We start from the raw sequence: 57,129 nt of genomic DNA on the forward strand, positions 1-57,129 counted from the left end.
GGGCGTGATCCCCGCGGAGCTGATGGGCGGGTCCCCGGGCGCCCTGCTCACCCCGCTCACCGCTCTGTTCGTGCACGGCAGTTGGCTGCACCTGCTGGGGAACATGCTCTTCCTCTTCGTCTTCGGCGCGATGGCCGAAGAGCGGATGGGGCAGGTCCACTTCGCGCTGTTCTACACCGGCGCCGGCTATCTCGCGCTGCTCGTCTACGCGGCGGTCAACGCCGACTCCGAGCAGACGCTGGTGGGGGCGTCCGGGGCGATCTCCGCCGTACTCGGAGCGTTCCTCTTCCTCTTGCCGAAGGCCCGGGTCACGAGTCTGTTCCCCTTCCTCTTCTTCCTGCCGCTGCGCTTCCCCGCCTGGGCGGTGCTGATCTTCTGGTTCGTGCTGCAGTGGCTGGCGGCCAGGGGCGCGGGCAGCGGGCCGGGCGTCGCCTACCTGGCGCACCTGGTGGGGTTCGGAGTGGGCTTCGTCTACGCGTGGGGCCGCTACGGGCGTGGGACTAGAGTGAACGCATCTTCAGCGACCGAGGGAGAAAGCCAGCCATGATCACCGCGATCGTGCTCATCAAGACCAGCGTGGACCGCATCCCCGAGATCGCCGAGTCGATCGCGGCGCTGGACAGCGTCAGCGAGGTCTTCTCCGTCACCGGCACCTACGATCTGATCGCCATGGTGCGCGTGGCCAGGCACGACGACCTGGCGGACGTGATCCCGGGCCGGATCAGCAAGATCCCCGGCGTCGAGGGCACCGACACGCATGTCGCCTTCCGCACGTACTCCCAGCACGACCTCGAGGCCGCCTTCGCCATCGGGCTGGACGCGTAGCCTCCCCGAAGGCGGCGGACCGGCGCGCGTAGGGCCGGGCGGGGAGCGGCCGGACCGGTCGCCGGCTCGCGGCGCGCACCGCGCCGTCCCCGCTCGCCGGAGAACACGCCCCGCAGGGAGCGCCAAGATGAAGGAATCCTCATCAGGGCTTCATCAGGGTCTCCTGTCCCGTCGCGAGGATGAGACGCATGGCTTTCACCCATCGCATGGTGACGCTCGCCGCCGTCGTCGCCATCCCGCTCGGCATCGCCGCGACCAGCTACGCCCTGACCGACGCCCCCGAGACGCCCCAGGTGCCGCCCGCCGTCGAGCTGGACGCCACCCCGCGGCCGGCCTCACCGCCGGCCGGCAGCCCGCCGGCCACTGTGACCGGCACCCCGACGGCCCCCGCCCCGGCCACGGACGCGGTGGTGCCCGGCCCCGCGGCCACCGACGACGATGACGACGACGACATCGGTGAAGAGAACTGACCGCCGGATCTCCGCGCGGGTCCGCATCCTGCTCTGGCTGCTGCTGATGATGACGGTGGCCCTCGCCGCCGTCGCGACGACCACCCGCTCGCTCCTGCTGCGCGACATCGATCACCGGATCAACCAGCTGCTCACCCAGGAGACCCAGGAGTTCGGGAACTTCGTGCCCCAGGGCGTCGATCCGGACACCGGCCGCACCTTCACCGACCCGGACAAACTGCTGCGCGTCTTCCTGCAGCGGCAGTACTCCGATCCCGACGAGGAGTTGCTCGGACTGACCCGCCCTGCCGGGCGGGACCTCCACGTCATACGGCAGTCGCGCGAGATCCGGGCCTCCGTCGCCCTCCACCCGGACCGGGCCTCCCTGTCCGCGATCCTCGACTCGAAGGACGCCTCCGGTGTGCTGCGGCGGCCGGCGGGCGAGGTGCGCTGGGCGAAGGTGCCGATCGACGCCGCCGGAAAGGGATACCCGGCGGCCTTCGTCGTCGCGTTCCACGCCGACCGCGAGCGGTCCATCGCCGACGACGCCTTCCGCACGCTGCTCGTCATCTCCGGGGTGGCTCTGCTGCTGACGACCGGGATCGGCTGGGCGGTCGCCGGCCGCATCCTGGCCCCCGTACGAGTGGTCCGGGCGACCGCCGAGCAGTTGACCGAGCAGGATCTGACCCAGCGGATCCCGGTCCAGGGCCGTGACGACATCGCGGCGCTCGCCGAGACCTTCAACGCCATGCTGGACCGGCTGGAGCGGGCCTTCGCCGGCCAGCGCCAGTTCGTCGACGACGCCGGGCACGAGCTGCGCACGCCCATCACCATCGTCCGCGGCCATCTGGAGGTCATGGGCGACGACCCGGCCGAGCAGCGCGAGACGATCCGCCTGGTCACCGACGAACTCGACCGGATGAGCCGGATCGTCGAGGACCTGCTGCTGCTCGCCAAGGCGGAGCGGCCCGACTTCATCCGGCCGGAGCCGGTGCAGCTGGGCGAACTGACCGCCGACGTGTTCGTGAAGGCCCGGGCGCTGGGCGAACGGGACTGGTCCCTGGACCGGGTCGCCGACCGCGAGGCCGTGCTCGATCCGCAGCGCATCACCCAGGCGATGGTGCAGCTGGCACAGAACGCGGTCCAGCACACCGTCCCCGGTGCCCGGATACGGATCGGCTCACGCGACCTCGACGGCCGCGTCGAGCTGTACGTCGCCGACAGCGGGCCGGGCGTCCAGGACCAGGACACCGAGGTGATCTTCGAACGTTTCCGGCGCGGCACCGCCCGCCGCGGGGCCCGCACCAGCGGCGCGGGGCTCGGTCTGTCCATCGTCCGGGCCATCGCGGAGGGGCACCGCGGCGGCCGCGTCGAACTGCGCCGCACCGAAGGCGGCGGAGCGACATTCGTACTCGTCATGGAGGAAGCGCCGTGAACCGCATTCTGATCGCCGAGGACGAGGAGCGGATCGCATCCTTCGTCGAGAAGGGCCTGCGCTCGAACGGCTTCACCACCACGGTCGCCGCCGACGGCGACACGGCCCTGAACTACGCCGTCACCGGCGGCTTCGACCTGATGCTGCTGGACATCGGCCTGCCCGGACGCGACGGCTTCACCGTGCTGCGGGAGCTGCGCGAGGCGAGGGTGACGCTGCCCGTCGTCGTGCTGACGGCCCGCGACTCGGTACGGGACACGGTGGCCGGCCTGGAAGGCGGTGCCGACGACTGGATGACCAAGCCGTTCCGTTTCGAGGAGCTGCTGGCCCGGGTACGGCTGCGGCTGCGCACCGCGGCCCGGGCCCCGGAGGTCACCGTGCTGCGCAGCGGCGACCTCAGCCTGGATCTGCGGACCCGCCGGGCGCGGGCGTCGGAGCGGACCGTGGACCTGACGGCCCGTGAGTTCGTGCTGCTGGAGCTGTTCCTGCGCCACCCCGGCCAGGTCCTGTCCCGGGAGCAGATCCTCTCCCACGTCTGGGGCTACGACTTCGATCCCGGCTCCAACATCGTGGATGTCTATGTGCGGGCCCTGCGCAAGAAGCTGGGCGCCGAACGGCTGGAGACCGTACGGGGCATGGGCTACCGAATGCCGTAAAGAGCAGCGAAGGTCGCGAAGACGGATGAACTTTCCTTCATCCGGGGCTCATCGGCGGCTCACGGCCCGCTCACAGACTGATCGTCGTGACCCTCTCCCTCCGCCAGGCGGCGTGGCTGTGCGCGGCGCTCAGCGTCTGCGCGCTGCTCGCCGTCCCCACCGTCCTCCCGTCCATGAACGGTGAAGCCCGGCTCACGCTCGCCGTGTTCGCCCTCGCCACCTGCGCCTGGATCGCCGCTCCCGTCGACGACACCTACACGGCGCTCGGGGCGGGGCTCGCACTCACCGCGACGGGGGTGATCAGTGCCGACACCCTCTTCGCCACCCTGGGCGACGCAACGATCTGGCTGCTGATCTGCGCGTTCGTCCTCGCCGCCGCGGTGGCGAGGACCGGACTCGCCGGCCGTGCGGCGGCCTTCCTGGTCAGCGGGGCGCGCACGGTGCGGCAGCTGGTGCATCTGACGACCGCCGCGCTGGTGGTCACCGCGTTCGCCGTGCCGGCCACCTCGGGGCGTGCGGCGCTGGCCATGCCGGTGTTCCTGGCGCTCGCCAAGGTGCTCGCCGACCGACGGCGCCTGGTGGTGATGCTGGCGCTGCTCTTCCCGACGGTCGTCCTGCTCTCCGCCGTCGCGACCCTCATCGGCGCGGGTGCGCATCTGATCACCGTCAGCGTGCTGTGGGAGCAGACCGGGGAGCGGCTCGGATTCGTCGAGTGGCTGCTGCTGGGGCTGCCGTTGGCGGTCGTCTCGTCCCATCTGGCCGCGGAGACGGTCCTGTTGACGACGACCTCGCGGGCGGAGCGGCGCGGGCCGGTGAAGATCACACCCGAGCTGCTCCAGGAGCACTCCCCCACTCCGGTGACCGGTCCGCTGACCACCGCGGAGAGCCGGTGCGTGATGCTGCTGGGCACGGTGGTGACCCTGTGGTGCAGCGAACCGCTGCACGGCGTGCCGCCGGCCGTGGTCGCGCTGATCGGCGCGGTCGTGACGTCGTCGCCGGCCCTGGGGACCGTACGGCTGAAGGACGGACTGCGGACCGTGCCGTGGCCCCTGCTGCTCTTCATGGCCGCGACGACCGCGATGGGGGTGGCGCTGGCCGACTCGGGTGCCGCCGGGTGGCTGGTGGGCCGGCTGCCGGACGGCCTGCCGGCGTGGTTGTTCCTCGCCGTGATCGTGCTCGTCAGCACGGCCGCGCATCTGGTCCTGCAGTCGCGTTCAGCCCGCTCCTCCGTACTCGTCCCGCTGGTGGTGGCCGCCGCCGTCGGCGCCGGCGTCAATCCGGTCGCGGCGGCGCTCGCGTCCACCGCCGCGGCCGGTTTCTGCCACACGCTGCCCGCCTCCGCCAAGCCGGTCACGCTCTTCTTCGACCCGCCCGACGATGTGCCCACGTTCACCTCGCGCGATCTGCTGCGGCTGTCCGCCCTGCTCGCGCCGCTCAGCGCCGCCGTGGTGCTGCTGTTCGCCCTCGCCGTCTGGCCGCTGCTCGGCGTGCCCGTCCTTATGGAGACCCAGCCATGACCCGTGCCCCCTACCGCATCGCCGTCGCGCCCAGCGGTTTCAAGGAGTCGCTGACCGCCCGCGAGGCCGCCGAGTCCATCGCGGAGGGCCTGCGCAGGGTCGCGCCCGACGCCGACATCGACCTCATCCCCCTGGTGGACGGCGGTGAGGGCACGGCGGAGGCGCTGGCGGCCGCGACCGGCGGCCGTCTCGTGCCGCGCGTCGCCACCGGGCCGCTCGGCAGCCCGGTGCGCACCCACTTCGCGCTGCTGGGCGACGGCACCGCGGTCGTCGAGATGGCCGCCGTCGCCGGGCTCGCCCTGGTGCCGCCGGACCGCCGCGACCCGGGCGCCACCACGACGTACGGCGTGGGCGAGCTGATCCGGGGCGCGCTGGACGCCGGTGCGCGCAGGATCCTCGTCGGCTGCGGCGACTCCGGCACCTGTGACGGCGGGGCGGGCGCGCTGCAGGCCCTCGGCGTCCGGCTGCTGGACGCCGAGGGGGCCGAGTTGCCGCCCGGGGGACGTGAGTTGCTGCGCCTGGCGCTGACGGACACCGCCGGTCTCGAGCCGCGGGTAGCCGCCGCCGAGATCCTCGTGGCCTGCAACCCGTACAACGTGCTGTGCGGCGAGCACGGCGTCGCCCGGGTCTTCGGCCCGCAGAAGGGGGCGAGCCCGGACCAGGTCGAGGAGTTGTCGGCGGGCCTCGAGCACTGGGCGGCCCACCTCGCCGCCGCCCTGCCGGTCCCGGTGGATCTGCGCCGCGCCCCGGGCACCGGCGCCTCGGGCGGTCTCGGCGCCGGGCTCGCCGCGCTCGGCGCCCGGCTGCGGCCCCGTTTCGACGTGCTGCTGGACCACGTCGACCTGGACGCCCGGCTCGCCCGCGCCGACCTGGTGATCACCGCGGAGGGCGCGCTGGACCAGCAGACCGTGCGCGGGAAGATCCCGGCCGAGGTGGCGCACCGGGCGCGCGCCGCCGGGAGGCCGGTGCTGGCGCTCGCCGGCACGCTCGGCCAGGGCGTCCACGAGATCACCGCCGCGGGCGTGGACGCCTACGGCTCGATCGTGCCGGCGCCCGTGCCGCTGCCCGAAGCGCTGGACCGGGCCGGCGAGTTCCTCGCGGACGCCGCCGAGCGGGCGCTGCGGATGGTGCTGGTGGGCACCCGTCTCGCCGCCTGACTCAGCCCCGGTCGGGTACGCAACGGCCGTCCTCGGTGCGGTACTTCCACTGCGCGCCGTCGCGGACCAGTTCCTTCACGGCGCGTACGAACCGTTCCACGTGCTCGTCCGGCGTACCCGCGCCGAAGCTGACGCGGATGGCGTTGAGGGACCTCTCGCCCAGGCCGGCCTCGGGCGCGCCGCACTCGCCGACGTCCTGCGGGTCGCTGCCCAGCAGGGTCCGCACCAGCGGGTGGGCGCAGAACAGTCCGTCCCGTACACCGATGCCGTACTCGGCGGACAGCGCGGCGGCGAAGTGCGAGCTGTTCCAGCCGTCCACGACGAAGGAGAGCACGCCGACCCTCGGCGAGTCGTCGCCGAACAGCGACAGCACCCTGACCTCGGGCACCTCGGCGAGCCCTTCCCGGACCTTTGTGATCAGGTGCTGCTCCCGGGCGACCAGGGCGTCGAAACCGGCCTCGGTGAGTGCCTTGCAGGCGGAGGCGATCGAGTAGACGCCGATCACGTTCGGGGAGCCGGCCTCGTGCCGTGCGGCGCTGGTGTGCCACTCGACGTCCACACCGCCGTCGGCGCGCCGCGCCACCGTCCGCGAGGCCCCGCCGCCCGCGAGATACGGCTCCGCCTCCCGCAGCCAGTCCGACCGGCCCGCGAGCACGCCGGAACCGAACGGCGCGTACAGCTTGTGCCCGGAGAAGGCGACCCAGTCGACGTCGAGCTCCTCGACGGACACCGGGTGGTGCGGCGCCAGCTGGGCGGCGTCGAGCACGATGCGGGCCCCGTGGGCGTGGGCCGCGGCCGCGAGTTCCTTCACCGGCCACAGTTCGCCGGTGACGTTCGAGGCGCCGGTGACGCAGACCAGGGCGGGCCCGTAGGGGTCGCGGTCGGCCAGCGCCCGCTCCAGGGTGCGGACGGCGTCGCCGTGCGTGCGCGGCGCGTTCAGGTACGTCACCCTCGCGTCCCTCCACGGCAGCAGGGAGGCGTGGTGCTCGGTCTCGAAGACGAACACCTCGCACCCGGCCGGAAGCGCGGCGGCGAGCAGGTTGAGCGAGTCGGTCGTGGAGCGGGTGAAGACGACCTGGTCGTCCTCCCGGCAGTGCAGGAACTCGTGCACCACGGTCCGGCTGGTCTCGAACAGGTCCGTGGAGAGTTGCGAGAGGTACCCGGCGCCGCGGTGGACGCTGCCGTAGTACGGGGCGTACGCGGCCACGTCGTCCCAGACCCGCTGGAGCGCCGGGGCGCTGGCCGCGTAGTCGAGGGCCGCGTAGGTGACTTCGCCGCCGGTGACGAGGGGGACGGTGACGTCCCGGCCGAGGACCGGCAGCGGGGAACAGAGCGAGGGGTCGGCGGAAACGGTGGTGACAGACATGGCGAACTCCCGTACAGGGCAGGCGAAACGGCGCGTCGGCGCAGCACAGTGCGGAGCACCGGAAAGAAAAAGGTGACCGGAGAAGGGGCGCAGACGCCCTATCGCATTCGCTTGCTCACGAGACTGCTCCCTTGAGGACCAGGACCCCAGGGACGCGGCATTCGACGATGCCGCGGGGGTCCGCGCTTGCCACAGACCTCGCTGCCTGCGGCCTGGTCTTCACCCGGGGCACCCCGCCACGGACGGAGGGTTGCCGGACAGCGGGCCGGGGCCGTAATCGCTGTCACTCATGACCTTGGGAAGCATCCTGCCATACGTCGCGCACGGCGCAAGGGAGCGGTCCGCCATGCGGACCGCTCCCTTCGTCACGGCTATGCGTTGCTGGCCGCCACCCAGCGCTCCAGGGCCGCCCTGGCCGCGCCGGAGTCGATCGACCGGGCCGCCCGGGCCATGCCGGCCGCCAGCTGCTCGTTCAGCGTGCCGTCCGTCGGCTCCAGCGCGACCAGCGCCGCCGCCGAGTTCAGCAGCACCGCGTCCCGTACGGGCCCGGTCTCGCCGGCCAGCAGCCGGCGCGCCACATCCGCGTTGTACGAGGCGTCGGCGCCGCGCAGCGCCTCCACGGGTACGAGGTCGATGCCGATGTCCCGCGGGTCGAAGGCCTCCTCGCGCACGGCACCGTCGCGGACCACCCACACCCGGGACGTGGCCGTCGTGGTGAGTTCGTCCAGGCCGTCGTCGCCGCGGAAGACCAGGGCGGAGGAGCCGCGCTCCGCGAGCACTCCGGCCACGATCGGCGCCATCCGGGCGTCGGCCACACCGGTCGCCTGCGCCCTGACCTTCGCCGGGTTGGTGAGCGGTCCCAGGAAGTTGAAGACCGTCCGGATGCCCAGTTCCTTGCGGGCCACGGCGACGTGCCGCAGCGCGGGGTGGAACTTGACCGCGAAGCAGAAGGTGATCCCCGCCTCGGCGGCGACCTCGACCACCCGCTGCGGGGTCAGCTCCAGATTGACGCCCAGCTTCTCCAGGACGTCGGACGCGCCGCTCGCCGAGGAGGCGGCGCGGTTGCCGTGCTTGACGACCTTGGCTCCGGTGCCCGCGACGACGATCGAGGACATGGTGGAGATGTTGACGGTCTTCGCCCCGTCGCCGCCGGTGCCGACGATGTCGACGCTCGGTCCCGGCACCTCGATCAGGTTGGCGTGCTCGTACATCGTCCGCACCAGGCCGGCGATCTCCTCGACCGTCTCGCCCTTGGCGCGCAGCGCGGTCACGAAGCCGGCGATCTGGGCGTTGGTCGCCTCGCCGCTGAGGATGCGGTCCATGGCCCACGCGGTGGCGTCGGCGCTCTGGTCGCGGTTGTCGAGGAGGGCGTTCAGCACGCCGGGCCAGGAGTAGGCCGCCACGCTGTCGCCGCCGACCGGGGTCACAACGTTCATGGTCCGCTCCTGGGGTCCACTGCTGGGGGTCCCCCGCGGCCGCCGGGCCGCAGGGGGCGGGATGGGTCCACCCTATCCAGCCTCCGGCACGGCGAAGGGCCCCGTCCATCGAGTGGACGGGGCCCTTCGCTGTGGCGACGTGTCGGTCAGGGATCAGTGGTGGCCGTGGCCGCTGGTGATCTCCTTGTACTCCTCGGTCGTCGGCTTGGGAATCTGGTTCTCCTCGCCGTAGTAACCCTTGCTGAGCTTGGCACGCAGCTTCTCGGTGCGCTTGACCTTGCGGCGCACGCCGTTCTCGTCGACCTCCGGGCCGATCTCGGCGGGCTTGTACTGCTCGTGCGCGGTCAGCTTGTGCAGGTCGCCCTGCGCCAGCGGCTCGTGCACCTCGACGAACTCACCGTGCGGCAGACGCTTGATGATGCCGGACTCGCGTCCGTGCAGCACCTTGTCCTTGTCGCGCCGCTGCAGACCCAGGCAGATCCGCTTGGTGATGATGAACGCGAGGACCGGTCCGACGAAGTACGTGATGCGGACGAACCAGGTGATCGCATTGATCGACAGGTGGAAGTGCGTGGCGAAGATGTCGTTTCCGCCACCGAGCAGCATGATCACGTAGCCGGTGACCCAGGCGACACCCAGCGCGGTACGCGTCGGAGCGTTGCGCGGGCGGTCCAGGATGTGGTGCTCGCGCTTGTCGCCGGTGATCCACGACTCGATGAACGGGTACACCGCGAGCGCCGCGAGGACGACACCGAAGAGGACCAGCGGGATGAACACACCCAGGACCAGGGTGTGGCCCCAGAGGTTGATCTCCCAGCCGGGCATCACTCGGACGAGACCCTCGGCGAACCCCATGTACCAGTCGGGCTGGGCACCGGTGGAGACCATGTCCGGCCGGTACGGGCCGAGCGCCCAGACCGGGTTGATCGTGAACATGCCGGCGATCAGCGCGATGACACCGAAGACCAGGAAGAAGAAGCCTCCGGCCTTGGCCATGTAGACCGGCAGCAGCGGCATGCCGACGACGTTCTTGTTCGTACGGCCGGGGCCCGCGAACTGCGTGTGCTTGTGGTAGAAGACCAGGATCAGGTGGGCCACCACGAGGCCGAGCATGATGCCCGGCAGCAGCAGGATGTGGATCGAGTAGAACCGCGCCACCATGTCGTGGCCGGGGAACTCGCCGCCGAACAGGAACATCGAGATGTAGGTGCCGACGATCGGCATCGACAGGATCGCGCCCTGCGTGAAGCGGACACCGGTGCCGGAGAGCAGGTCGTCCGGGAGCGAGTAACCGGTGAAGCCGGTGAACATGCCCAGGACGAACAGCAGGAAGCCGAACAGCCAGTTGATCTCACGCGGCTTGCGGAACGCGCCGGTGAAGAACACGCGCATCATGTGCACGAACATCGCGGCGAGGAAGATCAGCGCGGCCCAGTGGTGGATCTGCCGGATGAGCAGACCACCGCGGACGTCGAAGCTGATGTCCAGCGTCGAGGCGTACGCCTCGGTCATGCGGATGCCCTGCATCGGCACGTACGAGCCGTGGTACTCGATCTCGTTCATGCTCGGGTGGAAGAACAGCGTCAGATACACACCCGTGAGGATGATGATGATGAAGCTGTAGAGCGCGATCTCACCCAGCATGAAGGACCAGTGGTCCGGGAAGATCTTCCGCATGTTGGCCTTGGCCAGGGAGTAGATCCCGAGCCGGCCGTCCGCCCAGTCGGCCACCCGCTCGCCGGCGGGCGCCTTCTTCCGTGTATCCGTCTGTGTACTCATCCGCGCTCCCAGAAAGCAGGACCGACGGGCTCTTCGAAGTCGCCGAGCGCCTCGAGGTTGCCCTCGGCGTTCACACCGATCCGCAGCTGCGGAAGCGGGTGACCGGCCGGACCGAAGATGACGCGGGCGCCGTCGGAGAGGTCGAAGGTGGACTGGTGGCACGGGCAGAGGACGTGGTGCGTCTGCTGCTCGTACAGGCTGATCGGGCAGCCGACGTGGGTGCAGATCTTGGAGTAGGCCACGATGCCCTCGTGGGACCACTCGAGCTCGCGCTGGTCCTTGATGTCCTCCGGCTGGAGCCGGACGATCATCACGGCTGCCTTGGCGATCTCGGTGTTGAAGTTGTGGTCGTCCTCCCTCAGGCCCTCGGGCATGACGAAGGTCAGCGAACCCACAGCGACGTCCTCGGGACGCAGCGGCTCATTGGTGTTCATGTTGATGAGCTGCTTGCCCTTGGCCCACAGGGTCTCGCGGAGCTTGTTCTCGGGCAGTGGCCCGAGCTCGCGCAGCAGCACCACACCGGAGAGCGGCACCATGGCCAGCGCGCCGAACATGGTGTTGCGGATCAGCTTGCGCCGTCCGATCGCGGACTCCCGGGCACCGTCCGCGAAGTCGGCCATGACCTTGGCCTTGACCTCGGGCGCGGCCTCGATCGCGTGCCGGTCGTCGGCGACCTCCACGTCGGACATCAGGGTGCGCGCCCAGTGGACGGCACCCGCGCCGATGCAGAAGAGCGCGAGGCCCAGTGTCACGCCCAGCGAGAAGTTGAGCGCACTGATGTGGCCGAACGGCCAGATGTACACGATCTTGTCGACAGGGAAGATCACGAACGCGGCGATGAAGCCGATCGTCGCGAGCATCGACAGCGTGAACAGGAAGGCGACGGCACGCTCGGAGCGCTTGGCGGCACGCTCGTCGATGTCCTGGATGCGCGGCTTGTGGGCCGGCAGTCCCGGGTCGGCGAACGGGTCGTCGCCGCGCTCCGCGACGGCGGTGGTGCCACCGTGGGCCGCGTCGTGCGCGGCTCCCTGCTCTGCGGGCAGGTTCTCTTCTGGAATGTCTTGGCTACTCATGACTTCTTGGCCTTAGCGGTGTGGGCCGCGACCCAGATGGCAACAGCGATCAGCGAACCGAGACCGAAGATCCAGCCGAACAGACCCTCACTGACGGGGCCCAGGCCGCCCAGCGCGAAGCCGCCGGGGGTCGGCGTCTCCTCGCCGTTCACGGTCTTGACGTACGCGATGATGTCCCGCTTCTGCTGCTCGGGCATCGTGGTGTCGGGGAAGGAGGGCATGTTCTGCGGGCCGGTCTGCATGGCCTCGTAGAGGTGCTTCGGGCTGACGCCCTCCAGGCTCGGGGCGTACTTGCCCTCGGTCAGCGCGCCGCCCTCGCCGGTGAAGTTGTGGCACTGGGCGCAGTTGTTGCGGAACAGCTCGCCACCCTTGGCGATGTCCGCGCCCTCGGGGCTGTACTGCTTCTCGGTCGGCGTGATCGGGCCGGCGCCGAGGGAGGCGACGTACGCCGCGAGCTGGTCGATCTCGGCCTGCGAGTACACGACCGGCTTTTCGGGCACCTGCGCGCCGGGCTGCTGGGCGGGCATGCGCCCCGTGCCGACCTGGAAGTCGACGGCGGCGGAGCCGACACCGACCAGGGACGGGCCGTCTGAGGTGCCCTGACCGCCGGTTCCGTGGCAGCTTGCGCAGCCGACGGTGTAGAGCTTCTGCCCCTCCTTGATGGCAAGGGACTGGGCGGTCGTGTCGGCCTGCGCCTTGTCCGCGGGTGCGAACGCGGCGTACAGCCCCCCAGTGGCCGCCAGCGCGAGGAGTAGGACGACGACCGCCGCCAGCGGATGGCGTCGTCGTGCGGAGAGCTTTTTCACGGATTACCCCGGTGTCAGGATCTTCTGCGTCGGTGCTTCTGGACTATGTCTGCTTCAGGCGGCGCCCGCTCGGGGCGAGCCGCCCGCGCCGATTACTTGATCATGTAGATCGTGGCGAAGAGGCCGATCCAGACGACATCGACGAAGTGCCAGTAGTAGGACACGACGATGGCGGCGGTTGCCTGCTCGTGGGTGAATCTCCGGGCCGCGTAGGTCCTTGCCAGGACCAGCAGGAAGGCGATGAGTCCGCCCGTCACGTGCAGGCCGTGGAAACCGGTGGTCAGGTAGAACACCGAGCCGTACGGGTCGGACGAGAGGGACAGCCCCTCGTGCTTGACCAGCTCGGTGTACTCGAAGACCTGACCGCCGATGAAGATGGCACCCATCACGAACGTGATGATGAACCAGGTGCGCAGCTTCTTCACATCGCCCCGCTCGGCGGCGAAGACGCCGAGCTGGCATGTGAGGGAGGAGAGCACCAGGATCGTGGTGTTCGTCGCCGAGAACGGGAAGTTCAGCGCATCGGCTTTCTCTGCCCAGAACTCGGCACCCGTCACCGATCGCAGGGTGAAGTACATCGCGAAGAGGGCCGCGAAGAACATCAGCTCGGAACTCAGCCAGATGATGGTTCCGACGCTGGTGAGGTTCGGCCGACTGACCGACGGGTGCGCGTGCCCGGTTTCTACTGTCGTTGCTGTCGCCACGACCGACATTATGTCGGTCGCTTATCCCGCCCTCACTCCCGGGGGTGCCGTTCGGAGTGTTCCCACCCTCAACGGGACCCTGCGGCGGGGCCGGACGGCCCATCGAAGCCGTGTCCGAACCAGTGTTGACAGGCGGTGGGACGGAGTAGCATCCGGCGCAAGAGCCTGATGACACGAGTGCGGAGGAACCATGCAGTCGAGCGCCACGGTCCTGGTCTACAGCGACGACGCGAACACCCGCGAGCAGGTCAGGCTGGCGACCGGTCGCAGGCCCGCGGCCGACGTTCCGCCGGTGCGGTTCGTGGAGTGCGCGACCCTGCCCGCGGTCCTGAAGGCCCTCGACGAGGGCGGCATCGACGTCTGCGTACTGGACGGCGAGACGGTTCCCGCGGGCGGGATGGGCGTGTGCCGGCAGATCAAGGACGAGATCTTCGACTGCCCGCCGGTGCTGCTGCTGATCGGCCGCCCGCAGGACGCCTGGCTGGCCACCTGGAGCCGCGCGGAGGCGGCGGTGACGCTGCCGGTGGACCCGGTGGATTTCGCGGCGTCCCTGGCGGCGCTGCTGCGCGACAGGCTCTCCATCGACGCGTGACCGCGCTGCCTCTTCCTGGGGGCCGAGCCCGTGGCGCGTGAGCCGAAGGGGCGCGGCGGTGTCGAAAGGGAGAACGCGCGGAGATCGCGAGGAACGTGGGGGTACCCCCGGACGGAGTCTGGGGGAGATCGAGCACGATCGACCGTCGATACCGTCTTAGGCGCCCCGGAGGAGAACCGAGCCCTCAAAATACGGGCCGCAGCCGGGCGGACACGGCGGTGACGTTGCCGTTCGACGCCTCCGAGCCGGGGACCAGGGCGCTGCCCTCGCGCCACTTGTCCCAGCTCAGGTTCCAGTCGCCGAAGCCGTTGCCGAACGTGTCCATCATGTTGCCGTAGCTGTTGACGACCTCGACGATGTCACCCTCACGGACGGTTTCGAAGAACCACTTGGCGTTGGACGTGGACAGCCCTATGCACCCGTGGCTGACGTTGGCCGCGCCCTGCGAGCCGACGGACCAGGGCGCGGCGTGGACGTACTCACCGCTCCAGGTGACCCGGGTCGCGTAGTAGACCGGCAGGTCGTACGACTCGGAGCTGCCCGCGGCGATGCCGATGCTGGTGCTGCGCATCCGTACGAAGTACTCCTTGGCCAGCACCACCTTGATGCCGTTGCGCGTCTCGAAGCCGGGCTTGCCGGTGGTCACCGGCAGGGTCTTGATCACCTCGCCGTTGCGCTTGACCGTCATGGTGTGCGACGCGGCGTCGGCGACGGCCTCCAGACGGTCGCCGATGGTGATCTTCAGCGGCTTGGAGCGGCCTCCGTAGAGCTTGCCCGCGACCTTGACGCCCTGGAGGTTGCTGGTGACGTTCACCGTGGCCCCGACGGGCCAGTACTCCTCGGGCCGGTAGTGCAGGGTCTTGTCGTCGACCCAGTGCCAGGAGCCCTTCACCGCGGGCTTCGAGCTGACCTTCAGGGCGCGTTCGACCACCTGCCTGCCCCTGCCCTCGGCCACCGCGAGGCTGAGCTCGGCCGTGATGGGCTGCCCGACGCCGTAGGTGCCCGCCTTCGGGCCGAACTCCGCGGTCAGGAACCTCTTGGCGGGTGCCGTCTCGAAGAAGAGCGTACGCACCCCCGGAGCGCCGTCGTCGTCCTCCGTGGAGACCCTGACGGTGTACTTGACGCCGGCCGCCAGCGGCGCCGTGGAGCGCCAGCGGACGCCGTCGGCGGCCAGTTCGCCCGCGAGGTAGTGGCCGGCGCCGTCCGTGACGGTGACGTCGGTGATCCGGCCCCCGTCGCCCTTGGAGGTGACCTCCAGGGGCTTGTCGGGGTCCACCTTCGTGGCTCCGGACTCGGCGTTGAGGCTGACCTGCCGCGCCGCGTCGTACGGCGCGGCCGACAGGGGGTGCCGGTCCGGTTCGCCGCACGCGGTCGCGACCACACTGAGGGAGACGAACAGCGCGATGCAGCTGACGGCACGGATACGAGGCGTGTGGTTCATGAGCACACGGTATGAAGATTCGTCAGCCGCGGCGCGCGGGATGACTCCGAACGAGTGGGCCCGGATCACCTCACTGGAGTGAGGCGATCCGGGCCCGTCGTTCTGTTCTGCTGTTCCGCTCAGGCGGTACCGGTACTGCTACTGGTTCTGGTTCTCACCGCGGTAGTACTCGAACACCCAGCCGAAGAGGCCGACCAGGATCAGCGGCAGCGAGAAGTACAGCAGCCACCAGCCGATCGCCACGCCGAGGAAGGCGAGCGCACCGCCGATGCCCAGCGAGAGCGGCTGCCAGCTGTGCGGGGAGAAGAACCCCACCTCGCCGGCCTCGTCGGCCACGTCGGCTTCCTTGTTGTCCTGGGCCATGGCGTCCACTCGCCGGGCCGTGAAGGCCAGGTAGTAGCCGATCATGACGCTCAGACCGAAGGCCAGGAAGAGCGCGGTGGTACCGGCCGGCTCCTTCGACCAGACGCCGTACAGGATGGCGACGGCCAGGATGAAGACGCTCAGCCAGAGGAACATCTTGCCCTGGATCTTCACTTGCTCTCCTCCTTGCCACCGGCCAGCACACTGGCGCCGTGGCCGCCGTGGCCGCCGTGCTCGAGCTGGTCGAGAGCCGCGATCTCCGGGTGGTGCAGGTCGAACGCCGGCGATTCACTGCGGATGCGCGGCAGGGTGAGGAAGTTGTGCCGCGGCGGCGGGCAGGACGTGGCCCACTCGAGCGAACGGCCGTAACCCCACGGGTCGTCGACCTCGATCTTCTTGCCGTACTTCGCCGTCTTCCAGACGTTGTACATGAAGGGGAGGATCGACATGCCGAGCAGGAACGAGGCGATCGTGGAGATCGTGTTCAGCGCGGTGAAGCCGTCGGCGTGGAGGTAGTCCGCGTAACGCCGCGGCATGCCCTCGGCGCCCAGCCAGTGCTGCACCAGGAAGGTGCCGTGGAAGCCGATGAACAGCGTCCAGAAGGTGATCTTGCCGAGCCGCTCGTCCAGCATCTTGCCGGTGAACTTCGGCCACCAGTAGTGGAACCCGGCGAACATCGCGAAGACCACGGTGCCGAAGACGACGTAGTGGAAGTGCGCGACGACGAAGTACGAGTCGGAGACGTGGAAGTCCAGCGGCGGCGAGGCCAGGATGACGCCGGTCAGACCACCGAAGGTGAAGGTGACCAGGAAGCCGATCGTCCAGAGCATCGGTGTCTCGAAGGACAAGGAGCCCTTCCACATCGTGCCGATCCAGTTGAAGAACTTCACACCGGTCGGTACGGCGATGAGGAACGTCATGAAGGAGAAGAACGGCAGCAGCACTCCGCCGGTGACGTACATGTGGTGCGCCCACACGGTCACGGACAGACCGGCGATCGCGATCGTCGCGCCGATCAGGCCGATGTAACCGAACATCGGCTTGCGGGAGAAGACCGGGATGATCTCCGAGACGATGCCGAAGAACGGCAGGGCGATGATGTACACCTCTGGATGGCCGAAGAACCAGAAGAGGTGCTGCCACAGCAGCGCGCCGCCATTGGACGCGTCGAAGATGTGCGACCCGAACTTGCGGTCCGCCTCCAGGGCGAACAGCGCCGCCGCGAGCACCGGGAAGGCCAGCAGGACCAGCACACCGGTCAGCAGGACGTTCCAGGTGAAGATCGGCATCCGGAACATCGTCATGCCGGGGGCGCGCATGCAGATGATCGTGGTGATGAAGTTGACCGAACCGAGGATCGTGCCGAAGCCGGAAAAGGCCAGACCCATGATCCACATGTCGGCGCCGACACCCGGCGAGCGGACCGCGTCCGACAGCGGGGAGTAGGCGAACCAGCCGAAGTCGGCCGCACCCTGCGGGGTGAGGAAGCCGGCCACCGCGATCAGCGAGCCGAAGAGGTACAGCCAGTACGCGAACATGTTCAGCCGCGGGAACGCCACGTCCGGCGCGCCGATCTGCAGCGGCATGATCCAGTTCGCGAACCCGGCGAACAGCGGCGTCGCGAACATCAGCAGCATGATCGTGCCGTGCATCGTGAACGCCTGGTTGAACTGCTCGTTCGACATGATCTGCGTACCCGGCCGGGCCAGTTCGGCGCGCATGAAGAGCGCCATCAGGCCACCGATGCAGAAGAAGACGAACGAGGTGACGAGGTAGAGCGTGCCGATCGTCTTGTGGTCGGTGGTCGTCAGCCACTTCACCACGACGCTGCCGGGCTGCTTGCGCCGCAGGGGCAGCTCGTTCTCGTACGAGTCTTCATCTGCCGCGGCGGCACCCTGGGGTTCGTTGAGGATGCTCACAGTTGGTTCTTCTCCGCATTCCTGGCCGGGTCCGTCTGCTCAATGCCCGACGGGATGAAGCCGGTCTGCCCCTTCTCGGCAAGCTCCTTCAGGTGCTGCTGGTAGCGCTCCGGGGAGACGACCTTGACATTGAAGAGCATCCGGGAGTGGTCGACGCCGCAGAGCTCGGCGCACTTGCCCATGAAGGTGCCCTCCCGCGTGGGGGTCACCTCGAAGACGTTGGTGTGGCCGGGGATGACGTCCTGCTTGAACAGGAAGGGGACCACCCAGAAGGAGTGGATGACGTCACGCGAGGTCAGGATGAACCGGACCTTCTCCCCCTTGGGCAGCCAGAGCGTGGGGCCCGGGTTGCCGTTCTGCGGGTTCCGGGTGCCGGGGATACCTGCGTCGTAGACGCCCTCCGCACCCTCCGGGAAGTCGTTGCCGTACTTGTCCGGGATCGCGTTCAGTTCCTTGTTCGCGGCCGCGTCCCCGGTGGCCGGGTTCCCGTCCACGTCCTCGAGGTAGTTGAAGCCCCAGCTCCACTGGTAGCCGACCACGTTGATGGTGTGGGTGGGCTTGTCGGAGAGCTCGAGGAGCTTCGACTCATCGCGCGCGGTGAAGTAGAAGAACACCGAGACGATGATGATCGGGACCACGGTGTACAGCGCCTCGATGGGCATGTTGTACCGGGTCTGCGGAGGAATCTCGACCTTGGTGCGGGTGCGCCGGTGGAAGAAAACGCTCCACAGGATCAGGCCCCACACCAGGACGCCCGTGGCGAGCGCGGCCGCCCACGAGCCCTGCCAGAGGGAGAGGATCCGCGGTGCCTCCTCCGTGACAGGGGTGGGCATTCCGAGGCGGGGGAAATCCTCCCAGTTGTACGAACAACCGGAGGCGGTAGCCAGGATCAGGCCCGCAGTCAGCACCTGCGGCAGCTTCCGCCGCATCGGGCGCCGAGACATGGGGGTACCGCCCCCGCCCTTCAGGCGGTGGGGGAGGTCGGAGCCGTTGGGACTCACGTAGCGCCTTCCCGAGAGTCTCGGCCCGCGCGGCCGGCCGCGGCCGTCACGCTGGTCGGTCGCCGGCCCTGACGCGGGCAGGGGTTTGGATGTTTATGCGGACCAAACCCTACTGGACGCTATTTGGGGTCGCGCGGGGAGGGTGCCCAACGCGCCGTCCGACACTCCGAAGGGGTGGCCGACCCCCTCCGACGAGGTACGGAGCGCCCCGGAATGCCCGCTTCCGGATAACAACTGACGCCCTCTCTCCTGGCGGGGGTTAGCGTGACGACGTGCCCTACTTCGACGCCGCCTCGGCAGCTCCCCTGCACCCCGTCGCCCGCCAGGCCCTGCAGGCCTCCCTCGACGAGGGCTGGGCCGACCCCGCCAGGCTCTACCGCGAGGGCCGCCGCGCCCGGCTGCTGCTCGACGCGGCCAGGGAGGCCGCGGCGGAGGCCGTGGGGTGCCGCCCGGACGAGCTGGTCTTCACTCCTTCGGGGACCCAGGCCGTCCACACGGGAATCTCCGGAGCGCTGGCCGGGCGCCGGCGTGTCGGCCGCCGTCTCGTCGTCTCCTCCGTCGAACACTCCGCGGTTCTCCACGCGGCGGCCGCGTGGGAGGCGGCCGGCGGCTCGGTGACCGAGGTCGGCGTGGACCGGCACGGGGCGGTGTCCCCCGACATGTACGCCGCGGAACTCGACGACACCACCGCACTGGCCTGCCTGCAGTCGGCCAACCACGAGGTCGGCACCGAACAGCCGGTGCGGGAGGTGGCCGAGGCGTGCGGCGCGGTGGGCGTGCCGCTGCTGGTGGACGCCGCCCAGTCCCTGGCCTGGGGGCCGGTCGACGGGGACTGGTCGCTGCTCACCGCGAGCGCGCACAAGTGGGGCGGTCCCGCGGGCGTCGGGCTCCTCGCCGTACGCAAGGGTGTCCGGTTCGCCCCGCAAGGCCCGGCCGGTGAGCGGGAGTCGGGCCTGTCCGCCGGCTTCGAGAACATCCCGGCGATCGTGGCGGCGGCGGCCTCCCTGCGCGCCGTACGCGCGCAGGCGGCGGACGAGGCGGTGCGGCTGCGGGCCCTGGTGGAGCGGATCCGGGCGCGGGTGCCGGAACTGGTTCCCGACGTGGAGGTGGTGGGCGACCCGGTGCGACGGCTGCCGCACGTGGTGACGTTCTCGTGTCTCTATGTCGACGGGGAGACACTGCTGCACGAGCTGGACCGGGCCGGCTTCTCCGTCTCCTCCGGCTCGTCGTGCACGAGCAGCACGCTGATCCCGAGCCATGTGCTGCGGGCGATGGGCGTGCTGTCGGAGGGCAACGTACGGGTGTCGCTGCCGCCGTCCGGCACGACGGAAGAGGACGTGGACCGGTTCCTGGAGGTGCTGCCGGGGCTGGTGGCGGGGGTACGGGAACGGTTCGGGGCGCCGGCGTCCCCGGCCGCGTCCCCGTCGGCGGCGGCGTCGGCCTCTTCGCCGTCGGCGTCGGAGCCCCTGGTGGTGGACGCGCTCGGCCGGCGCTGCCCGATCCCGGTGATCGAACTGGCGAAGGTCATCGACGACGTACCGGTCGGCGGCACGGTGAGGGTCCTGTCCGACGACGAGGCGGCGCGGCTGGACATCCCGGCGTGGTGCGCGATGCGGGGGCAGGAGTACGTGGGGGAAGAGGAGGCGGAGCGGGGCGCGGCGTACGTGGTGCGGCGGGTGGGGTAGCGCCTGCCACGGGCTTGTCCCCCACCTCCCGCCCGCCGATGTGCGGCTCCGCCGCGCGGCGGGGCAGGCCCCGGACCCCGCTTCGCGCGGTGGCCTCGAGCGCCGGCCGGGCTGGACATGCCGCCGCGCGGCAACCGGCCCGGCCGGGCAAACCTCAGCCCCGCGTCACGGCAGGTGCTTGTGCACCTCTGTCGCCGCGTCGTCGCCGTACGCCTTCGTGAAGCGCTCCATGAAGTGCGCGCGCCGCAGCGTGTACTCCTGCGTGCCCAGCGTCTCGATCACGAGCGTGGCCAGCATGCAGCCCACCTGGGCCGCCCGCTCCAGACCGACACCCCACGACAGGCCGGAGAGGAAGCCCGCGCGGAACGCGTCGCCGACGCCGGTCGGGTCGACCTTGGCCTCCTCGTCGGGGCAGCCGACCTCGATCGGGTCCGCACCGGCGGACTCGATCCGCACGCCGCGCGCGCCGAGGGTGGTGACGCGGTGGCCGACCCTGCCGAGGATCTCCTCGTCGCTCCAGCCGGTCTTGGACTCGATGAGCCCCTTCTCGTACTCGTTGGAGAACAGGTACGCCGCGTTGTCAAGCAGTATCCGGATCTCGTCGCCGCTCATACGGGCGATCTGCTGCGAGAAGTCCGCGGCGAACGGGATGCCCCGCGAGCGGCACTCCTCGGTGTGGCGCAGCATCGCCTCCGGGTCGTCGGCCCCGATCAGGACGAGGTCGAGGCCGCCGACACGGTCCGCCACCGCCTTGAGCTCGATCTGGCGGGCCTCGCTCATGGCGCCCGTGTAGAAGGAGCCGATCTGGTTGTGGTCGGAGTCCGTGGTGCACACGAAGCGGGCGGTGTGCAGGACCTCCGAGATGCGGACGGACGCCGTGTCCACGCCGTGGCGGTCGAGCCATGCGCGGTACTCGTCGAAGTCGGCGCCCGCCGCGCCGACCAGGATCGGGCCGGTGCCCAGCTGGCCCATGCCGAAGCAGATGTTCGCCCCGACCCCGCCGCGACGCACATCGAGCGTGTCGACGAGGAAGGAGAGGGAGACCGTGTGCAGCTGGTCCGCGACCAACTGGTCGGCGAAGCGGCCTGGGAAGGTCATGAGATGGTCGGTGGCGATGGAGCCGGTGACTGCGATACGCACGGTGAGGCGCTCCTGAGGCGGTTTGGCAGTGACAGTTCACGCTACCGGGTCCAAGCGCCTCCGCCATGTACGGAAACTACCCGATAGTAGGGCTTTTTTCGTGGACTCCCCGGTGCATACGGTGCGGCTATGACCGAGTACAGCGCCGCGCTCGAGCCGCGTCTGCGGCCCGACCCCCGGGAGTCCGAGATCAGTCTGGCCCAGCTTCGCGGCGACTGCGCCCGAATGGCTCCACACTGGGTGGTACCGGCGGTCGCGGCGGCCGTGCCCGTGCCCCCGTCCCTCATCCACGGTGTCGTGGTGCCGCCCGCCTCCGCGCGGCTGGTGGACGCGATGTCCGACTACGGCTACTGACGCCGGATACCGCCGCTCGGGGAGAGACGAAGGGAACCAGGCACTCCCCCGCTCCGTCCCACCCGTGTCCTCCGCAGCAGGAGGCAGGAGACAAGGAGCGATGCGGTGAGCAGCACGGAGAACACGCAGGAGACTCCCCGCCGTCGGCGTTCCCCGCTGGTCGTCGCCTCTGTGGCGGCCGCGGTGCTGGTGGCCGGAGGGGGCGGCGCGTACTTCGCGACCTCCGGCTTCGACGGCGGTGACAGCGGTGAGGGTGTCGGGGCCGCGGACGCCAAGGGCGGTCCGGGCGAGGGGAAGAACCCGCCGCTGCTCGCGCTGGACACCGGCGGGCCGGGGACGGACGGCGGCATCGCCCCGGGTGAGCCCGACCCGAACGGCGGCGTCGTGTACGTGGCGGAGGGGGACCTGCCGGAGGGCCCCGACCGTGCGGCCGTGCACCGGGCGACGGGTTCGGTCACCGCTGCCGAGGTGACCCGGCTGGCGAAGGCGCTGGGCCTGTCGGACGCGCCGCGGCTCGAGGGCCCGGCCTGGAAGGTCGGCCCGTCGAAGGACGGGCAGGGTCCGACGCTCCAGGTGAACAAGGACGCTCCGGGGACCTGGACGTTCGCCAGGTACGTCCCGGCGCCGGGCGGTGACAACTGCCTGAAGGGCAAGGCCTGCCCGTCCGGCGGAGCCGACGAGCCCGGTCCCGTTGTGAGCGAGGCGGAGGCCAGGAAGGCCGCGGCCCCCGTGCTCGAGGCGGTCGGCCAGGGCGACGCCGCTCTGGACGCGGGTCAGCTGATGGGCGCGGTGCGCGTGGTGAACGCGAACCCGGTGGTGAGCGGCCTGCCCACGTACGGCTGGTCGACCGGGGTCCAGGTGGGTGCGGACGGCACCGTCGTCGGCGGCAGCGGCCAGCTCAAGAAGCCCGTGAAGGACGACCTGTATCCCGTGGTCTCCGCCGAGCAGGCGGTCGAGCGGCTGAACGAGGCCGGCAAGGACAGCGGGCGCGTCGGGATCGGCGGGTGCGCCACCCCGGTGCCGCACAAGGACGACCTGCGGCCCGAGACCCCGTGCGAGCCCAAGGGCTCCCCCGCGGGGCCGGAGCGGCTGACGATCGCCAAGGCCGTGTTCGGGCTCGCCGCGCAGTACGTGGACGGGCGTCAGGCACTGGTGCCCTCGTGGCTGTTCGAGGTGACGGCGAAGGACGGGGGCCGGCCGTTCACGGTGACGCACACGGCGGTGGAGGAGCGGTTCCTGAGGAGCACCGAGCCGCCGGCGAAGGAACTCACGCCGCCCCCGCCGTCGAAGGACCCGGCCGGGCAGGAGGGCCCCGCCCAGATCTCGTACAGCATCGACGGACGGACCCTGACGGTCACGTTCTGGGGCAGCGTGTGCAGCACCTACGAGGCGAAGGCGACCGAGACGGACGACCGGGTGAAGGTGCGGATCGTGGAGACGAACCCGGACCCGAAGCGGGTCTGCATCATGCTGGCCAAGAAGCTCACGGAGTCCGTGACCCTGGACGAGCCGCTGGACGGCCGGCAGGTCGTCGACGCGAACGGCAAGCCGCTGCCGCGCAAGGGGTAGGGGCTCCGGCCTCATGTGCTCACGCCGAAGGCGGCGGACCCGGTGCCGGGTCCGCCGCCTTCGGCGTGAGCAGCCCGGACTCCTAGCTGAAGGAGTCGCCGCAGGCGCAGGAGCCCGTGGCGTTCGGGTTGTCGATGGTGAAGCCCTGCTTCTCGATGGTGTCGACGAAGTCGATGGAGGCGCCGCCCAGGTATGGGGCGCTCATCCGGTCGGTGACGACCTTGACGCCGTCGAAGTCCTTCACGACGTCGCCGTCGAGCGAGCGCTCGTCGAAGAACAGCTGGTAACGCAGGCCGGAGCAGCCGCCCGGCTGAACCGCGACGCGCAGCGCCAGGTCGTCCCGGCCTTCCTGGTCCAGCAGGGCCTTGACCTTGGCCGCGGCGGCGTCGGACAGGAGGATGCCGTCGCTCACGGTGGTGGTCTCGTCCGATACGGACATCTGCTTCTCTCCCGGGTTGTGCGGACTGCTTGCCGACGGTGCAACCGGCATGGCCGCGGATTCATTCCGGGCCGGCCCGTTTCGCGCTTCGTGTCTCTTCATGCTCGCACACCGGGCTCAAGTGCGGCACCGGCCTGTGGACAGGGGGTGCGTCACATCGACGCTATGGCCATCGTCAAAGTGACGTGAAGCGGTTATGATAGATAGCGTCAAATAGACGAGAAGTGCTCAGCCAGACGAAGAAAGGGTGCGTGTCGTGACCACCGCCCCAACCCGCCCCGAGCTCGACGTATCGCCGACTCCGCTCGCCCTCCTGCTGCTCGGCCGGGAGGCGGACCCACGGAGCGAGCGCGGCGTGGAGTGCCCCGGCGACCTGCCCTCGCCGTCCGACCCGGATCTGGTGGAGCGCGCCCGCGCGGCCAAGGAGAAGCTCGGGGAGAAGGTCTTCGTCCTCGGCCACCACTACCAGCGTGACGAGGTCATCCAGTTCGCCGACGTCACCGGCGACTCCTTCAAGCTGGCGAAGGACGCCGCGGCCCGGCCGGAGGCCGAGTACATCGTCTTCTGCGGTGTGCACTTCATGGCCGAGTCGGCGGACATCCTGACCTCCGACGACCAGAAGGTCGTGCTGCCCGACCTGGCGGCCGGCTGCTCGATGGCCGACATGGCCACCGCCGAGCAGGTCGCCGAGTGCTGGGACGTGCTGACGGAGGCCGGCGTCGCCGAGCAGGTCGTGCCCGTCTCGTACATGAACTCCTCCGCGGACATCAAGGCCTTCACCGGCAAGCACGGCGGCACGATCTGTACGTCGTCGAACGCCAGGCGCGCACTGGACTGGGCCTTCGAGCAGGGCGAGAAGGTCCTCTTCCTGCCGGACCAGCACCTGGGCCGCAACACCGCCGTTCGCGACATGGGCATGTCCCTCGACGACTGCGTGCTCTACAACCCGCACAAGCCGAACGGCGGCCTGACCGCCGAGGAGCTGCGCGGCGCCAAGATGATCCTGTGGCGCGGTCACTGCTCGGTGCACGGCCGCTTCTCGCTGGACTCGGTCAACGACGTGCGCGAACGCATCCCGGGCGTGAACGTGCTGGTGCACCCGGAGTGCAAGCACGAGGTCGTGGCCGCCGCGGACTACGTCGGCTCGACCGAGTACATCATCAACACGCTCGAGGCGGCCCCGGCCGGCTCGAAGTGGGCGATCGGCACGGAACTGAACCTGGTCCGCCGTTTGGCGAACCGCTTCGCCGACCAGGGCAAGGAGATCGTCTTCCTCGACAAGACGGTCTGCTTCTGCTCGACGATGAACCGCATCGACCTGCCGCACCTGGTGTGGGCGCTGGAGTCGCTCGCCGAGGGGAACCTGGTCAACCGCATCGAGGTCGACAAGGAGACGGAGACCTTCGCGAAGCTCGCCCTGGAGCGGATGCTGGCACTGCCGTAGCCGCTGCCCGTACGCGTACGAAGGGGCGCCCCGCCGGACGGCGGGGCGCCCCTTCGTGCACGCTCAGGGCATGGGCCCCGGGCTCACTCCGCCCTCGGCCGTACCAGTCCCGACTCGTACGCCGTGACCACCAGCTGGGCCCGGTCACGGGCGCCCAGCTTGGCCATGGCACGGTTCACATGGGTCTTCACCGTCAGCGGGCTGACCCGGAGCCGTTCGGCGATCTGGTCGTTGGAGTGACCGCCCGCCACCAGCACCAGCACCTCGCGCTCGCGGACGGTGAGTGCCGACAGCCGCTGCGAACGCTCCCCCGCGTCACGGCCGTCTGCCTCCGCGGTGCCGCCCTGCGCGAGGAACGTGGCGATGAGCCCCTTCGTCGCGGCCGGTGACAGCAGCGCCTCGCCCGCGGCGGCGATCCGGATCGCGTTCAGCAGTTCGTCCGGCTCCGCGCCCTTGCCCAGGAAGCCGGAGGCCCCGGCCCGCAGCGACTGCACCACGTACTCGTCCACCTCGAACGTGGTCAGCATGACGATCCGTACGTGCGACAGGTCCGGGTCCGCGCTGATCAGCCGGGTGGCGGCGAGGCCGTCCGTGCCGGGCATCCGGATGTCCATCAGGACCACGTCGGCCCGCTCGGACCGGGCCAGCGCGACGGCCTGCGCCCCGTCGGCCGCCTCCCCGACGACCTCCATGTCCGGCTCGGAGTCCACCAGGACCCTGAACGCGCTGCGCAGCAGTGTCTGGTCGTCGGCGAGCAGCACCCTGATGGTCATGTGTTCTCCCCCGCGCGGTCCGACCGTGGCTTCAGCGGCAGTATCGCCTGCACACGGAAGCCGCCTCCGTAGCGGGGCCCCGCGGTCAGGGTGCCGCCGAGGGCGGTGACGCGTTCACGCATGCCCAGCAGGCCGTGCCCGCCGCCGTCGGACGGGCCCCCGGCCTCCGCGGGCCCGTTGTCGATGACGGTGACCTCCAGCCGCGAGCCGACCCGGACGACGCTCACCTCCGCCTTGGCGTCCGGCCCCGCGTGCTTCTGCACATTGGTCAGCGCCTCCTGGACGATCCGGTACGCGGCGAGGTCGACGGCCGCCGGCGGCGTCTCGCCGTCGTCGGCGCGGGCGACCTCGACCGGCAGGCCCGCCTGACGGAAACGGGTGACCAGCTCGTCGAGGACCGCGAGACCCGGCGCCGGCTCGGTGGGCGCCTCCGGGTCTCCCGACTGGCGCAGCAGCCCCACGGTGGCCCGCAGCTCGTTCAGCGCGGAGCGGCTAGCCTCCCTCACGTGCGCGAGCGCCTCCTTGGCCTGGTCCGGGCGCTTGTCCATGACGTGGGCGGCGACACCGGCCTGCACGTTGACCAGGGCGATGTGGTGCGCGACGACGTCGTGCAGATCGCGGGCGATCCGCAGCCGCTCCTCCGCGACCCGGCGCCCCGCCTCCTCCTCACGGGTCCGCTCGGCACGCTCGGCCCGCTCCCGCATGGCGTCGACGAAGGCCCGGCGGCTGCGCACGGCGTCACCGGCGGCGGCGGCCATGCCGGTCCAGGCGAAGATGCCCAGGTTCTCCTGCGTGTACCAGGGGCTCGAGCCGAAGAACATCGCGGAGCCGGTCAGCACCGCCATCGTCACCAGGCCGACCCGCCAGGTCGTCGGGCGGTCGGTGTGGGCGGCGACGGTGTAGAGGGCGATCACCGCGGCCATCGCGACGGGGGCCGCCGGATCGCCCGCCACCAGCTCGACGACGGACACCGCGCCGGTGACCAGCAGCACGCCCATCGGCTCCCGCCTGCGGAAGACCAGCGCGGCCGCGGCGAGAACCATCAGCACCGCGCTGCGCGGGTCGGGGGTCCGGGTGCCGAAGGTGGGCCCGTGCGGCCCGTGCGGGTCGGCGAACGAACCGGCGACCATGCAGATGAGCGCGGCGAGCGCCAGGGCGCCGTCGAAGGCCAGCGGGTGCGCGCGCAGCCAGCGGCGGGTGCGGTCGTACCGGGCGGCGAGTGGGGTCACGGGGCAACGTTACGCGCGGCGGGGCGGGGCGTCGCCGACGCGGGGCGCGCCGTGGGCGCGGGGGCGTGCGGCCGCTGCGCGGAGCCGTCCCCCGCCCCGCCTCTTGCCGAAACCGGGGCAAGCCCCGGACCCCGGTACCGCGCTTCGCGCGGTGTCCTCGAACGCCGGACGGGCTGGAAATGCCGCGCAGCGGCATTTCCAGCCCCGCAGGCATGAGTGCCGCGTCAGTCGGGGAGCGGTGCGTCCGGGGCCGGGATCAGGCCGTTGTCGCCGAGGAGCTCACGGACCTCCTCGAGCGTCGCCTCCGCTGCCGGGAGGATGAGCTCGGACGGTTCCAGCGAATCGTCCGGCAGCGGCTCCCCCAGATCGCGGACCTTCTCCAGCAGCGCGTGCAGGGTCCGGCGGAAGCCGGTCCCGTCGCCGCTCTCCATCTCCGCGAGCAGTTCGTCGTCGAGCGTGTTCAGCTCGGGGAGGTGGCTTTCCGCCACCTCCAGCTGACCCTCCCCCATGATCCGTACGATCATGACGAGTCCTTACTCTGCGTCCGTACTCTCCGTACAGTCCGTCGTGTCCGTCACTGCTTGTCGAACTTGTGCGGGCTGCCCTGCTGCTGCGTGGCGTCCGTCGAACCGCCGGTGCCGCCCTCGATCGCCTGCTGCGACGCCGGCCCTCCGGCCAGCTCCGCCTTCATGCGCTGGAGCTCCAGCTCGACGTCCGTGCCACCGGAGAGCCGGTCCAGTTCCGCCTGGATGTCGTCCTTGGCGAGCCCGGACTGGTCGTCGAGCGCGCCGGAGGCCAGGAGTTCGTCGATCGCGCCGGCCCGTGCCTGGAGCTGCGCGGTCTTGTCCTCGGCGCGCTGGATCGCGACGCCGACGTCGCTCATCTCCTCCGAGATGCCGGAGAACGACTCGGCGATCCGGGTCTGCGCCTGCGCCGCGGTGTAGGTGGCCTTGATGGTCTCCTTCTTGGTACGGAAGGCGTCGACCTTGGCCTGCAGCCGCTGCGCGGCGAGCGTCAGCTTCTCCTCCTCGCCCTGGAGGGTCTGGTGCTGGGTCTCGAGGTCGGTGACCTGCTGCTGCAGCGCGGCACGGCGGGAGAGTGCCTCGCGAGCCAGGTCCTCGCGGCCGAGCGCCAGCGCCTTGCGGCCCTGGTCCTCGAGCTTCGAGGACTGTCCCTGGAGCTGGTTCAGCTGCAGCTCGAGGCGCTTGCGGGAGGTCGCCACGTCGGCGACTCCCCGGCGGACCTTCTGCAGCAGTTCCAGCTGCTTCTGGTAGGAGTAATCGAGGGTCTCGCGCGGATCCTCGGCCCGGTCGAGGGCCTTGTTCGCCTTCGCGCGGAAGATCATCCCCATACGCTTCATGACACCGCTCATGGGCTTCGCGCGCCCCCTTCTGACGGACTACGGCTTCAGCTCTCCAACTAGAACCCAGCGTACGGGCCCTGCATCCATTACCGCACTGTTCGGGCGCGGATGCGCTCATCCCCAAGGACGACTGCGGGCGGCTCCGATCCGGCGCAAGGAGTAGGTGGCCGTCAGGGAAACTGTGCCTGCCGTCCGTTCTGTCCGGTACCGGACACACGCCGTTGCGGGATCGTTCCCCACCGGGGTGGGGTGCATGCCCGGCAACCCGTACCCTTGGGTTTTGTGTTCCGTAGCCGTTCCAAGGAAGAGAAGGCCCCCACCGCGAAGGTGACGGCGGACCTCTCCAAGCAGCCCCGCGACCCCGAGGCCCCCAAGGGCCGCCCGACGCCGAAGCGCAGTGAGGCCCAGGGCCAGCGTCGCCGTGCGTCCAGCGGCGCGCCGCTGGACCGCAAGGAGGCGATGAAGCGCCAGCGCGAGGCCCGCCGTGCGGACCTGGCCAGGCAGCGCGAGGCCCTCGCCAGCGGCGACGAGCGCTACCTGCCGGCCCGTGACAAGGGTCCGGTGCGGCGTTTCGTCCGTGACTTCGTCGACTCGCGCTTCTGCGTCGCCGAGTTCTTCCTGCCGCTGGCGGTGGTGATCCTGGTTCTGAGCATGATCCGGGTCGCCCAGCTGCAGAACATCGCGCTCCTGCTCTGGCTCGGTGTGATCGTGATGATCGTCATCGACTCGGTCGGTCTCGCGATCCGCCTGAAGAAGCAGCTGCGCGAGCGCTTCCCGAACGAGCCGAAGCGCGGCGCCGTGGCCTACGGCCTGATGCGCACGCTGCAGATGCGTCGGCTGCGGCTGCCGAAGCCGCAGGTCAAACGCGGAGAGCGGTCCTGAGCGCCGACTCTTCGCAGCCTGGCGGCTTCACTCCGGAGGCGTCCGCGAACTGGCTCGCCGGTGCGGGCGGACTGCGCAACACCGTCCGTCAGGAACTCGTCGCCCGTCAGCTCGAGGAGCAGATCACCTCGCGCTACCCCGTCGGGCAGCGGCTGCGGGTGCTCGACGTCGGCATGGGCCAGGGCACGCAGGCCCTGCGGCTGGCGCGCGCCGGGCACACGGTCACCGGCCTGGAGTCCGACGCCGTGATGCTGAAGGCCGCACGTGAGGCACTGGCGGGTGAGCCGGCCGGTATCCGCGAGCGGGTCCGGCTGGTGGAGGGCGACGGCCGGGACACCGGTGTGCACTTCCTGCCGGGCAGCTTCGACGTGGTGCTCTGCCACGGCGTGCTCATGTATGTCGAGGAGCCGGACGCCCTGCTCGCCGGCCTGGCGAGGATGCTCGCGCCCGGCGGGCTGCTGTCGCTGCTCGTACGCAACGGGGACGCGCTGGCCATGCGGCCCGCGGCCGCCGGGGACTGGAAGTCGGCGCTGAGCGCCTTCGACACGGAGACCTACACCAACCGGCTCGGGCTGCGGGTGCGGGCCGACCGGCTCGAGGCGCTGACGGCGACCCTCGCGGGGATCGCCGCGCCGCTGCACGCCTGGTACGGGGTACGGATCTTCACGGACCACGTCGGCAACGATGTCGAGCTCCCCGCCGCCGACGAGCTGCAGCAGGTCCTGGCGCTGGAGGAACGTGCCGGCCGCACGGACCCGTACCGCGGCGTGGCCGCATTGCTGCATCTGTGCGGAGTGCGGCGGATCTGACCGCCGGTGGCGGGCCGCCGCCGCAGGGCCCGCCGCGCGACTCCCCCTGATCGGCGGCGCATCTCAGGCACCGGCCGGACGGCAAAAGGGATACTCCGGGCATGGACGTATCCCCCCGCCCTGGCCTGCGGGCGCTCCGGCTGCTCCTGCCCACGACCGCCGGGCTGTGCGTGCTCGCCCTGGCGGGCGGCTGCTCTCCGGGCTCCGTACCGGTGTCCGCCCCTTCCGCCCAGGCCGCGGCCCGCGCCGCGGCCCCGGCCGCGGCGAGCGAACTCGAGGACGACTACCAGGAGGTCATCGAGAACGTCCTGCCCTCCGTCGTCCAGATCGAGGCCGGCCAGAGTCTGGGCTCCGGCATCGTCTACGACGACAAGGGACACATCGTCACCAACGCGCACGTCGTGGGCGACGGCAGACGGTTCAAGGTCACCGTCGCCACGGGCGAGCAGCCGCTGACCGCGACGCTGGTCTCCACCTTCCCCGAGCAGGACCTCGCCGTAGTCAGGCTCGACTCGGTCCCCCCGGGTCTCAAGGCGGCACGCTTCGGCGACTCCTCGGAGGTCGCGGTCGGCCAGATCGTCCTCGCCATGGGCTCGCCGCTCGGCCTCTCCAGCAGCGTCACCCAGGGCATCGTCTCCGCCGTCGGACGCACGGTCAGCGAGAGCAGCGACGGCGGCGGCACCGGCGCGACCCTCGGCAACATGGTGCAGACCTCGGCGGCGATCAATCCCGGCAACAGCGGGGGCGCGCTCGTCAATCTGAACAGCGAGATCATCGGCATCCCGACGCTCGCCGCGTCCGATCCCGGTCTCGAGGGCAGCCCCGCGCCGGGCATCGGCTTCGCGATCCCCGCATCGATGGTGCGGACGGTGGCCGACCAGATCATCAAGTACGGCGAGGTGCGCGACTCGGGCCGGGCCGCCCTGGGCATCACGGGCCGGACCGTGCTCGACGACAACTACCGCCCGTCCGGTGTGGCGGTGGTCTCCGTGGTGAGAGGCGGGGCCGCGGAGAAGGCGGGCCTGCGGGCGGGCGACATCATCACGCGGGTCGGCGACACGGAGATCACCACGATCACGTCCCTGGCGGAGGCACTGGCGTCGAGACGACCGGGCGAGAAGGTACCCGTGACGATCGAACGGGCGGGAACGGAACGGACGGTGCAGGTCACGCTAGGCGAGATCTGACGGGCCCTTGAGCGGGCGGCACACCGGGCGGTCCACGCCTGCGGGGGCGCGGCCCACCCTCTTGGGGGGCACGGCACCGGCCCGCCTCCGGGCGCGGCCCGGCGGGTCCAGCCGCCTCGCGGCTCCATGCGGAACACACCGGGTCCGGGCGGAGCCCGGCGGATCGGGCGGTTCCCGGTAAAGCCGGCGGTCCGGCAGGTTGGGGCGGAGCTCAGCGGGACCGGGTGGGTCCGGCCGAGCCCGGCGGTCCGGGCCATGCCCGGCAGGTCCTGCGTTCGGGCGGAGCCGGCGGTCCAGCGGGTCCCGGTGGGTCCGGGCAGAGCGCACCGGGTCCGCGCGGTGCCCGGCAGGTCCTGCGTTCGGGCGGAGCCGGCGGTCCAGTGGTCCAGCAGGTTGGGGCGGAGCTCAGCGGGACCGGGTGGGTCCGGCCGAGCCCGGCGGTCCGGGCCATGCCCGGACCGCCAGGTCCTGCGTTCGGGCGGAGCCGGCGGTCCAGCGGGTCCCGGTGGGTCCGGGCAGAGCGCACCGGGTCCGCGCGGTGCCCGGCAGGTCCGGCGGTTCGGGCGGAGCCGGTGGTGCGGCGGGTTCGGGCGGAAACCCGGTTCGGGGAAGGTGGAGGGATCCCACGGCACAATGCGCAAGGGGCGGGCAGGGGAACGGCTTCGCGCCGTCCGCGCCCGCCCACCACCCGCGTGGCCCGTGTCAGGACTCGTGGAGGCTCATCGGGCCGTAGATCTTGGTGCCGTCCTCGGAGAGGACGACCTGGTCGGCGCCGCCTTCCTGGAGCTCCCTCCAGTGCTCGCCGATCCAGGACTCCGCGTCGCCCTGCGTCGTGAACTCCTCCGGCTCCACCGCCGGCGGCACCTCCGTACCGTCGGACTTCTCGAACCGCCACGTCCACGCCATGTGCGCCTCCCACGTCCCTAGGGCAAGCTGATCAGTTGCTGCCCGCAGCGTAGCCGGGCGCGCACCGCCCCGGGCGAGACGGCAGGATCAGAGGCGTGGAACTGACTCTGCTCGGCACCGGCGCCCCCGCCGGTCTCCCCCGGCCCGACTGCCCCTGCGCCGTGTGCGCCACCGCACGCGGGCCCGAGGCGCGTGCCGCGACCGCGTTGCTCGTGGACGGCGCGCTGCTCCTCGATCTGACTCCGGGTGCCGCGCTGGCTGCGGCTCGCGCGGGGCATTCGCTCGTGGGCGTACGGCAGGTGCTGCTGACGCATCCTCACGACGGGCCGCCCCTGGACCTGCCGGCCGGGCTGCCGACGGCGGGGAGGGTGCCGGACGGGCGGGAGTTGACGCTGATCAGCGGGCACCGGGTGCGGGCCCTGCCGATGGACCATCCGGGCACGGGGTACGAGGTGACGTCCCCGGACGGCGACCGGCTGCTGTATCTGCCGCCGGGCGCGGCCCCGGCCGGGCTCGCGGAGGGGCTGGCCGCGTACGAGATGGTCGTGGCGGACGTCGTCGGCCGACCGGACGCGATCGCCCGGCTGCGGGCGTCTGGCGCGATCGGGGCGACGACGGACGTGATCGCCGTGCATCTCGACCACGACGCCCCCGGCGGCCCCGAGCTGACCCGCCGTCTGGCGGCGGCGGGCGCCCGCGCCGTGCCGGACGGGACGACGCTGATCGTCGGCGAGTACCACGCGGTGCCGGACGTGCCCCGGCGGACCCTGGTGACGGGCGGGGCACGTTCGGGCAAGTCGCTGGAGGCGGAGCGGCGGCTGGACGCGTTCCAGGACGTGCTGTACGTCGCGACGGGCGGCGGCCGGAACGGCGACCCCGAGTGGGCCGCCAGGGTCGCGGCGCACCGTGAGCGCCGGCCCGGGTCGTGGCGTACGGCGGAGACGTGCGATCTGGTGCCGGTGCTGGCGGAGGACGGGCCTCCGGTCCTCATCGACTGTCTGTCGCTGTGGCTGACGGACGCGATGGACAAGGCGGGCGCCTGGGACGACGAGCGGTGGGCCGCCGAGGGCGAGCGGGTGCTGCGCGAGCGGGTCGGCGCGCTTCTCGCGGCGGTACGGGCGACGCCCCGCACGGTCGTGGCGGTGACGAACGAGGTGGGCTCCGGGGTGGTCCCGGCCACCGCCTCCGGGCGGCGCTTCCGAGACGAGCTGGGCCGGCTGAACTCGGCGTTCGCCGCAGAGTGCGAGCACGTGCTGCTGGTGGTCGCGGGCCAGGCCCTCGTACTGCGCGGCTGAGCCACCGGCGGGGCCGGTACCGCACGGCCGGACCTCGCCCCGTACCGGTACTGTTCGGCGAATGAGCAGGCTGAATCTCGACGACTTCTCCGATCTGATCGAGCGCCCGGACAGCGGCACGCGGCGCGACGCCGAGGAACGCCGGGAGCGGCTGGCCGTGCCGCCGGGGGCGCTGGGCCGTCTCGACGAGCTGGGCGAGTGGCTCGCCGCCGCGCAGGCGACGGTGCCGGTCAAGGCGGTCGAGCAGCCACGCGTGCTGCTGTTCGCCGGTGACCACGGCGCTGCCCGACTGGGCGTGTCCGCACGGGAGTCGGGCAGCGCCCACCGGCTGGTGCGCGACGTGCTGGAGGGCGTCAGCCCGGTGGCCGTCCTGGCCCGCAGGGCGGGCGTGCCGGTCCGCGTCGTCGACGCCGGCCTGGACTGCGACCCGGCGCTGCTGCCCGAGGAGGTGTCGCGGCACCGGGTGCGGCGCGGCAGCGGCCGTATCGACATCGAGGACGCGCTCACCGCCGCGGAGGCGGAGCAGGCCGTACGCCTCGGCATGGCGATCGCCGACGAGGAGGCCGACTCGGGGACCGACCTCGTCGTTCTCGGCGATCTCAGCGTCGGTGGTACGACTCCGGCGGCGACGCTGATCGCGGCGCTGTGCGGCACGGATGCCTCTGTGGTGACCGGGCGCGGCGGCGCCGGCATCGACGACCTGGCCTGGATGCGCAAGTGCGCGGCGATCAGGGACGCGCTGCGGCGGGCCCGGCCGGTGCTGGGTGACCAGCTTGAGCTGCTGGCGACGGTGGGCGGTGCGGATCTGGCGGCGATGACCGGGTTCCTGCTGCAGAGCGCGGTGCGCCGGATGCCGGTGATCCTGGACGGCGTGGTGTCGGCGGCGTGCGCGCTGGTCGGGCAGCGGGCGGCGTTCCGGTCGCCGGACTGGTGGATCGCGGGGCACATGAGCGGTGAGCCGGCGCAGGCGAAGGCGCTGGACCGGATGGCGCTCCACCCGGTGCTCGATCATGGTGTGACGGTCGGCGAGGGCGTAGGCGCCCTGTTGGCGCTGCCGCTGGTGCAGGCGGCGGCGGCCCTGGCGGCGGAGCTGCCGGAGCGACCCGCGCCGGCGGAGGCGGAACCCGAGAGGGAACCCGAGGGGACACCGGCGAAGGCGGAGCCCGAGATGCCCCCCGGGGGTGCGGGGCCCGAGGCGCGGTGACGCCCGGCGGGGCCGCCGCGCCCCGCCACCCGCACCGGATGCCCCATATGATCCCTTTTCATGGGAGAAGTCCGTACGTCCGGCGAGGGCGCCGTCACGCGCCGCAGCACCGACCTCTCACGGCGCGGCGCGGCATGCGCGATCTGGTACCTGCGGATCGTGACCTTCATCAACTTCCTGAGCGCCGTCTGGGTCACGCTCGGGCAGGACCTGCGACGCCACAACCAGGACAACTACTTCACGCCTTACCTCCTCACCGCCGGTTTCGCGTCGGGCCTCTTCACGCTCTTCCTCGCCGTCACCATGCGCCGCCGCAAGCGTGCGGCGTGGATTCTGAACGCGGTGCTCTGCGGGCTGTTCCTGCTGCTCTTCGCGTTCGCCCTGGTCCTCCCCGAGATCCGGCAGCACGCACAGAACTGGGTCTCCTTCGTGCTGACGGCGGCCTTCATGGCCGCCCTGCTGCTGGGCAGACGCGAGTTCTACGCCAAGGGCGACCGGTCCAACCCGAAGCTGGCGACCGGTGTCGCCGTCGGCGGACTGCTCGCCACCTCGCTGCTCGCGACGTGGTTCGTCACCCTCACCAACACCTCGCCCCAGAGCTCCACGTTCCTCGAGCGCTGGCGCTACGCCGCGATGCGGCTGGTCTCCGTCGCCGTCGACGACGACCGCTTCCCCACCATCACGACCCCCGGCTGGGTGGACGTCGTGATCAACATCATGGCGACGCTGCTGCTGCTCGGCGTGCTGTACGCGGCGTTCCGCTCGCGGCGGGCCGTCGACCCGATCACCGAGGACGACGAGGCAAGACTGCGGGCCCTGCTGGACAAGCACGGCGAGCGGGACTCGCTCGGTTACTTCGCGCTGCGCCGCGAGAAGAGCGTCGTGTGGTCCCCGACGGGCAAGGCGGCCGTGGCCTACCGCGTGGTCGGCGGCGTCTCGCTCGCGTCCGGCGACCCGATCGGCGACCCGGAGGCCTGGCCGGGCGCGATCGAGCCGTGGCTGGCCGAGGCCCGTGAGCACGGCTGGACCCCGGCGGTCATGGGAGCCGGCGAGGAGGCGGGGACCGTGTACGCGCGGCACGGCATGGACGCCCTGGAACTGGGCGACGAGGCGATCGTGGAGACCGCGGAGTTCACCCTGGAGGGGCGGGCGATGCGGAGCGTGCGCCAGGCGTACAACCGGGTCAGGCGCGCCGGTTACGAGGTGCGCATCCGCCGCCACGAGGAGATCCCGGCCGACGAGATGCGGGAGCTGCTGCGGCACGCCGACGAGTGGCGGGACGGCGAGACGGAACGCGGCTTCTCCATGGCCCTCGGACGGCTCGGCGACCCGGCGGACGGCCGCTGCGTGATGCTCGAGTGCACGGACGGCGAGGGCGAGTTGCGCGCGCTGCTCAGCTTCGTGCCGTGGGGGCCCAAGGGGCTCTCCCTGGACCTGATGCGGCGTGACCGGGACGCCGACAACGGGCTGACCGAGTTCATGGTCATCGAGCTCCTGCAGCGCGCGAAGGAGATCCGTATCACTCAGGTATCGCTGAACTTCGCGATGTTCAGATCGGTCTTCGAACGTGGCTCGAAGCTCGGCGCGGGACCGGTACTGCGGCTGTGGCGCTCACTGCTCGGCTTCTTCTCCCGCTGGTGGCAGATCGAGTCGCTGTACCGCGCCAACGCGAAGTACCGACCGATCTGGGAGCCACGATTCATGCTCTTCGAGAAGAGCGCCGATCTGCTGAGGATCGGCCTCGCCGCCGGCCGGGCCGAAGGTTTCCTGGAGGCCCCCGGTCTGCCCCGCTGGATGCACCGACGGCATCTGGAGAGCCGGCGTTGAACACCGCGTCGGCGTTCGCGCGGCGCGAATGGGGACCGCTGTACGCCGCGGTCCGCCGGGCGCTCGCCGAACGGCGGTGGCGGGCCGTGCCCATGACCCTGGCCGCCGTCGTGCTGACCGCACTGCTGCACCTGGTGCAGAACCAGCCGTGGGGACTCGGGCCGGTCGAGGCCGTCGGCTTCGTGCGGGCGGCGGACCCCTGGTGGCTCGCGCTGCTGAGAACGCCGCTGTCGCTGTTCGTACCGGCGCTCGACCTGCCGGTGTGGGGCGCGCTGGCACAGATCCTGATCGTGTTCGGCATCGCGGAGATCACCCTCGGCCGGCTGCGGACCCTCGCCGTCGCCTACGTGTCCACGCTGGCGGGGACGGCGTACGCCCGGATCGGTGTCGCCGTCGGTCCCGACGGGTTCCTCGGGCTGCCCTCCTCCGACGCGCAGGTCGTCGACACCGGCCCGTCGGCCGCCGTGGTGGGGCTCGCGGTGTGGGTCTGCCACCTCTACCGGGCGTGGCTGACGGCGGGGCTGGTCGTCGCGGCGATGGTGGCCGAGGTGATCGTGAAGAACAATCTCGCGGGCAAGGAGCATCTCGCCTCGATCGCGGTCGTGCTGGTGATCCGCGCGGTGGTGGAGGTCCGAGGGCGCTGCCGCGGTCACGGTTCGCGGGGCGGCACCCGGTCCGGCGCCCCGCCGATCAGGTCCTGAAACGCCCGGCGCGGCCCCGCCCAGCGCCGGTCGTGGCGGATCGACCGCAGCCGCGCCCTCGCACGGGCCTTCGGGCGGCGCCGGTAGAACCTGCGGGCCCAGTACGACCCCGGGCGGGCCAGGCGCAGCGCGCCGACGAGCGCCAGCACCGGCACGAGCACTCCGAGCAGGCCCATCCTCGTCTTGCCCTTGAGGAGGGCGATCAGGGCGAAGAGCAGATTGCCCACCACGGTGACGATCACCGTGGCGCGGTTCTGGCGTTCGTCCGGGGTCAGTTCGTCGACGCCGAGCGGTGACAGGCCGCTGAGGACCAGCAGTGCGAGGGCGGCGGCCAGCACGACGACCTCGACGCTCTGGCGGCCCTGCTCGGTCCAGTAGACGTCGTCGAGGTGGACGATCAGGGCGAACTCGTCGAGGAGCAGCCCCGCCCCCATCCCGAAGATCACCGCGCACACGGCGGCGCCGACACCGTGCCGGCCGCTCCCGACGGCACCGAAGCCGCCCACGACGGTCAGCACGACGCCCGGCACCACATGGTGGATGTGCATTCCGCCGGGCGTGACGTTCCTGAACGGCCCCCGCCCCGCCCTGATCAGCCGGGTGACGGTGCGCGTGAGCAGAAAGGTGAGCACGAACGAGGCCAGCGCGAGCAGCACCGGGAGCTTTCCCGGCTCCAGGATGTTGCGGTAGAACCAGTGACCCATGCCATCCGCTTCCGTTATGACCCTCTCTGCCCGTCATGCGCAATTTACCGTCGGGGGCTCCGGGCTACCCTTCGCGCGATGACTCCTCCGACCACGGACCCGGCCTTCGCGCAGGGCATGCGTTTCGCCTTCGGGACCCTGACCGTCCTCCCCGTCCGGGTCACCCGCTGGGACCGCGGTGCCGCTCGTGCCGGGATGGTCTGCGCGCCGCTCGCGGGGCTGGTCGTCGGGCTGTTCGCGGCCGCGTCCGGGGGGCTGCTGACCCTGCTGGGCGCGGGACCGCTGCTCGCCGCCACGGCCACGGCCGCCGTGCCGGCCGTCCTGACCAGGGGCCTGCACCTGGACGGGCTCGCCGACACCGCCGACGGCCTCGGCAGCGGCAGACCCGCCGACGACGCGCTGCGGATCATGAAGCAGTCCGACATCGGGCCGTTCGGCGTCATCACGCTGCTGTTCGTCCTGCTCGGCCAGGTGGCGGCCCTCGCGGAGCTGTACGCGCAGGGCTGGGCGCTCGGCGCGGCGGCCGCGGCGCTCTCCGCCGTCACCGCCCGGCTCGCGCTCACTCTCGCCTGCCGCCCCGCCGTCCCGGCGGCCCGCCCCGAGGGCCTCGGCGCGGCGGTCGCCGGAGCCGTCCCCGTAGGCACCGGACTGGCCGTGACCGCCCTGGTCATCGCCTGCGCGGCGGCCGCGGGCACGCCCTTCGGGCCGTACGCCGCACTCCACCACGCCCTCGCGGCGGTGGCCGGCCTGTCGGCCGCCCACCTCCTGCTCCGCCACTGCGTGCGGCGCTTCGGCGGGGTGACGGGCGACGTGTTCGGGGCGCTCGCGGAGACGGCCGCGACGGTGACGCTGGTGGCGCTGGTGCTGGGCTGACGTCCCCGACGTTCCCGTTCCGTGATCTTCGGGCGGGCAACCATGACACGCACCGGACGGTCCAACCCCCGTGCTCATACGCCTTCGCCTTCCTGTTCTCGCCGCGGTGGCGGCAACGCTGCTCCCGCTCACCGCCTGCTCCGCCGACGGCCCCCATCCGGTGTTCGCCGAGCCGCTCGCCGGTCAGCCCCGAGCGGCCGCGCAAGTGACCCGGGACGAGGGCAGCGTGAGCTTCACGCAGACCATGACGTACGGCAGTGAACGGGGCGACGTCGTCCAGACGACGACCGGACGTCTCGACTTCACGAACAAACGCGGGACGGCGCAGCGGAGTTGGCGGGTGCCCAAGGGGACGCCGGCCAGGGTGAAGGACGTCCTGCTCGGCCCCGCCCCGCTGCACGGACCGGCACGCATCGAAGCGGGGCTCGCGGTCGACGCACAGTACGTCCACTACCGGCCCGGGACGGCGCGCTACTGGCTTCGCTACGGGGGGAACCCCGGCGATCCGCTGGACGGAGCCGACGAGATCCTCTCCCTCCGCGGCCGGGCGGCGGCGATCGGCGGCACTCTGCTGGAGGTCACGGGCGGCGCGCGTGCCACCGCCCAGCGGCACACTCCCGAGGGCGGCCGGAGCTACCGGACCGAGGCCGCCCTGTCCGACGCCTGGCACCTGTTCCCCGCCGGCGTCAGGGCCGAGATGACGCAGGCCTGGCCGGCGTCCGACGCCGGGACCACACCCGTCCGGATGACGCTGACGGTTGACGCGCGGGGCCGGATCACCGGCGCCGACGCCGACCTGTCGGCCCTGGTCGGCCGCAAGGAAGAGGCGTTCTCCGGACTGACCGGACTGCGGGTCCGGCTCGCCCTCACCGGACATGGCTTCTCGGAACCCGCCATGCCCGGCCCCTCGGAGACTGTGCTGAACCCGGCCGAAGACGTCGTCAGCCTCCACTCCACCGGTGTCGCCCCCGGGGGCTGCGTCGACTTCGACGCCGGTGCCCACATGACCGGTCTGGTCGTACGGGTCGACTGCGAGCACCCGCACGACGCGCGGGTCTACGCCCGCGAACCCATCGGCAATCTCGCCTACGCGCCCGAGGCGGACTCCGACGACATGGCCTCCGACCGGTGCGAACAGGCATACCTCGCGGCTCCGGACCGGTGGACCGACGACGCCGTGGACGACGGGCTCTGGGCCCTGTATGCGGGCGAGGAGGACTGGGGGCTGCCCGGGGCTTCGCTCACTTGCTACGTCCTCTCCCGTTGACCCCGCCGGTGTGAGCCGCGCACGGGCGAATCACCGCCGCCGTGAGTCTCACCCAGGGCCGCGCGTAGGCTCTTGTCCCGTGTGAGGTGTCGATCCGCCTCGCCGGACCTTCAGAACTCAACGGAAGCGAGATTTCACCACCGTGACTGCTCTCACTCTCAGCACTGCAGGCGCTGCGACGCTGCGCGCCGACGCCCTCGTCGTCGGCGTGGCGAAGGGCGCCAAGGGCCCGGTCGTCGCGCCGGGCGCCGAGGCCGTGGACAAGGCGTTCGACGGCAAGCTCGCCTCCGTTCTGGAGACCCTCGGCGCCGGCGGTGGCGAGGGCGAGATCACCAAGCTCCCGGCGCCCTCGGGCATCAAGGCCGCAGTCGTTCTCGCCGTCGGTCTCGGCTCCGCGCCCGGCGACGACGAGTCGTACGGCACCGAGGCGCTGCGCCGTGCGGCCGGTGCCGCGGCGCGCGCGCTGGCCGGATCGAAGAAGGCCGCCTTCGCGCTGCCCATAGAGTCCGTCGAGGACGCGGAGGCCATCGCCGAGGGCGCGCTGCTCGGCGCGTACGCCTTCACCGCGTACCAGGAGAACGGCAACGGCTCCAAGAAGCCGCTGGGCGAGGTCGCCCTGCTCGGCGCCAAGCCCCGGGACAAGGCGTTCAAGGCCGGCGCGGAGCGCGCCGTCGCGCTCGCCGAGGAGATCAACCGCGCGCGCGACCTGGTCAACACCCCGCCGAACGACCTCACCCCCGAGGCCTTCGCCGCCGTGGCCACCGCCGCCGGCAAGGAGCACGGTGTCAAGGTGCAGGTGCTCGACGAGAAGGCGCTCGCCAAGGGCGGCTTCGGCGGCATCCTCGGCGTCGGCCAGGGCTCGAACAACCCGCCGCGTCTGGTGAAGCTCTCCTACACCCACTCCAAGGGCGCCAAGACCCTCGCACTGGTCGGCAAGGGCATCACGTACGACTCCGGCGGCATCTCCCTGAAGCCGGCCGGCCACAACGAGACGATGAAGTGCGACATGAGCGGTGCTGCCGCCGTGTTCGCCGCCGTCGTCGCCGCCGCCCGTCTCGGCCTCGCGGTCAACGTCACCGGCTGGCTGGCGCTCGCCGAGAACATGCCGTCCGGCACGGCCACCCGCCCGGGTGACGTGCTGCGCATGTACAGCGGCAAGACGGTCGAGGTGCTCAACACGGACGCCGAGGGCCGCCTCGTGCTCGCGGACGCGCTGACGAAGGCGTCGGAGGACAACCCGGACGCGATCGTCGACGTGGCGACGCTCACCGGCGCGATGGTGCTGGCGCTCGGCAACCGTACGTTCGGCATCATGGCGAACGACGACGCCTTCCGTGCCTCGATCCACGAGATCGCCGAGGAGGTCGGCGAGGCCTCCTGGCCGATGCCGCTCCCCGCAGATCTGCGCAAGGGCATGGAGTCGCCGACCGCCGACATCGCGAACATGGGTGAGCGGATGGGCGGCGGCCTGGTGGCCGGCCTGTTCCTGAAGGAGTTCGTCGGCGAGGGCATCACCTGGGCGCACCTCGACATCGCCGGCCCCGCGTTCCACGAGGGTGCGCCGTTCGGCTACACGCCGAAGGGCGGCACGGGCGCGTCGATCCGCACGCTGGTGAAGCTGGCGGAGCGGACGGCCGCCGGCGACCTGGGCTAGCACCTGCGGCGGGCGGTTCTCCACCCCGCCCCTTTCCGCGCTTCGCGCGGTGTCCTCAATCGCCGGACGGGCTCCTTGGAACCCCGCCGGCGATTGAGGCGCGCAGCGGCCTCCGTACCCCCCGGTAACCGCAAAACGCGCTCAAGGTCACCATCTCAAGCTACGGCCCCGCGTCCCGCCTCCCGTCAACAAGTGCGAAGATGGGTTCCCGGCAGGACAGGGCCCCCACCACAGGGCCGAAGAATCAGCGGCCGAACACCAGCCGACCGGCCGGTCAGCTCCCGAGACGGGGGGTCCGGCGAACGGCGCACATGCATGGAGGACGTGACGTGGCGAACGACGCCAGCACCGTTTTCGACCTAGTGATCCTCGGCGGTGGTAGCGGCGGTTACGCTGCGGCGCTGCGCGGAGCTCAGCTGGGCCTGGACGTCGCACTGATCGAGAAGAACAAGCTGGGCGGCACCTGCCTGCACAACGGTTGCATCCCCACGAAGGCTCTGCTGCACGCCGGCGAAATCGCGGACCAGGCTCGTGAGGCCGACCAGTTCGGTGTCAAGACCTCCTTCGAGGGCATCGACATCGCGGGCGTCCACAAGTACAAGGACGAGGTCGTCTCGGGCCTCTACAAGGGTCTGCAGGGTCTGGTCGCCTCCCGCAAGGTGACCTACATCGAGGGTGAGGGCCGGCTGTCCTCCCCGACCTCCGTCGACGTGAACGGCCGGCGCGTGCAGGGCCGCCACGTCCTCCTGGCGACCGGTTCCGTACCGAAGTCGCTGCCGGGCCTGGAGATCGACGGCAACCGCATCATCTCCTCGGACCACGCTCTGACGCTGGACCGCGTCCCGCAGTCGGCGATCATCCTGGGCGGCGGCGTCATCGGCGTCGAGTTCGCCTCCGCGTGGAAGTCCTTCGGCACCGAGGTCACCATCGTCGAGGGCCTCAAGCACCTCGTCCCGGTCGAGGACGAGAACAGCTCGAAGCTGCTCGAGCGCGCGTTCCGCAAGCGCGGCATCAAGTTCAACCTGGGCACCTTCTTCGAAAAGGCGGAGTACACCCAGGACGGCGTGCGCGTCACCCTCGCCGACGGCAAGACCTTCGAGGCCGAGGTCCTCCTGGTCGCCATCGGCCGCGGCCCGGTCTCCCAGGGCCTCGGCTACGAGGAGCAGGGCGTCGCGATGGACCGCGGCTACGTCCTGGTCGACGAGTACATGCAGACCAACGTGCCCACCGTCTCCGCCGTCGGTGACCTGGTCCCGACCCTCCAGCTCGCGCACGTCGGCTTCGCCGAGGGCATCCTGGTGGCGGAGCGGCTGGCCGGTCTGAAGACCGTCCCGATCGACTACGACGGTGTGCCGAAGGTGACGTACTGCCACCCCGAGGTCGCCTCCGTCGGCATCACCGAGGCCAAGGCCAAGGAGATCTACGGTGCGGACAAGGTCGTCGCCCTGAAGTACAACCTCGCGGGCAACGGCAAGAGCAAGATCCTGAAGACCGCGGGCGAGATCAAGCTCGTCCAGGTCAAGGACGGCGCCGTGGTCGGTGTCCACATGGTCGGTGACCGTATGGGCGAGCAGGTCGGCGAAGCTCAGCTGATCTACAACTGGGAGGCTCTGCCGGCCGAGGTCGCGCAGCTCATCCACGCGCACCCGACGCAGAACGAGGCTCTCGGCGAGGCGCACCTGGCGCTGGCCGGGAAGCCGCTGCACTCCCACGACTAGTCAGTCACGGGCGCGACAGACCACTTCCGCACATCGTTAAGGAGCAACTGAAACCATGGCGGTTTCCGTAACCCTTCCGGCGCTCGGCGAGAGCGTCACCGAGGGCACTGTCACCCGCTGGCTGAAGGCCGAGGGAGAGCGCGTCGAGGCCGACGAGCCGCTGCTCGAGGTGTCGACCGACAAGGTCGACACCGAGATCCCCGCCCCCGCAGCCGGCGTGCTGGCCTCCATCAAGGTCGCCGAGGACGAGACCGTGGAGGTCGGCGCCGAGCTGGCCGTCATCGACGACGGCTCCGGCACCCCGGCCTCGGCTCCGGCGCCGGCCGCCGCCGAGGCTCCCGCCGAGGCCCCCGCCCCGGCTCCGGCCGCACCGGCCCAGGAGGCGCCGCAGGCCGCGCCGTCCACCGAGGCCGCTGCCCCGGCTCCGGCCCCGACCGCGGAGGCCGCCTCCGGCGGTGGCTCCGCAGAGGGTACCGACGTCGTCCTTCCGGCGCTCGGCGAGAGCGTCACCGAGGGCACCGTCACCCGCTGGCTGAAGGAGGTCGGCGAGGAGGTCGCGGAGGACGAGCCCCTGCTCGAGGTCTCCACGGACAAGGTCGACACCGAGATCCCCGCCCCCGCCGCCGGCGTGCTGCTGGAGATCGTGGTCGGCGAGGACGAGACGGCGGAGGTCGGCGCGAAGCTGGCCGTCATCGGTGCGAAGGGTGCGGCCCCGGCCGCTGCCCCCGCCCCGGCCGTGCCTGCCCCGGCCGCCGCTCCGGCGCCCGCCGCCCAGGCACCGGCGCCCGCCCCGGCTCCGGCTCCGGCTGCCGCACCGGCCCCCGCTCCGGCGGCTCCGGCCCCGGCGCCCGCCGCCCAGGCACCGGCTCCGGCTCCGGCTGCCGCACCGGCCCCCGCTCCGGCCCCGTCGGCTCCCGCCGCGCCCGCCGCCCCGGCCCCGGTCGAGGCGAGCGACGCGTACGTGACCCCGCTGGTCCGCAAGCTCGCCGCCGAGAACGGCGTCGACCTCGGGTCGGTCAAGGGCACCGGCGTCGGTGGCCGTATCCGCAAGCAGGACGTCATCGCCGCCGCGGAGGCCGCCAAGGCCGCCGCTCCGGCTCCCGCCGCCGCTGCCGCCCCGGCCGCCGCGCAGGCACCGAAGCTTGAGGTGTCCCCGCTGCGCGGTCAGACGGTCAAGATGACCCGCATGCGCAAGGTCATCGGCGACAACATGATGAAGGCGCTGCACGGCCAGGCGCAGCTGACCTCGGTCGTCGAGGTCGACATCACCAAGCTGATGAAGCTGCGCGCCCGTGCGAAGGACGCGTTCGCGGCCCGTGAGGGCGTCAAGCTCTCCCCGATGCCGTTCTTCGTCAAGGCCGCCGCCCAGGCGCTGAAGGCCCACCCGGTCGTCAACGCCCGGATCAACGAGGCCGAAGGCACCATCACGTACTTCGACTCGGAGAACATCGGCATCGCCGTGGACTCCGAGAAGGGTCTGATGACGCCGGTCATCAAGGGCGCGGGCGACCTGAACCTCGCCGGCATCGCCAAGAAGACCGCCGAGCTCGCCGGCGCCGTGCGCGCCAGCAAGATCACGCCGGACGACCTCGCCGGTGCGACCTTCACCATCAGCAACACCGGCTCGCGCGGTGCGCTGTTCGACACGATCATCGTGCCGCCGAACCAGGTCGCCATCCTGGGCATCGGTGCCACGGTCCGCCGCCCGGTGGTCGTCAACCACCCGGACCTCGGCGAGACGATCGCGATCCGCGACATGACGTACGTCGCGCTCTCCTACGACCACCGTCTGGTGGACGGCGCGGACGCCGCCCGCTACCTGACGACGGTCAAGGCGATCTTGGAGGCGGGCGAGTTCGAGGTCGAGCTCGGCCTCTGAACCACGCGGCTGTAACCAGCCTCACCTGCTGCGCCCCCGCTCGGGAGTACATCCCGGCGGGGGCGCAGCCGTATTGTCTAAGGGCCACAGGTCGACGCGGCTTTAAGGAGCGCTCCATGACCATCCCCGTCGTCCACTCGCTGCGCGATCAGATCCGCGAGCACATCGTGGAGGGGATCGTCAGCGGTCGCTGGAAGCCCGGGGAACGCATCGTCGAGCGCCGTATCGCCACCGAACTCGAGGTCTCCCAGACCCCGGTGCGCGAGGCGCTGCGCGAGCTGGAGTCGCTGCGGCTGATCGAGTCGGCGCCCAACAAGGGCGTACGGGTACGGAATCTGACGGCCGCGGACCTGGAGGAGAGCTACCCGGTCCGGGCCGGCCTGGAGCAGATCGCGGCGGAACTCGCGGCGGGCCGCCTGGCGGCGGACTGCTCGGCCCTCGAACCGCACGTGGCGGCGCTCTACGAGGCGGACGCGTCCGGGGACTCCGCGGGCCAGGTCCGCCACACCGTGGCCTTCCACCGCGAGTTGGTCCGCGCGGCCGGCAACGGCGTCCTCCTGCACACCTGGGAGGGCCTGGGCATCGAGGTCTTCACGGCGCTGTCGATCCGCTGGCTGGGTACGGTGCAGAAGTCGTACGCGGAGGAGCACCAGGACCTCGTGGAGGCGTTCCGGCGGCGCGACCCGTCCATCGGCGCCCTGGTGAAGGCCCACGTCCTGGGCTGCGCGCCACGCAGCGCTTGAGCGCGCGGCATACCGGGTTCACGCCTCCGGGCGTGGCCCGGTCCGTGTTGTGTGGCGTCCGGGTACCGCTCCGGAGGCCCCGCCCCCGCAACCACCCACCGGCGCAGCCCGCCCGGCCCGGCCCCGCCAGAGGCGCCGGGGCCGGGTGCCGCGCGCCCGGAAAAGGCGCATTCGTACCGGCACCGCGTGCCCACTTTTGCGGCACCGGATGCCAATTTCTCCCCAGGCTTTGATCGATCATCGATCAGAGACTTACAGTTCGACCAAGGGCGTACCCCGCCCTTCGCCCTGTCCTGCCAGACACGGCACCCCCCTTCTCCACCCCCCTCCTGTCCGGAAGGCGGCGATCATGACCGACCCCGTAGGCAAGCTTCCGAGTGAGCTCGACCAGCTCCCGGACCGTGACGCCGAGGAAACCGCCGAATGGGCGGCGTCCCTCGACGCCGTCGCGGAGCACGCAGGCCCGCACCGCGCCGCGTATCTGATGCGCCGCACGCTCCAGCACGCCGAGAAGGCCGGTGTGGCCCTGCCCCGCCTGCTGGAGACGGACTACGTCAACACCATCCCGAGCTCCGCCGAGCCCGCCTTCGACGGCGACGAGGCGATGGAGGCCCGGATCACCGCGTGGAACCGCTGGAACGCGGCCGCCATGGTGACCCGCGGCTCGAAGCACGGCGTCGGCGGCCACATCGCCACGTTCGCCTCGGCGGCCTGGCTGTACGAGACCGGCTTCAACCACTTCTTCCGCGGCAAGGAGGGGGACGGCTCCGGCGACCAGCTCTACATCCAGGGCCACGCCTCGCCCGGCATCTACGCCCGCGCGTTCCTCGACGGCCGCCTCACCGAGGCGCACCTGGACAACTTCCGCCAGGAGGCCGGCGGCAACGGCCTCCCGTCGTACCCGCACCCGCGCCGGCTGCCCTGGCTGTGGGAGTTCCCCACGGTCTCCATGGGTCTGGGCCCGCTCTCCGCGATCTACCAGGCGCGCTTCAACCGCTATCTGCACAACCGCGGGATCAAGGACACCGCCAACTCGCACGTCTGGGCGTTCCTCGGCGACGGCGAGATGGACGAGCCCGAGTCGACGGCGGCACTCGCCCTCGCCTCCCGCGAGCAGCTCGACAACCTGACCTTCGTGATCAACTGCAATCTGCAGCGCCTCGACGGCCCGGTCCGCGCCAACTTCAAGATCGTGCAGGAGCTGGAGGCCCAGTTCCGCGGCGCCGGCTGGAACGTCGTCAAGTCCCTGTGGGGCTCGGCCTGGGACGAGCTGTTCCAGCTCGACACCACGGGCGCGCTGGTGCGGCGGCTGCGCCAGGTACCGGACGCGCAGTTCCAGACGTACGCGACCCGCGACGTGGCCTACATCCGTGAGCACTTCTTCGGCGCCGAGCCGGCGCTGGCCGAGCTGGCCAAGCTGCTCTCCGACGCGAAGATCGCCGAGTGCTTCTACACCTCCCGCGGCGGCCACGAGGCCCGCAAGGTGTACGCGGCGTACCGCGCGGCGCTCGCCCACAAGGGCGCACCGACCGTGATCCTCGCGCAGACGGTGAAGGGCTACACGCTCGGCAAGGGCTTCGAGTCCAAGAACGCCAACCACCAGATGAAGAAGCTGACGATCGACGAGTTCAAGGGCATGCGTGACCTGCTCGGGCTCCCGATCGCCGACAGCGCCTTCGAAGACGGCGTCGTGCCGTACGGCCACCCGGGTGCCGACTCGCCGGAGGTGCGCTACCTCCAGGAGCGCCGCGCCGCCCTCGGCGGCCCTGCCCCGGCCCGCCGGATGCACGCCTCCGCGCCTCTGCCGGAGCCGGAGGAGCGCGCGTTCAAGGCCCTGTACAAGGGGTCGGGCAAGCAGGAGATGGCCACGACCATGGCGTTCGTCCGCCTGGTCAAGGACCTGATGCGGGACAAGCAGACCGGCAGGCGCTGGGTGCCGATCGTTCCCGACGAGGCCCGTACCTTCGGTATGGAGTCGCTGTTCCCGTCGGCGGGCATCTACTCGCCGCTGGGCCAGACGTACGAGCCGGTCGACCGCGACCAGCTGATGTACTACAAGGAGGCCAAGGACGGCCAGATCCTCAACGAGGGGATCACCGAGGCCGGTGCCATGGCCGACTTCATCGCCGCCGCGACGTCGTACGCGACGCACGGCGAGACGATGATCCCGTTCTACATCTTCTACTCGATGTTCGGCTGGCAGCGGACCGGCGACCAGATGTGGCAGCTCGCCGACCAGCTCGGCAAGGGCTTCATCGTCGGCGCCACGGCCGGCCGTACGACGCTGACCGGTGAGGGCCTCCAGCACGCGGACGGCCACTCGCATCTGATCGCGGCCACGAACCCGGCGTCGCTGAACTACGACCCGGCGTTCGCGTACGAGATCGCGGTGATCGTCAAGGACGGTCTGCGCAGGATGTACGGCCCGGACGCCGAGGACGTCTTCTACTACCTCACGGTCTACAACGAGCCGAAGGTGCAGCCCGCGATGCCGGAAGGCGTCGAGGAGGGCATCGTCAAGGGCCTCTACCGCTTCAACGAGGGCTCGGCGGGCGCGGACGCGCCGCGTCTGCAGCTCCTCGCCTCCGGTACGGCCATCCACTGGGCGCTCGAGGCCCAGCGGCTGCTGGCCGCCGACTGGAACGTGGCCGCCGACGTGTGGTCCGCGACCTCGTGGGGCGAGCTGCGCCGCGACGCCCTGGAGGCGGACGAGGCCCTGCTCCGCGGTGAGCAGCGCACTCCGTACGTCACCCGGGCGCTGGAGGGCGCGCCGGGCCCGGTGCTGGCGGTCTCCGACTGGATGCGCCAGGTGCCGGACCAGATCAGCCAGTGGGTGGAGCAGGACTGGTCCTCGCTCGGCACGGACGGCTTCGGCCTCTCGGACACGCGTGACGCGGCCCGCCGCCACTTCGGTGTCGACGCCCAGTCGATCACGGTCGCGGCGCTGGCCCAGCTCGCCCGCCGCGGCGAGGTCCCGGCCTCGGCCGTGAAGGAGGCGCGCGAGCGCTACGGCCTGTAGAGACGGCCGGTCGAGACATGGCGTGGCCCCTGCCGTACGAACGGCAGGGGCCACGCCCGTTTCGCCTGTGCGCCGGGCCGGGGCCTCACTCGGCGGGACGGGCTCCCGGCGGCGGCTCCTCGGGTTCCGGTGCGTGGCTCCGCAGCCTGACGATGGCGGCGACGAGGCCGCCCCACACGACGGCGATGGCGATGATCATCATGATGATGGCGCCGGTCGACATCAGTGCTCCTTCCTGTCGGCGGGTGACTCCATGTCGAGGTCGACGTCCTCACCGCCGGCCTTCCACGGCAGCAGCGTGAGGATGATGCCGATGACGAGCGCGCCGATGGCGACACCCCACCCGGCGGTGAGCAGGAAGCCGGTCGAGTAGCCCTCGTAGTTCTCGTCGAATTCGGTGCGGAGGCTGTCCACCATCATCCAGCCCAGTACGAGCGGGGTGATGACGCCGAGACAGATGCGCCACCAGTGTCCGAGGCGGACGGCGGACGTGGCGTCCGCGTTCTGCTGCAGCGTCGGCAGCTTCCGCAGCAGCCAGGCGATGACGACCAGCGACACCAGAGCCGCGAGCGCGATGCCGTACTGGTTGATGAAGTGGTCGGAGGCGTCCAGCAGGAACAGTCCGTCGTCGGTGGGGAACAGCAGGATGGACACCAGGGCCACCAGGCCGCCGATGCCGAGCACCGCGGGCATCCGGCGCATGCCGGTGCGGTCCTGCACGGCGGAGACGACCACCTGCACGATGGAGATCAGCGAGGAGAGTCCCGCGATCACCAGGGAGCTGAAGAAGAGCACTCCGAAGAGGCCGCCGAGCGGCATCTCGGAGATGACGGCCGGGAACGCGACGAACGCCAGGCCGATGCCGGCGGTCGCGACCTCGCCGACGGGTACCCCGGCGGCGGTGGCCAGATAGCCGAGCGTCGCGAAGACCCCGATGCCCGCCAGGATCTCGAAGGAGCTGTTGGCGAAGCCCGCCACCATGGCGGAGCCGGTGAGGTCCGCACGCCGGCCCAGGTACGACGCGTACGTGATCATGATGCCGAAGCCGATCGACAGCGAGAAGAAGATCTGGCCGTACGCGGCGACCCAGACACTTCCGTTGGTCAGTTCCGACCAATCGGGTGAGAAGAGGGCGTCCAGACCGCTCGCCGCGCCGTCCAGGGTGAGCGCCCGGATCACCAGTGCCACGAAGAAGACGACGAGCAGCGGGATGAAGATCTTGTTGGCGCGTTCGATGCCGCGCCGGATGCCGAAGGCCAGGATGGCCAGTACGACCACCCACACGGCGATCAGCGGCCACAGCACCCCGGGAACATAGCTGGAGATGACGCCGGGGGTCTCCGCGGTCCTGAGGAAGTCGCCGAAGAGGAAGGTCTCGGGGTCGTCGCCCCACTGCCGGCCGACGGAGAAGCCGACGTAGCGGATCGCCCACGCGATGATGACGGCGTAGTAGGTGGCGATCACGAAGGAGATGACGACCTGCCACCAGCCGATCACCTCCGCGGGCCTCGACATCCGGCGCAGAGCGGCCGGCGGGGACATCCGGTACTTGCGGCCGACCGTGTACTCCATGATGAGCAACGGGATGCCGGCGGTGAGGAGGGCGATCAGGTACGGCAGCAAGAAGGCCCCGCCGCCGTTCTCGTAGGCAATGGCGGGAAAGCGCCAGATGTTGCCGAGTCCGATGGCCGAACCGATGGCGGCCATCAGGAACCCGGCACGCGTGGCCCACTGTTCACGTGGCTGCTGCGTCATATGCGTTCCTCGGGTCTTCTGATGGGGGCGTGCTCCAGAATTGACCGAAACTGACCTCTTGGCACGGTAGCCCGCGCAGCACGTCCCGGCGACGCGTCGGAAGGGCCCTCACGGGTGATGCTTGACCCTGACACCGTGTGAAGCCGTGCACTGGGAGACGTCATGTTCACCATCGGAGACTTCGCCCGGCACGGCCGTGTGTCCGCCCGGATGCTGCGTCACTACGACGCGATCGGGCTGCTGCGGCCGGAGCACACCGACCCTTTCACCGGCTACCGCCACTACTCCGCGGCCCAGCTCGCCACGCTCAACCGTGTCGTCGCCCTCAAGGATCTCGGCTTCACCCTGCTGCAGGTGCGGCAGATCCTCGAGGAGCGGGTGAGTACGGAGGAACTGCGCGGCATGCTCAAGCTGCGGCAGGCGGAGCTCGAGGAGTCGATGGCCGCGGCGGCCGCCAGGCTGGCGCAGGTCGAGGCGAGGCTCCGGTCGATCGAGAGCGAGGGTTACATGCCCACCCAGGACATCATGATCAAGAGCGTTCCGGCCGTACGGGTCGCCGTGCTGTCCGCCGTCGCGGCCAGTTACGCCCCCGAGCACATCGGGCCGGTGATCGGTCCGCTGTACGACCAGCTGTTCACCCGGCTGCAGGCCGCGGGAATCACCCCGGCCGGTCCGGGCATCGCCTGCTACGAGGACGCCCCGGACGGCACCGGCGCGGTCCTGGTGCACGCCGGCTGCACGGTCCCCGCAGACCAGGAGCCCGGTCGGGTCCCGGGCGAGGACTTCGAGATCGTGGAGCTGCCCGCCGTCGAACGGGCGGCGACGATCGTGCACCGCGGTCCGATGGACTCGGTCATGCCCACGGAGCAGACGCTGGCCCGCTGGATCGACGCGGGCGGTCACAGCTCCGCCGGCTATGCCCGTGAGGTCTACCTGGAGTGCCCTGCGGACAAGGAGAAGTGGGTGACGGAGCTCCAGGTACCGCTGGCCTGAGCTGCGCCATGATGAGGGCATGCGCGCTGCCCGGCTGATCAAGATGGTGCTCCTGCTGCAGACCCGGCCCTCGATGACCGGGGCGGAACTGGCCCGGGAGCTCGAGGTGTCCGAGCGGACGGTCAGCCGGGACGCGCTCGCGCTGTCGGAGGCGGGTGTCCCGGTCTACGCGGACCGAGGGCGGGCCGGCGGCTACCGGCTCGTCGGCGGGTACCGGACGCGGCTCACCGGACTGGCCCGCAGCGAGGCCGAGGCGCTGTTCCTCTCCGGGCTTCCGCAGGCGCTGCGCGACATGGGGCTCGAGGACGCGGCGTCCGCGGCACGTCTGAAGGTGTCCGCGGCGCTGCTCCCCTCGCTGCGGAACGCTCCGGAATCCGCGGCCGGGCGCTTCCATCTGGACGCGCCGGGCTGGTACCAGGAACCGGAGACGCCGGCGCTGCTGCCGGTGATCGCCGAGGCGGTGTGGGAGGACTGTCGCGTCCGGGCGTCGTACCGCCGCCGGGACACCGAGGTGGAGCGGGAGCTGGAGCCGTACGGGCTCGTGCTCAAGGCGGGTGTCTGGTACCTCTGCGCGCGGGCGGAGGGCAGCTTCCGGGTGTACCGGATCGACCGGTTCACGTCCGTGTCCGCGGACGGCGAACCCTTCGAGCGGGACCCGGAATTCGACCTTCCGGCCTTCTGGGAGGAGCGGGCCGCGCAGTTCGCGCGTTCCCTGCTCCGTGCCGAGGTCGTGGTCCGCCTGACCGCGGAGGGGGCGCGGCGGTTGGCACACGTCACGGACCGGGCGGCCGCGGAGGAGGCGCTCGCGGCGGCGGGCCCGCGCGACGGCGCGGGGCACGTGACGTGCACGCTGCCGGTGGAGTCGCTGGACGTGGCGTACGCCCAACTGCTCGTGCTGGGGCCGGAGGTGGAGGTTCTGGCCCCCGCCGAACTGCGGGAGCGCTTCGCGCGGACGGCGGCCCGGATGGGTGAGGTGTACGCCGGGCCCGGCCTGGGACCGGACCCGGCGTGAGGCGTCACAGGGTGAGCATCAGGGTGCCGCCGTCGAAGTAGTTGCCCATGTTCTTGAGGACGGAGACGTTGCCGTTCCCGGACTCGTGGACGAAGAGGTCGTCCTTGCCGTCACCGTCCATGTCGGCGGGGGTGATCCGGTCACGGTTGCGGATCGCCTTGACCCAGCCGGCCAGGTCGTCGACGCGGCTGTCGACCGCGCCGGTGCGGACCTCGGCGGCGTCCGTACCGAAGCAGCCGCCCTGCAGGAACGGCTGTGCAGCGCAGCGAGCTCGGCCGTGCCGTCCTCGCTGAGCCGCAGCGCCGGGCCGCCGGTGTCGCCCTGGCAGACGGAGACGCCGTTCTGCCCGGTCAGGGCGACGGTGGTGGCGTCCGTGGAGTCCACCCGGAAGCCGCCGGTGTGGAGCCGGTCCGGCACCCGGGTGGTGCCGGTGCGGCCGAACCCTGCGCCGGTGAGGGTCTCGCCCGCGACGGGGGCGGTGGTGGCCAGGGCGACCGGCGTGATGCCGGCCACGGGCCGCGCGAGACGGGCCATGACGACGTCGCGGTCGGCGCGCGGGACGACCTCGACGACCTGGCCTAGGTGCCCAGAGTGGCCGTGGTCTTCAGCGCGGGACGCCCGGCGCGACCTCCGCGCCGGGGGTCGCGGCGAAGCAGCTCGTCGCGGTGAGCAGCCACTGCTGGTGGACCAGGGCGGCGGAACAGCCACGCATGGCGGTGCCCTCGCCGATGCGGAGCTGGGCGGTGAAGGCGTGGGCTCCGTCCGCGGCGGGCTCGCCGCTCACGGCGTGGGCGGCCGGCGACGCGGTGAGCAGGCCGGCGGCGACGGCGGACACGATTCCGGCGACGAGCGCGCCGCGGGTGCGTCTGACGGGGGGCGTTGTACCGGGCAAGAGTGCTGTCCTCACATGAGGGGCTCGGCCCGCCCCGGGGCGGGGCGTCGGTGCTCCCGCATGCGGGTGCGCCCGTCGCCCGGGCGGCGACGAGCGCGGGCCGGGCAAGATCAAATCGATGTTGCCTCCGCATTGTCGCAACGGAAACCGGGCAACAACCGCCGGTATTCGGCACGTTCACCGCGGGACGCAGGGAACAGGTGGCCAAAAATAGACCAACTGTTCGCCGAGTGTGGGCAGGTCAGCGGTAGTCCTCCGGCCGCGGCGTCCCGCCCGCCCGCTCGGCCAGCATGTACCCCCACACGTCGGGCCTGCTGCCGTCCGCGTCCGTGACGCCGTACTCCCTCGCCAGCCGGCCGCTGTCGAGGGACTGCCCGTTCCAGCGGGCCCGTTCGGGGTCGGCGGCGAGTGCCGCGACGCCCCGGCCCACGTACACGGGCGACTCGGAGAGATCCCAGTGCTTCTGCTTGGCCACGCCGTCGCGCCAGTTCTCCTCGGTGAGACCGAAGATGTCGAGCATCTCCTCGGAGCGGAGGAAGCCGGGTGTGACGGCGACGGCCGTGCAGCCGACGCTCTTCAGCTCCTCGCCGAGGACGAACGCCATGCGGATCGGGCCGTTCTTGGCGAGGTCGTAGTAGAAGTTCTCACGGAAGCTCTTGTTCGTCTCGGCCGTGCCGTCGGTGACCTCGACGACCAGACCGCCCGGTTCACGGACCAGCAGGGGCAGCGCGACGCTGCTGGTGATGATGTGGCTCTTCACGCCGAGATCGAGCATCCGCAGCCCGCGCTCCAGATCGACGTCCCACATCCTTGTGTCGAAGTCGAGCAGGAAGTTCCCTCCCCAGATGTCGTTGACGAGGATGTCGAGCCGGCCCTGCTCGCGGTCGATGCGCTCGACCAGGGCCCGTACCTGTTCCGTCTTGAGGTGGTCGGTGGGGACCGCGATCCCCTTTCCGCCCGCCGCGGTGACCAGGTCGGCGGTCTCCTCGATGGTTTCCGTGGGCCGGCCGACCTCGCTGACGTGTCCGCGAGTGGTCCGCCCGGTCACGTACACCGTCGCGCCTGCGGCGCCGAGTTGGACGGCGATGGCCCGGCCCGCGCCCCGCGTGGCTCCGGCGACCAGTGCGATTCTGCCGTCGAGCGGCTTGTTCGTCGTCATGGACCGACCGTCGCACGGATACCGGACATCTACTGTCCGGCTTGCTCGGCCGAGGTCCCGGATTGCGAAACAGCCGCTTTTCGGCTCCTCCGCGTGCGCGGGCCGGTGCCAGCCACGATGCTTGACCCGTGATGGACGAGACGGAGTTCTGGGAGATCATCGACAGCACCCGCGAGGCCGCCGAGGGCGACCCCGAGGACCACGCGGAACTGCTCGTGGAGCGGCTGCTGCAGCTCGACCCCGACTCCGTGCTCGACTTCGCGCGCCACTTCGAGGCCCGCTACAACCGCGCCTACACCTGGGACCTGTGGGGCGCCGCAGCGGTCCTGCTGGGCGGGGCGAGCGACGACGCGTTCGACTACTTCCGCTGCTGGCTGATCGGGCAGGGCCGGGAGATCTTCGAGAGCGGGGTGCACGAGCCGGACACGCTGGCCGAGCTGCTGGACGAGTTCGACGAGGACATCGACGGCGACGGCGAGGAGCTCGGTTACGCGGCGGACGAGGCGTACGAGCAGCTGACCGGCGCCGACGCTCCCGATCTGGGCATCCCCGTGCAGTCCGCCGAGCCGGCCGGCACGCCGTTCGACTTCGACGACGACATGGCGCTGGCGGCACGGTTCCCGAAGCTGTGGGAACGCTTCGGCGGTCTCTGACGGCCCGTCGGTCCAGCCTGTGCCATCACCCGTTTCCCCCGGACAGCGGGCCGAGGCCACGGCGCCGGATTTCAATGAGCCCATGTCGACACCGCGGTATTCCCCCGACCGGACCGCCCCACGCCGCGGCAAGGGACTGCTGCGGCGCACCGGAGAGTGGTGCGCCCGCCACTTCGTGACGGTCCTCGTCCTGTGGCTGGCGGCCGTGGTCGGTCTGCAGGTCCTGGACCGGGCGTACGGCGGCGACTACTCCGACGACTTCTCTCTGCCGGGTACACAGTCGCAGGACGGCCTGGACGTGCTCAAGGCCCATGAGCCGTCCGCCGGCGGTTACAGCGCGCAGATCGTGCTCCACGACTCGGCGAAGCCGCTCACCGATGTGAGCAGCCAGATGTCCACGGCGGTGACCGACCTCGGGAAACTGCCGCATGTGCTCTCGGCGCAGAACCCGCTGCCCGCGCCGGGCGCAGAGCCGCCGACGCCGCCCGCCGGCACCCCGAACGTCGGGCCGCTCTCCACCGATCGGAAGACGGCGTACATCACTGTCCGGTTCGACGTCCAGCCCTCCACCCTCGAGGACTCCTACTTGGACGGTGTGGACTCGGCGGTGCAGCCGCTGCGAGCCGCCGGCGTGGACGTGGAGTACGGCGGCACACTCGGGGAGCTGGCCCGGCCGGAACCGGACGACCACACCAGTGAGGCGATCGGTTTCTCGGTGGCGATCCTGGTGCTGCTGATCGGCTTCGGCAGTGTGCTCGCGGCCGTACTGCCTCTGGTGACCGCCCTGATCGCGGTCGTCAGTGGACTCGCCCTGCTGGGTCTGCTGGCCGCCGCGTTCACCTTCGCCACCGTCTCGCCGACGCTGGCCACCATGATCGGACTCGGGGTCGGGATCGACTACGCGCTGTTCCTCATCACCCGCCACCGCCAGAACCTTGTGGACGGCCGGGACCCGGTGTCCGCCGCCGGCCACGCCACGTCCACCAGCGGCAGAGCCGTGCTGGTCTCCGGCTGCACGGTCGTCATCGCGCTGTCCGGTCTGTGGGTGTCCGGCATCGGTTTCATCGGCAAGCTCGGCCTGGCGGCGGCCGTCACCGTCGTCACGGCGGTGCTCGGCGCGCTCACGCTGGTCCCCGCCGTGCTCGGGCTGACCGGCCGGTGGATCGACCGGCTCCGCGTACGTCGGACCGTGGCCGAGACCGAGGCGCAACCGGGCGAGGAGGCCCACGGCCCCTGGCACCGGTACGCGCAGCGGGTGGAGCGGCGGCCATGGTGGTTCCTGGCCGGCGGGACGGTCGTGCTGGCGGTCCTCGCGGTGCCGCTGTTCTCCATCCAGCTCGGGCACATCGGCGACGGCGCCGACCCGAAGTCGTTCACCGACCGGCGGGCGTTCGACCTGATGTCGAGCGCCTTCGGGCCCGGCTCCAACGGACCGCTGACGCTGGTCGTCGACCAGTCCGACGTGCCGGATCCGGACCGCTC

Annotated in this window: 52 protein-coding genes, 1 pseudogene and 1 riboswitch (2 of these 54 cut by a window edge); of the genes and pseudogenes, 30 read left to right on the forward strand and 23 right to left on the reverse strand. The window is 71.2% G+C overall.

Features of this window, described 5'->3' with window-relative positions:
* The 7 genes from OGH68_RS09385 to OGH68_RS09415 form a co-directional block, all read left to right on the forward strand.
* On the forward strand, positions 1-547 hold the 3' portion of the coding sequence (locus OGH68_RS09385) for a rhomboid family intramembrane serine protease (protein WP_264242887.1). 185 nt of this gene lie to the left of the window's left edge; the window shows 547 of its 732 coding nt (coding positions 186-732); its start codon lies beyond the left edge, outside the window; its stop codon occupies positions 545-547.
* A complete protein-coding gene (locus tag OGH68_RS09390) occupies positions 544-825 on the forward strand; it encodes an Lrp/AsnC family transcriptional regulator (RefSeq protein WP_065488891.1) in 282 nt (93 codons plus the stop codon). Before OGH68_RS09385 ends, OGH68_RS09390 begins: the two co-directional genes overlap by 4 nt.
* 188 nt (positions 826-1,013) lie before the next feature.
* Positions 1,014-1,295 (forward strand): small hydrophilic protein, encoded by a 282-nt coding sequence (locus OGH68_RS09395; RefSeq protein ID WP_264242888.1) that lies wholly within the window; start codon positions 1,014-1,016, stop codon positions 1,293-1,295.
* Positions 1,264-2,709: an ATP-binding protein gene (locus OGH68_RS09400; protein ID WP_264242889.1), complete on the forward strand. Its 1,446-nt coding sequence runs from the start codon at positions 1,264-1,266 to the stop codon at positions 2,707-2,709. The genes OGH68_RS09395 and OGH68_RS09400 overlap by 32 nt, the downstream gene beginning before the upstream one ends.
* Positions 2,706-3,365, forward strand: a complete 660-nt coding sequence (locus OGH68_RS09405) for a response regulator transcription factor (RefSeq protein ID WP_264242890.1) — start codon at positions 2,706-2,708, stop codon at positions 3,363-3,365. Before OGH68_RS09400 ends, OGH68_RS09405 begins: the two co-directional genes overlap by 4 nt.
* Before the next feature lie 86 nt (positions 3,366-3,451).
* Positions 3,452-4,882 (forward strand): SLC13 family permease, encoded by a 1,431-nt coding sequence (locus OGH68_RS09410; RefSeq protein ID WP_264242891.1) that lies wholly within the window; start codon positions 3,452-3,454, stop codon positions 4,880-4,882.
* Positions 4,879-6,039 (forward strand): glycerate kinase, encoded by a 1,161-nt coding sequence (locus OGH68_RS09415; RefSeq protein WP_264242892.1) that lies wholly within the window; start codon positions 4,879-4,881, stop codon positions 6,037-6,039. The genes OGH68_RS09410 and OGH68_RS09415 overlap by 4 nt, the downstream gene beginning before the upstream one ends.
* Before the next feature lies 1 nt (position 6,040).
* Here OGH68_RS09415 and OGH68_RS09420 read toward each other — a convergent pair whose 3' ends face one another.
* The 6 genes from OGH68_RS09420 to OGH68_RS09445 all read right to left on the reverse strand — a co-directional run bounded on the left by OGH68_RS09420 (position 6,041) and on the right by OGH68_RS09445 (position 13,212).
* A complete protein-coding gene (locus OGH68_RS09420) occupies positions 6,041-7,405 on the reverse strand; it encodes an aminotransferase class V-fold PLP-dependent enzyme (protein ID WP_264242893.1) in 1,365 nt (454 codons plus the stop codon).
* A 177-nt stretch (positions 7,406-7,582) separates the two neighbouring features.
* Positions 7,583-7,700, reverse strand: a riboswitch (SAM riboswitch).
* 76 nt (positions 7,701-7,776) lie between these two features.
* Positions 7,777-8,841, reverse strand: coding sequence for an anthranilate phosphoribosyltransferase (gene trpD / locus OGH68_RS09425; protein WP_264242894.1), 1,065 nt, complete (start codon positions 8,839-8,841; stop codon positions 7,777-7,779).
* Positions 8,842-8,994: 153 nt separating this feature from the next.
* On the reverse strand, positions 8,995-10,620 hold the full coding sequence (locus OGH68_RS09430) for a cytochrome b (RefSeq protein WP_264242895.1): 1,626 nt from the start codon (positions 10,618-10,620) through the stop codon (positions 8,995-8,997).
* A complete protein-coding gene (locus tag OGH68_RS09435; RefSeq protein WP_264242896.1) occupies positions 10,617-11,693 on the reverse strand; it encodes a ubiquinol-cytochrome c reductase iron-sulfur subunit in 1,077 nt (358 codons plus the stop codon). Before OGH68_RS09435 ends, OGH68_RS09430 begins: the two co-directional genes overlap by 4 nt.
* Positions 11,690-12,499, reverse strand: coding sequence for a c-type cytochrome (locus tag OGH68_RS09440; RefSeq protein ID WP_264242897.1), 810 nt, complete (start codon positions 12,497-12,499; stop codon positions 11,690-11,692). The genes OGH68_RS09435 and OGH68_RS09440 overlap by 4 nt, the downstream gene beginning before the upstream one ends.
* A 92-nt stretch (positions 12,500-12,591) precedes the next feature.
* A complete protein-coding gene (locus OGH68_RS09445; RefSeq protein ID WP_264242898.1) occupies positions 12,592-13,212 on the reverse strand; it encodes a heme-copper oxidase subunit III in 621 nt (206 codons plus the stop codon).
* Between the two features lie 181 nt (positions 13,213-13,393).
* On the opposite strand from OGH68_RS09445, the gene OGH68_RS09450 reads away from it, so the two are divergent.
* Complete coding sequence (locus tag OGH68_RS09450; protein WP_264242899.1) at positions 13,394-13,795, forward strand: hypothetical protein; 402 nt, start codon at positions 13,394-13,396, stop codon at positions 13,793-13,795.
* Between the two features lie 184 nt (positions 13,796-13,979).
* Here OGH68_RS09450 and OGH68_RS09455 read toward each other — a convergent pair whose 3' ends face one another.
* From OGH68_RS09455 to coxB, 4 genes are all read right to left on the reverse strand, one after another.
* On the reverse strand, positions 13,980-15,236 hold the full coding sequence (locus OGH68_RS09455; RefSeq protein ID WP_264242900.1) for a L,D-transpeptidase: 1,257 nt from the start codon (positions 15,234-15,236) through the stop codon (positions 13,980-13,982).
* A gap of 138 nt (positions 15,237-15,374) precedes the next feature.
* On the reverse strand, positions 15,375-15,773 hold the full coding sequence (locus OGH68_RS09460) for a cytochrome c oxidase subunit 4 (RefSeq protein ID WP_264242901.1): 399 nt from the start codon (positions 15,771-15,773) through the stop codon (positions 15,375-15,377).
* The gene (gene ctaD, locus OGH68_RS09465; RefSeq protein ID WP_264242902.1) at positions 15,770-17,518 is read right to left on the reverse strand and encodes a cytochrome c oxidase subunit I; all 1,749 of its coding nucleotides are present in this window, start codon (positions 17,516-17,518) and stop codon (positions 15,770-15,772) included. The genes OGH68_RS09460 and ctaD overlap by 4 nt, the downstream gene beginning before the upstream one ends.
* Positions 17,515-18,519, reverse strand: a complete 1,005-nt coding sequence (gene coxB, locus OGH68_RS09470) for a cytochrome c oxidase subunit II (RefSeq protein ID WP_413470957.1) — start codon at positions 18,517-18,519, stop codon at positions 17,515-17,517. The genes ctaD and coxB overlap by 4 nt, the downstream gene beginning before the upstream one ends.
* A gap of 272 nt (positions 18,520-18,791) precedes the next feature.
* Here coxB and OGH68_RS09475 point away from each other — a divergent pair, with 272 nt between their 5' ends.
* Complete coding sequence (locus OGH68_RS09475) at positions 18,792-20,204, forward strand: cysteine desulfurase/sulfurtransferase TusA family protein (RefSeq protein ID WP_264242904.1); 1,413 nt, start codon at positions 18,792-18,794, stop codon at positions 20,202-20,204.
* 165 nt (positions 20,205-20,369) lie between these two features.
* Here the strand turns inward: OGH68_RS09475 and OGH68_RS09480 are convergent, their stop codons facing one another.
* Positions 20,370-21,344: a carbohydrate kinase family protein gene (locus OGH68_RS09480; protein WP_264242905.1), complete on the reverse strand. Its 975-nt coding sequence runs from the start codon at positions 21,342-21,344 to the stop codon at positions 20,370-20,372.
* A gap of 129 nt (positions 21,345-21,473) precedes the next feature.
* Between OGH68_RS09480 and OGH68_RS09485 the strand changes: the two genes are divergently transcribed.
* Together OGH68_RS09485 and OGH68_RS09490 are read left to right on the forward strand one after the other, a co-directional pair.
* The gene (locus OGH68_RS09485; protein WP_264242907.1) at positions 21,474-21,698 is read left to right on the forward strand and encodes a hypothetical protein; all 225 of its coding nucleotides are present in this window, start codon (positions 21,474-21,476) and stop codon (positions 21,696-21,698) included.
* Positions 21,699-21,803: 105 nt separating this feature from the next.
* A complete protein-coding gene (locus OGH68_RS09490; protein WP_264242908.1) occupies positions 21,804-23,267 on the forward strand; it encodes a hypothetical protein in 1,464 nt (487 codons plus the stop codon).
* Positions 23,268-23,349: 82 nt separating this feature from the next.
* Here the strand turns inward: OGH68_RS09490 and OGH68_RS09495 are convergent, their stop codons facing one another.
* On the reverse strand, positions 23,350-23,706 hold the full coding sequence (locus OGH68_RS09495; RefSeq protein WP_005318559.1) for a HesB/IscA family protein: 357 nt from the start codon (positions 23,704-23,706) through the stop codon (positions 23,350-23,352).
* Between the two features lie 247 nt (positions 23,707-23,953).
* On the opposite strand from OGH68_RS09495, the gene nadA reads away from it, so the two are divergent.
* Positions 23,954-25,150: a quinolinate synthase NadA gene (gene nadA / locus OGH68_RS09500; protein WP_264242909.1), complete on the forward strand. Its 1,197-nt coding sequence runs from the start codon at positions 23,954-23,956 to the stop codon at positions 25,148-25,150.
* A gap of 83 nt (positions 25,151-25,233) precedes the next feature.
* On the opposite strand, the gene OGH68_RS09505 is transcribed toward nadA, so the two are convergent.
* From OGH68_RS09505 to OGH68_RS09520, 4 genes are all read right to left on the reverse strand, one after another.
* The gene (locus tag OGH68_RS09505) at positions 25,234-25,923 is read right to left on the reverse strand and encodes a response regulator (RefSeq protein WP_264242910.1); all 690 of its coding nucleotides are present in this window, start codon (positions 25,921-25,923) and stop codon (positions 25,234-25,236) included.
* On the reverse strand, positions 25,920-27,152 hold the full coding sequence (locus OGH68_RS09510; protein ID WP_264242911.1) for a sensor histidine kinase: 1,233 nt from the start codon (positions 27,150-27,152) through the stop codon (positions 25,920-25,922). Before OGH68_RS09510 ends, OGH68_RS09505 begins: the two co-directional genes overlap by 4 nt.
* Positions 27,153-27,376: 224 nt before the next feature.
* Entirely contained in the window at positions 27,377-27,676 is a 300-nt protein-coding gene (gene pspAA / locus OGH68_RS09515) for a PspA-associated protein PspAA (RefSeq protein WP_264242912.1), read from the reverse strand.
* Positions 27,677-27,726: 50 nt separating this feature from the next.
* Entirely contained in the window at positions 27,727-28,524 is a 798-nt protein-coding gene (locus OGH68_RS09520; protein WP_319020191.1) for a PspA/IM30 family protein, read from the reverse strand.
* A gap of 273 nt (positions 28,525-28,797) precedes the next feature.
* On the opposite strand from OGH68_RS09520, the gene OGH68_RS09525 reads away from it, so the two are divergent.
* The 3 genes from OGH68_RS09525 (at position 28,798) to OGH68_RS09535 (ending at position 31,393) form a co-directional block, all read left to right on the forward strand.
* Positions 28,798-29,397 (forward strand): DUF3043 domain-containing protein, encoded by a 600-nt coding sequence (locus OGH68_RS09525; RefSeq protein WP_264242914.1) that lies wholly within the window; start codon positions 28,798-28,800, stop codon positions 29,395-29,397.
* On the forward strand, positions 29,394-30,206 hold the full coding sequence (locus OGH68_RS09530) for a class I SAM-dependent methyltransferase (RefSeq protein WP_413471097.1): 813 nt from the start codon (positions 29,394-29,396) through the stop codon (positions 30,204-30,206). The genes OGH68_RS09525 and OGH68_RS09530 overlap by 4 nt, the downstream gene beginning before the upstream one ends.
* Before the next feature lie 101 nt (positions 30,207-30,307).
* Complete coding sequence (locus OGH68_RS09535) at positions 30,308-31,393, forward strand: S1C family serine protease (protein WP_264242916.1); 1,086 nt, start codon at positions 30,308-30,310, stop codon at positions 31,391-31,393.
* A gap of 702 nt (positions 31,394-32,095) precedes the next feature.
* On the opposite strand, the gene OGH68_RS09540 is transcribed toward OGH68_RS09535, so the two are convergent.
* On the reverse strand, positions 32,096-32,299 hold the full coding sequence (locus OGH68_RS09540) for a hypothetical protein (protein WP_100106757.1): 204 nt from the start codon (positions 32,297-32,299) through the stop codon (positions 32,096-32,098).
* Positions 32,300-32,394: 95 nt separating this feature from the next.
* On the opposite strand from OGH68_RS09540, the gene OGH68_RS09545 reads away from it, so the two are divergent.
* The 4 genes from OGH68_RS09545 (at position 32,395) to OGH68_RS09560 (ending at position 37,326) form a co-directional block, all read left to right on the forward strand.
* Positions 32,395-33,594: a bifunctional adenosylcobinamide kinase/adenosylcobinamide-phosphate guanylyltransferase gene (locus OGH68_RS09545; protein ID WP_264242917.1), complete on the forward strand. Its 1,200-nt coding sequence runs from the start codon at positions 32,395-32,397 to the stop codon at positions 33,592-33,594.
* 61 nt (positions 33,595-33,655) lie between these two features.
* Complete coding sequence (gene cobT / locus OGH68_RS09550) at positions 33,656-34,798, forward strand: nicotinate-nucleotide--dimethylbenzimidazole phosphoribosyltransferase (RefSeq protein WP_264242918.1); 1,143 nt, start codon at positions 33,656-33,658, stop codon at positions 34,796-34,798.
* A 60-nt stretch (positions 34,799-34,858) separates the two neighbouring features.
* On the forward strand, positions 34,859-36,625 hold the full coding sequence (locus tag OGH68_RS09555) for a phosphatidylglycerol lysyltransferase domain-containing protein (protein WP_264242919.1): 1,767 nt from the start codon (positions 34,859-34,861) through the stop codon (positions 36,623-36,625).
* Positions 36,622-37,326, forward strand: a complete 705-nt coding sequence (locus OGH68_RS09560) for a hypothetical protein (RefSeq protein WP_264242920.1) — start codon at positions 36,622-36,624, stop codon at positions 37,324-37,326. Before OGH68_RS09555 ends, OGH68_RS09560 begins: the two co-directional genes overlap by 4 nt.
* On the opposite strand, the gene OGH68_RS09565 is transcribed toward OGH68_RS09560, so the two are convergent.
* Positions 37,275-38,030 carry a hypothetical protein gene (locus tag OGH68_RS09565; protein WP_264242921.1) on the reverse strand — a complete coding sequence of 252 codons (756 nt, stop codon included), beginning with the start codon at positions 38,028-38,030 and terminating at the stop codon, positions 37,275-37,277. The genes OGH68_RS09560 and OGH68_RS09565 overlap by 52 nt on opposite strands.
* A gap of 78 nt (positions 38,031-38,108) precedes the next feature.
* On the opposite strand from OGH68_RS09565, the gene OGH68_RS09570 reads away from it, so the two are divergent.
* The 7 genes from OGH68_RS09570 to aceE all read left to right on the forward strand — a co-directional run bounded on the left by OGH68_RS09570 (position 38,109) and on the right by aceE (position 49,183).
* Positions 38,109-38,903, forward strand: coding sequence for an adenosylcobinamide-GDP ribazoletransferase (locus OGH68_RS09570; protein WP_264242922.1), 795 nt, complete (start codon positions 38,109-38,111; stop codon positions 38,901-38,903).
* A 70-nt stretch (positions 38,904-38,973) separates the two neighbouring features.
* On the forward strand, positions 38,974-40,170 hold the full coding sequence (locus OGH68_RS09575; RefSeq protein WP_264242923.1) for a hypothetical protein: 1,197 nt from the start codon (positions 38,974-38,976) through the stop codon (positions 40,168-40,170).
* A gap of 142 nt (positions 40,171-40,312) precedes the next feature.
* On the forward strand, positions 40,313-41,824 hold the full coding sequence (locus OGH68_RS09580) for a leucyl aminopeptidase (RefSeq protein ID WP_264242924.1): 1,512 nt from the start codon (positions 40,313-40,315) through the stop codon (positions 41,822-41,824).
* 329 nt (positions 41,825-42,153) lie between these two features.
* Positions 42,154-43,542, forward strand: coding sequence for a dihydrolipoyl dehydrogenase (gene lpdA / locus OGH68_RS09585; protein ID WP_264242925.1), 1,389 nt, complete (start codon positions 42,154-42,156; stop codon positions 43,540-43,542).
* Between the two features lie 55 nt (positions 43,543-43,597).
* Positions 43,598-45,421 (forward strand): 2-oxoglutarate dehydrogenase, E2 component, dihydrolipoamide succinyltransferase, encoded by a 1,824-nt coding sequence (gene sucB / locus OGH68_RS09590; RefSeq protein ID WP_264242926.1) that lies wholly within the window; start codon positions 43,598-43,600, stop codon positions 45,419-45,421.
* Positions 45,422-45,537: 116 nt separating this feature from the next.
* Positions 45,538-46,164: a GntR family transcriptional regulator gene (locus OGH68_RS09595; protein ID WP_264242927.1), complete on the forward strand. Its 627-nt coding sequence runs from the start codon at positions 45,538-45,540 to the stop codon at positions 46,162-46,164.
* 349 nt (positions 46,165-46,513) lie between these two features.
* Positions 46,514-49,183 carry a pyruvate dehydrogenase (acetyl-transferring), homodimeric type gene (aceE, locus tag OGH68_RS09600; protein ID WP_264242928.1) on the forward strand — a complete coding sequence of 890 codons (2,670 nt, stop codon included), beginning with the start codon at positions 46,514-46,516 and terminating at the stop codon, positions 49,181-49,183.
* A gap of 85 nt (positions 49,184-49,268) precedes the next feature.
* On the opposite strand, the gene OGH68_RS09605 is transcribed toward aceE, so the two are convergent.
* Together OGH68_RS09605 and OGH68_RS09610 are read right to left on the reverse strand one after the other, a co-directional pair.
* Positions 49,269-49,406 (reverse strand): methionine/alanine import family NSS transporter small subunit, encoded by a 138-nt coding sequence (locus OGH68_RS09605; RefSeq protein ID WP_264242929.1) that lies wholly within the window; start codon positions 49,404-49,406, stop codon positions 49,269-49,271.
* Positions 49,406-50,938 (reverse strand): sodium-dependent transporter, encoded by a 1,533-nt coding sequence (locus OGH68_RS09610; protein ID WP_264242930.1) that lies wholly within the window; start codon positions 50,936-50,938, stop codon positions 49,406-49,408. Before OGH68_RS09610 ends, OGH68_RS09605 begins: the two co-directional genes overlap by 1 nt.
* Before the next feature lie 162 nt (positions 50,939-51,100).
* Here OGH68_RS09610 and OGH68_RS09615 point away from each other — a divergent pair, with 162 nt between their 5' ends.
* A complete protein-coding gene (locus OGH68_RS09615) occupies positions 51,101-51,931 on the forward strand; it encodes a MerR family transcriptional regulator (protein ID WP_264242931.1) in 831 nt (276 codons plus the stop codon).
* Between the two features lie 19 nt (positions 51,932-51,950).
* Positions 51,951-52,943, forward strand: a complete 993-nt coding sequence (locus tag OGH68_RS09620; protein ID WP_264242932.1) for a helix-turn-helix transcriptional regulator — start codon at positions 51,951-51,953, stop codon at positions 52,941-52,943.
* Between the two features lie 306 nt (positions 52,944-53,249).
* Here OGH68_RS09620 and OGH68_RS09625 read toward each other — a convergent pair.
* The 3 genes and pseudogenes from OGH68_RS09625 to OGH68_RS09635 form a co-directional block, all read right to left on the reverse strand.
* Positions 53,250-53,477: pseudogene (locus OGH68_RS09625) on the reverse strand (trypsin-like serine protease); the annotation flags it as partial.
* Positions 53,478-53,547: 70 nt separating this feature from the next.
* Entirely contained in the window at positions 53,548-53,835 is a 288-nt protein-coding gene (locus tag OGH68_RS09630) for a S1 family peptidase (RefSeq protein WP_264242933.1), read from the reverse strand.
* A gap of 241 nt (positions 53,836-54,076) precedes the next feature.
* On the reverse strand, positions 54,077-54,994 hold the full coding sequence (locus OGH68_RS09635) for an SDR family oxidoreductase (RefSeq protein ID WP_264242934.1): 918 nt from the start codon (positions 54,992-54,994) through the stop codon (positions 54,077-54,079).
* A 131-nt stretch (positions 54,995-55,125) separates the two neighbouring features.
* Here OGH68_RS09635 and OGH68_RS09640 point away from each other — a divergent pair, with 131 nt between their 5' ends.
* Positions 55,126-55,647 (forward strand): DUF4240 domain-containing protein, encoded by a 522-nt coding sequence (locus OGH68_RS09640; protein ID WP_264249993.1) that lies wholly within the window; start codon positions 55,126-55,128, stop codon positions 55,645-55,647.
* Between the two features lie 82 nt (positions 55,648-55,729).
* On the forward strand, positions 55,730-57,129 hold the 5' portion of the coding sequence (locus OGH68_RS09645) for an MMPL family transporter (protein WP_264242935.1). It continues 883 nt past the right edge of the window; only the first 1,400 of its 2,283 coding nucleotides appear in the window; its start codon is at positions 55,730-55,732; its stop codon lies off the right edge, out of view.

The sequence above is a fragment of the Streptomyces peucetius genome (genome assembly GCF_025854275.1).
Lineage (GTDB): Bacteria > Actinomycetota > Actinomycetes > Streptomycetales > Streptomycetaceae > Streptomyces > Streptomyces peucetius_A.

Coding starts and splice junctions, on each gene's coding strand:
- OGH68_RS09390 (WP_065488891.1), top strand. CDS start 544: ATGATCACCGCGATCGTGCTCATCAAGACCAGCGTGGACCGCATCCCC.
- OGH68_RS09395 (WP_264242888.1), top strand. CDS start 1,014: ATGGCTTTCACCCATCGCATGGTGACGCTCGCCGCCGTCGTCGCCATC.
- OGH68_RS09400 (WP_264242889.1), top strand. CDS start 1,264: ATGACGACGACGACATCGGTGAAGAGAACTGACCGCCGGATCTCCGCG.
- OGH68_RS09415 (WP_264242892.1), top strand. CDS start 4,879: ATGACCCGTGCCCCCTACCGCATCGCCGTCGCGCCCAGCGGTTTCAAG.
- OGH68_RS09420 (WP_264242893.1), bottom strand. CDS start 7,405: ATGTCTGTCACCACCGTTTCCGCCGACCCCTCGCTCTGTTCCCCGCTG.
- trpD (WP_264242894.1), bottom strand. CDS start 8,841: ATGAACGTTGTGACCCCGGTCGGCGGCGACAGCGTGGCGGCCTACTCC.
- OGH68_RS09430 (WP_264242895.1), bottom strand. CDS start 10,620: ATGAGTACACAGACGGATACACGGAAGAAGGCGCCCGCCGGCGAGCGG.
- OGH68_RS09435 (WP_264242896.1), bottom strand. CDS start 11,693: ATGAGTAGCCAAGACATTCCAGAAGAGAACCTGCCCGCAGAGCAGGGA.
- OGH68_RS09445 (WP_264242898.1), bottom strand. CDS start 13,212: ATGTCGGTCGTGGCGACAGCAACGACAGTAGAAACCGGGCACGCGCAC.
- OGH68_RS09450 (WP_264242899.1), top strand. CDS start 13,394: ATGCAGTCGAGCGCCACGGTCCTGGTCTACAGCGACGACGCGAACACC.
- OGH68_RS09455 (WP_264242900.1), bottom strand. CDS start 15,236: ATGAACCACACGCCTCGTATCCGTGCCGTCAGCTGCATCGCGCTGTTC.
- OGH68_RS09485 (WP_264242907.1), top strand. CDS start 21,474: ATGACCGAGTACAGCGCCGCGCTCGAGCCGCGTCTGCGGCCCGACCCC.
- OGH68_RS09495 (WP_005318559.1), bottom strand. CDS start 23,706: ATGTCCGTATCGGACGAGACCACCACCGTGAGCGACGGCATCCTCCTG.
- OGH68_RS09505 (WP_264242910.1), bottom strand. CDS start 25,923: ATGACCATCAGGGTGCTGCTCGCCGACGACCAGACACTGCTGCGCAGC.
- pspAA (WP_264242912.1), bottom strand. CDS start 27,676: ATGATCGTACGGATCATGGGGGAGGGTCAGCTGGAGGTGGCGGAAAGC.
- OGH68_RS09520 (WP_319020191.1), bottom strand. CDS start 28,524: ATGAGCGGTGTCATGAAGCGTATGGGGATGATCTTCCGCGCGAAGGCG.
- OGH68_RS09535 (WP_264242916.1), top strand. CDS start 30,308: ATGGACGTATCCCCCCGCCCTGGCCTGCGGGCGCTCCGGCTGCTCCTG.
- OGH68_RS09540 (WP_100106757.1), bottom strand. CDS start 32,299: ATGGCGTGGACGTGGCGGTTCGAGAAGTCCGACGGTACGGAGGTGCCG.
- cobT (WP_264242918.1), top strand. CDS start 33,656: ATGAGCAGGCTGAATCTCGACGACTTCTCCGATCTGATCGAGCGCCCG.
- OGH68_RS09555 (WP_264242919.1), top strand. CDS start 34,859: ATGGGAGAAGTCCGTACGTCCGGCGAGGGCGCCGTCACGCGCCGCAGC.
- OGH68_RS09565 (WP_264242921.1), bottom strand. CDS start 38,030: ATGGGTCACTGGTTCTACCGCAACATCCTGGAGCCGGGAAAGCTCCCG.
- OGH68_RS09570 (WP_264242922.1), top strand. CDS start 38,109: ATGACTCCTCCGACCACGGACCCGGCCTTCGCGCAGGGCATGCGTTTC.
- sucB (WP_264242926.1), top strand. CDS start 43,598: ATGGCGGTTTCCGTAACCCTTCCGGCGCTCGGCGAGAGCGTCACCGAG.
- OGH68_RS09595 (WP_264242927.1), top strand. CDS start 45,538: ATGACCATCCCCGTCGTCCACTCGCTGCGCGATCAGATCCGCGAGCAC.
- aceE (WP_264242928.1), top strand. CDS start 46,514: ATGACCGACCCCGTAGGCAAGCTTCCGAGTGAGCTCGACCAGCTCCCG.
- OGH68_RS09605 (WP_264242929.1), bottom strand. CDS start 49,406: ATGTCGACCGGCGCCATCATCATGATGATCATCGCCATCGCCGTCGTG.
- OGH68_RS09610 (WP_264242930.1), bottom strand. CDS start 50,938: ATGACGCAGCAGCCACGTGAACAGTGGGCCACGCGTGCCGGGTTCCTG.
- OGH68_RS09615 (WP_264242931.1), top strand. CDS start 51,101: ATGTTCACCATCGGAGACTTCGCCCGGCACGGCCGTGTGTCCGCCCGG.
- OGH68_RS09620 (WP_264242932.1), top strand. CDS start 51,951: ATGCGCGCTGCCCGGCTGATCAAGATGGTGCTCCTGCTGCAGACCCGG.
- OGH68_RS09635 (WP_264242934.1), bottom strand. CDS start 54,994: ATGACGACGAACAAGCCGCTCGACGGCAGAATCGCACTGGTCGCCGGA.
- OGH68_RS09640 (WP_264249993.1), top strand. CDS start 55,126: ATGGACGAGACGGAGTTCTGGGAGATCATCGACAGCACCCGCGAGGCC.